The sequence below is a fragment of the Mesorhizobium sp. M0960 genome (genome assembly GCF_040319055.1).
Taxonomy (GTDB): Bacteria; Pseudomonadota; Alphaproteobacteria; order Rhizobiales; family Rhizobiaceae; genus Mesorhizobium.
This window is the reverse complement of sequence record NZ_JAMYNN010000024.1, coordinates 1-56,584: the sequence shown is the minus strand read 5'-3', so window position 1 is coordinate 56,584 and position 56,584 is coordinate 1. Positions and strand designations below refer to the sequence as shown.

Annotated in this window: 57 protein-coding genes (1 of these 57 cut by a window edge); 25 read left to right on the top strand and 32 right to left on the bottom strand. The window is 62.6% G+C overall.

Going from position 1 to position 56,584, the window contains the following annotated elements; all coding sequences use genetic code 11:
- From trpA to NKH63_RS28240, 4 genes are all read left to right on the top strand, one after another.
- Positions 1-532, top strand: partial view of a tryptophan synthase subunit alpha gene (gene trpA, locus NKH63_RS28255; protein WP_352484473.1) — the 3' portion only. It extends 308 nt beyond the left edge of the window; 532 of the gene's 840 nt are visible here — the last part of the coding sequence; the start codon falls outside the window, past its left edge; the stop codon is at positions 530-532.
- A gap of 95 nt (positions 533-627) precedes the next feature.
- Positions 628-1,554 carry an acetyl-CoA carboxylase, carboxyltransferase subunit beta gene (gene accD, locus NKH63_RS28250; protein WP_023718290.1) on the top strand — a complete coding sequence of 309 codons (927 nt, stop codon included), beginning with the start codon at positions 628-630 and terminating at the stop codon, positions 1,552-1,554.
- Between the two features lie 62 nt (positions 1,555-1,616).
- Positions 1,617-2,942: a bifunctional folylpolyglutamate synthase/dihydrofolate synthase gene (locus NKH63_RS28245; RefSeq protein WP_023718289.1), complete on the top strand. Its 1,326-nt coding sequence runs from the start codon at positions 1,617-1,619 to the stop codon at positions 2,940-2,942.
- A 62-nt stretch (positions 2,943-3,004) separates the two neighbouring features.
- Positions 3,005-3,424 (top strand): VOC family protein, encoded by a 420-nt coding sequence (locus NKH63_RS28240; RefSeq protein ID WP_023718288.1) that lies wholly within the window; start codon positions 3,005-3,007, stop codon positions 3,422-3,424.
- A 47-nt stretch (positions 3,425-3,471) separates the two neighbouring features.
- On the opposite strand, the gene NKH63_RS28235 is transcribed toward NKH63_RS28240, so the two are convergent.
- The 13 genes from NKH63_RS28235 to NKH63_RS28175 all read right to left on the bottom strand — a co-directional run bounded on the left by NKH63_RS28235 (position 3,472) and on the right by NKH63_RS28175 (position 21,404).
- Positions 3,472-3,753: a cupin domain-containing protein gene (locus tag NKH63_RS28235; RefSeq protein ID WP_023718287.1), complete on the bottom strand. Its 282-nt coding sequence runs from the start codon at positions 3,751-3,753 to the stop codon at positions 3,472-3,474.
- Between the two features lie 132 nt (positions 3,754-3,885).
- Entirely contained in the window at positions 3,886-4,209 is a 324-nt protein-coding gene (trxA, locus tag NKH63_RS28230) for a thioredoxin (protein WP_023677558.1), read from the bottom strand.
- Positions 4,210-4,282: 73 nt separating this feature from the next.
- Positions 4,283-7,795: a double-strand break repair helicase AddA gene (gene addA, locus NKH63_RS28225; protein WP_352919729.1), complete on the bottom strand. Its 3,513-nt coding sequence runs from the start codon at positions 7,793-7,795 to the stop codon at positions 4,283-4,285.
- Positions 7,792-10,929: a double-strand break repair protein AddB gene (gene addB, locus NKH63_RS28220; RefSeq protein WP_352919726.1), complete on the bottom strand. Its 3,138-nt coding sequence runs from the start codon at positions 10,927-10,929 to the stop codon at positions 7,792-7,794. The genes addA and addB overlap by 4 nt, the downstream gene beginning before the upstream one ends.
- Entirely contained in the window at positions 10,926-11,684 is a 759-nt protein-coding gene (locus NKH63_RS28215; protein ID WP_023718284.1) for a nucleotidyltransferase family protein, read from the bottom strand. Before NKH63_RS28215 ends, addB begins: the two co-directional genes overlap by 4 nt.
- A gap of 35 nt (positions 11,685-11,719) precedes the next feature.
- Complete coding sequence (tsaE, locus tag NKH63_RS28210; protein WP_352495246.1) at positions 11,720-13,231, bottom strand: tRNA (adenosine(37)-N6)-threonylcarbamoyltransferase complex ATPase subunit type 1 TsaE; 1,512 nt, start codon at positions 13,229-13,231, stop codon at positions 11,720-11,722.
- Positions 13,232-13,239: 8 nt separating this feature from the next.
- Positions 13,240-15,801, bottom strand: coding sequence for a sensor histidine kinase (locus NKH63_RS28205; protein ID WP_352484479.1), 2,562 nt, complete (start codon positions 15,799-15,801; stop codon positions 13,240-13,242).
- Between the two features lie 188 nt (positions 15,802-15,989).
- Complete coding sequence (gene ahcY, locus NKH63_RS28200) at positions 15,990-17,390, bottom strand: adenosylhomocysteinase (RefSeq protein WP_352591225.1); 1,401 nt, start codon at positions 17,388-17,390, stop codon at positions 15,990-15,992.
- A 168-nt stretch (positions 17,391-17,558) separates the two neighbouring features.
- Positions 17,559-17,855 (bottom strand): HPr family phosphocarrier protein, encoded by a 297-nt coding sequence (locus NKH63_RS28195; protein ID WP_023718281.1) that lies wholly within the window; start codon positions 17,853-17,855, stop codon positions 17,559-17,561.
- Entirely contained in the window at positions 17,852-18,253 is a 402-nt protein-coding gene (locus tag NKH63_RS28190; RefSeq protein ID WP_023718280.1) for a PTS sugar transporter subunit IIA, read from the bottom strand. The genes NKH63_RS28195 and NKH63_RS28190 overlap by 4 nt, the downstream gene beginning before the upstream one ends.
- Before the next feature lie 164 nt (positions 18,254-18,417).
- A complete protein-coding gene (locus tag NKH63_RS28185) occupies positions 18,418-18,864 on the bottom strand; it encodes an HPr kinase/phosphorylase (RefSeq protein WP_023718279.1) in 447 nt (148 codons plus the stop codon).
- A 31-nt stretch (positions 18,865-18,895) separates the two neighbouring features.
- Complete coding sequence (locus NKH63_RS28180) at positions 18,896-20,680, bottom strand: sensor histidine kinase (RefSeq protein WP_352484482.1); 1,785 nt, start codon at positions 20,678-20,680, stop codon at positions 18,896-18,898.
- Positions 20,681-20,702: 22 nt separating this feature from the next.
- Positions 20,703-21,404 carry a response regulator transcription factor gene (locus tag NKH63_RS28175; RefSeq protein ID WP_023677547.1) on the bottom strand — a complete coding sequence of 234 codons (702 nt, stop codon included), beginning with the start codon at positions 21,402-21,404 and terminating at the stop codon, positions 20,703-20,705.
- Between the two features lie 342 nt (positions 21,405-21,746).
- Here NKH63_RS28175 and NKH63_RS28170 point away from each other — a divergent pair, with 342 nt between their 5' ends.
- The 3 genes from NKH63_RS28170 to NKH63_RS28160 all read left to right on the top strand — a co-directional run bounded on the left by NKH63_RS28170 (position 21,747) and on the right by NKH63_RS28160 (position 24,613).
- The gene (locus tag NKH63_RS28170; RefSeq protein ID WP_352484483.1) at positions 21,747-23,357 is read left to right on the top strand and encodes a phosphoenolpyruvate carboxykinase; all 1,611 of its coding nucleotides are present in this window, start codon (positions 21,747-21,749) and stop codon (positions 23,355-23,357) included.
- A 69-nt stretch (positions 23,358-23,426) separates the two neighbouring features.
- Entirely contained in the window at positions 23,427-23,864 is a 438-nt protein-coding gene (gene arfB / locus NKH63_RS28165; protein WP_352591228.1) for an alternative ribosome rescue aminoacyl-tRNA hydrolase ArfB, read from the top strand.
- 131 nt (positions 23,865-23,995) lie between these two features.
- Positions 23,996-24,613, top strand: a complete 618-nt coding sequence (locus NKH63_RS28160; protein ID WP_352484500.1) for an alpha-ketoglutarate-dependent dioxygenase AlkB — start codon at positions 23,996-23,998, stop codon at positions 24,611-24,613.
- Here the strand turns inward: NKH63_RS28160 and NKH63_RS28155 are convergent.
- The 15 genes from NKH63_RS28155 to hisB all read right to left on the bottom strand — a co-directional run bounded on the left by NKH63_RS28155 (position 24,576) and on the right by hisB (position 36,604).
- Entirely contained in the window at positions 24,576-25,277 is a 702-nt protein-coding gene (locus NKH63_RS28155) for a hypothetical protein (RefSeq protein ID WP_352484484.1), read from the bottom strand. The genes NKH63_RS28160 and NKH63_RS28155 overlap by 38 nt on opposite strands.
- A gap of 75 nt (positions 25,278-25,352) precedes the next feature.
- Positions 25,353-26,846 (bottom strand): hypothetical protein, encoded by a 1,494-nt coding sequence (locus NKH63_RS28150; protein ID WP_352919722.1) that lies wholly within the window; start codon positions 26,844-26,846, stop codon positions 25,353-25,355.
- A 196-nt stretch (positions 26,847-27,042) separates the two neighbouring features.
- Positions 27,043-28,533, bottom strand: a complete 1,491-nt coding sequence (locus NKH63_RS28145) for a hypothetical protein (protein WP_023718273.1) — start codon at positions 28,531-28,533, stop codon at positions 27,043-27,045.
- Between the two features lie 73 nt (positions 28,534-28,606).
- The gene (locus tag NKH63_RS28140; protein ID WP_023718272.1) at positions 28,607-29,002 is read right to left on the bottom strand and encodes a GtrA family protein; all 396 of its coding nucleotides are present in this window, start codon (positions 29,000-29,002) and stop codon (positions 28,607-28,609) included.
- 7 nt (positions 29,003-29,009) lie between these two features.
- Entirely contained in the window at positions 29,010-29,780 is a 771-nt protein-coding gene (locus NKH63_RS28135; RefSeq protein ID WP_023718271.1) for a class I SAM-dependent methyltransferase, read from the bottom strand.
- Positions 29,780-30,787, bottom strand: coding sequence for a glycosyltransferase family 2 protein (locus tag NKH63_RS28130; protein ID WP_352919718.1), 1,008 nt, complete (start codon positions 30,785-30,787; stop codon positions 29,780-29,782). Before NKH63_RS28130 ends, NKH63_RS28135 begins: the two co-directional genes overlap by 1 nt.
- A 76-nt stretch (positions 30,788-30,863) precedes the next feature.
- Positions 30,864-31,823 (bottom strand): type I pantothenate kinase, encoded by a 960-nt coding sequence (gene coaA, locus NKH63_RS28125; RefSeq protein ID WP_352919715.1) that lies wholly within the window; start codon positions 31,821-31,823, stop codon positions 30,864-30,866.
- An 18-nt stretch (positions 31,824-31,841) separates the two neighbouring features.
- Positions 31,842-32,168, bottom strand: coding sequence for a phosphoribosyl-ATP diphosphatase (locus NKH63_RS28120; protein WP_254815934.1), 327 nt, complete (start codon positions 32,166-32,168; stop codon positions 31,842-31,844).
- 36 nt (positions 32,169-32,204) lie between these two features.
- On the bottom strand, positions 32,205-32,999 hold the full coding sequence (hisF, locus tag NKH63_RS28115) for an imidazole glycerol phosphate synthase subunit HisF (RefSeq protein ID WP_023718267.1): 795 nt from the start codon (positions 32,997-32,999) through the stop codon (positions 32,205-32,207).
- Entirely contained in the window at positions 32,996-33,832 is an 837-nt protein-coding gene (locus NKH63_RS28110; protein WP_023718266.1) for an arginase family protein, read from the bottom strand. The genes hisF and NKH63_RS28110 overlap by 4 nt, the downstream gene beginning before the upstream one ends.
- On the bottom strand, positions 33,829-34,578 hold the full coding sequence (gene hisA / locus NKH63_RS28105) for a 1-(5-phosphoribosyl)-5-[(5-phosphoribosylamino)methylideneamino]imidazole-4-carboxamide isomerase (protein WP_023718265.1): 750 nt from the start codon (positions 34,576-34,578) through the stop codon (positions 33,829-33,831). The genes NKH63_RS28110 and hisA overlap by 4 nt, the downstream gene beginning before the upstream one ends.
- A 2-nt stretch (positions 34,579-34,580) precedes the next feature.
- Positions 34,581-34,850, bottom strand: a complete 270-nt coding sequence (locus NKH63_RS28100) for a DUF1330 domain-containing protein (RefSeq protein WP_352640263.1) — start codon at positions 34,848-34,850, stop codon at positions 34,581-34,583.
- Between the two features lie 24 nt (positions 34,851-34,874).
- Complete coding sequence (gene hisH, locus NKH63_RS28095; protein ID WP_352484488.1) at positions 34,875-35,525, bottom strand: imidazole glycerol phosphate synthase subunit HisH; 651 nt, start codon at positions 35,523-35,525, stop codon at positions 34,875-34,877.
- A gap of 1 nt (position 35,526) precedes the next feature.
- The gene (locus NKH63_RS28090; RefSeq protein WP_352484489.1) at positions 35,527-36,000 is read right to left on the bottom strand and encodes a DUF2628 domain-containing protein; all 474 of its coding nucleotides are present in this window, start codon (positions 35,998-36,000) and stop codon (positions 35,527-35,529) included.
- Between the two features lie 4 nt (positions 36,001-36,004).
- Complete coding sequence (hisB, locus tag NKH63_RS28085; protein ID WP_023718261.1) at positions 36,005-36,604, bottom strand: imidazoleglycerol-phosphate dehydratase HisB; 600 nt, start codon at positions 36,602-36,604, stop codon at positions 36,005-36,007.
- A 225-nt stretch (positions 36,605-36,829) separates the two neighbouring features.
- Between hisB and hslV the strand changes: the two genes are divergently transcribed.
- The 9 genes from hslV (at position 36,830) to NKH63_RS28040 (ending at position 44,361) form a co-directional block, all read left to right on the top strand.
- Positions 36,830-37,381, top strand: coding sequence for an ATP-dependent protease subunit HslV (gene hslV, locus NKH63_RS28080; RefSeq protein WP_023718260.1), 552 nt, complete (start codon positions 36,830-36,832; stop codon positions 37,379-37,381).
- Positions 37,371-37,913 carry a GNAT family N-acetyltransferase gene (locus NKH63_RS28075; RefSeq protein WP_352495253.1) on the top strand — a complete coding sequence of 181 codons (543 nt, stop codon included), beginning with the start codon at positions 37,371-37,373 and terminating at the stop codon, positions 37,911-37,913. Before hslV ends, NKH63_RS28075 begins: the two co-directional genes overlap by 11 nt.
- A 4-nt stretch (positions 37,914-37,917) precedes the next feature.
- The gene (locus NKH63_RS28070) at positions 37,918-38,514 is read left to right on the top strand and encodes a DUF2585 domain-containing protein (protein ID WP_023718258.1); all 597 of its coding nucleotides are present in this window, start codon (positions 37,918-37,920) and stop codon (positions 38,512-38,514) included.
- A gap of 4 nt (positions 38,515-38,518) precedes the next feature.
- Complete coding sequence (gene hslU / locus NKH63_RS28065; RefSeq protein WP_023718257.1) at positions 38,519-39,832, top strand: ATP-dependent protease ATPase subunit HslU; 1,314 nt, start codon at positions 38,519-38,521, stop codon at positions 39,830-39,832.
- Between the two features lie 184 nt (positions 39,833-40,016).
- On the top strand, positions 40,017-40,976 hold the full coding sequence (locus NKH63_RS28060; protein ID WP_023718256.1) for a DUF1402 family protein: 960 nt from the start codon (positions 40,017-40,019) through the stop codon (positions 40,974-40,976).
- A gap of 321 nt (positions 40,977-41,297) precedes the next feature.
- Positions 41,298-42,308, top strand: coding sequence for an AraC family transcriptional regulator (locus NKH63_RS28055; RefSeq protein ID WP_352495256.1), 1,011 nt, complete (start codon positions 41,298-41,300; stop codon positions 42,306-42,308).
- A gap of 187 nt (positions 42,309-42,495) precedes the next feature.
- The gene (locus NKH63_RS28050; RefSeq protein ID WP_023718254.1) at positions 42,496-42,861 is read left to right on the top strand and encodes a putative quinol monooxygenase; all 366 of its coding nucleotides are present in this window, start codon (positions 42,496-42,498) and stop codon (positions 42,859-42,861) included.
- Complete coding sequence (locus NKH63_RS28045; protein ID WP_352495257.1) at positions 42,858-43,601, top strand: SDR family oxidoreductase; 744 nt, start codon at positions 42,858-42,860, stop codon at positions 43,599-43,601. Before NKH63_RS28050 ends, NKH63_RS28045 begins: the two co-directional genes overlap by 4 nt.
- A gap of 112 nt (positions 43,602-43,713) precedes the next feature.
- Entirely contained in the window at positions 43,714-44,361 is a 648-nt protein-coding gene (locus NKH63_RS28040; RefSeq protein ID WP_023718252.1) for a DUF1579 family protein, read from the top strand.
- Between the two features lie 313 nt (positions 44,362-44,674).
- On the opposite strand, the gene NKH63_RS28035 is transcribed toward NKH63_RS28040, so the two are convergent.
- The 4 genes from NKH63_RS28035 to NKH63_RS28020 all read right to left on the bottom strand — a co-directional run bounded on the left by NKH63_RS28035 (position 44,675) and on the right by NKH63_RS28020 (position 47,990).
- Positions 44,675-44,851 (bottom strand): YjiS-like domain-containing protein, encoded by a 177-nt coding sequence (locus NKH63_RS28035; RefSeq protein ID WP_352536444.1) that lies wholly within the window; start codon positions 44,849-44,851, stop codon positions 44,675-44,677.
- 421 nt (positions 44,852-45,272) lie between these two features.
- Positions 45,273-46,502, bottom strand: a complete 1,230-nt coding sequence (locus NKH63_RS28030) for an NAD(P)/FAD-dependent oxidoreductase (protein WP_023718251.1) — start codon at positions 46,500-46,502, stop codon at positions 45,273-45,275.
- 2 nt (positions 46,503-46,504) lie between these two features.
- The gene (locus NKH63_RS28025; protein WP_352919712.1) at positions 46,505-46,819 is read right to left on the bottom strand and encodes a MocE family 2Fe-2S type ferredoxin; all 315 of its coding nucleotides are present in this window, start codon (positions 46,817-46,819) and stop codon (positions 46,505-46,507) included.
- A 40-nt stretch (positions 46,820-46,859) separates the two neighbouring features.
- Entirely contained in the window at positions 46,860-47,990 is a 1,131-nt protein-coding gene (locus tag NKH63_RS28020) for a fatty acid desaturase family protein (protein ID WP_051409640.1), read from the bottom strand.
- Between the two features lie 135 nt (positions 47,991-48,125).
- Here NKH63_RS28020 and NKH63_RS28015 point away from each other — a divergent pair, with 135 nt between their 5' ends.
- From NKH63_RS28015 to NKH63_RS27975, 9 genes are all read left to right on the top strand, one after another.
- Entirely contained in the window at positions 48,126-49,157 is a 1,032-nt protein-coding gene (locus NKH63_RS28015) for a LacI family DNA-binding transcriptional regulator (protein WP_352919709.1), read from the top strand.
- A 309-nt stretch (positions 49,158-49,466) separates the two neighbouring features.
- A complete protein-coding gene (locus NKH63_RS28010) occupies positions 49,467-50,408 on the top strand; it encodes a sugar ABC transporter substrate-binding protein (RefSeq protein WP_023718247.1) in 942 nt (313 codons plus the stop codon).
- Positions 50,409-50,522: 114 nt separating this feature from the next.
- Positions 50,523-51,599: an ABC transporter permease gene (locus tag NKH63_RS28005; RefSeq protein ID WP_352495260.1), complete on the top strand. Its 1,077-nt coding sequence runs from the start codon at positions 50,523-50,525 to the stop codon at positions 51,597-51,599.
- Positions 51,600-51,601: 2 nt separating this feature from the next.
- Positions 51,602-52,369 (top strand): ATP-binding cassette domain-containing protein, encoded by a 768-nt coding sequence (locus NKH63_RS28000; RefSeq protein WP_254815918.1) that lies wholly within the window; start codon positions 51,602-51,604, stop codon positions 52,367-52,369.
- Positions 52,370-52,435: 66 nt separating this feature from the next.
- Entirely contained in the window at positions 52,436-53,434 is a 999-nt protein-coding gene (gene iolG, locus NKH63_RS27995; RefSeq protein ID WP_023718244.1) for an inositol 2-dehydrogenase, read from the top strand.
- Positions 53,435-53,457: 23 nt separating this feature from the next.
- A complete protein-coding gene (locus NKH63_RS27990) occupies positions 53,458-54,252 on the top strand; it encodes an SDR family oxidoreductase (protein ID WP_023718243.1) in 795 nt (264 codons plus the stop codon).
- 203 nt (positions 54,253-54,455) lie between these two features.
- Positions 54,456-54,722, top strand: a complete 267-nt coding sequence (locus tag NKH63_RS27985) for a type II toxin-antitoxin system Phd/YefM family antitoxin (RefSeq protein WP_023718242.1) — start codon at positions 54,456-54,458, stop codon at positions 54,720-54,722.
- Positions 54,719-55,141 (top strand): type II toxin-antitoxin system VapC family toxin, encoded by a 423-nt coding sequence (locus NKH63_RS27980; RefSeq protein ID WP_352591239.1) that lies wholly within the window; start codon positions 54,719-54,721, stop codon positions 55,139-55,141. Before NKH63_RS27985 ends, NKH63_RS27980 begins: the two co-directional genes overlap by 4 nt.
- 247 nt (positions 55,142-55,388) lie before the next feature.
- The gene (locus NKH63_RS27975) at positions 55,389-56,480 is read left to right on the top strand and encodes a 3-deoxy-7-phosphoheptulonate synthase (protein WP_023718240.1); all 1,092 of its coding nucleotides are present in this window, start codon (positions 55,389-55,391) and stop codon (positions 56,478-56,480) included.
- Positions 56,481-56,584 lie beyond the last annotated feature (104 nt).

Genomic DNA, 56,584 nt, shown 5'->3' with positions numbered 1-56,584 from the left:
CTACAATCCGATCTACATCTACGGCGTCAAGCGCTTCCTGAGCGACGCGCTGGCCAGCGGCATAGACGGGCTGATCGTCGTCGACCTGCCACCGGAGATGGACGAGGAGCTTTGCATCCCGGCACTCAAGGCCGGCATCAACTTCATCCGGCTGGCGACCCCGACCACCGACGACAAGCGCCTGCGCAAGGTGCTGCAGAACACGTCGGGCTTCGTCTACTATGTCTCGATGACCGGCATTACCGGCTCGGCGCTGGCCGACACCGGCAAGGTGGCGGCAGCGGTCAAGCGCATCAAGAGCCATACCGACCTGCCCGTCTGCGTCGGCTTCGGCGTCAAGACCGCCGAGCAGGCGCGCACCATCGGTGCCTCGGCCGACGGCGTCGTCGTCGGCACGGCGATCGTCAATGCGGTCGCCAACGTGCTCGGGCCGAAGGGCGAAAAGACCGCCGATCCGGCAGAAGCTGTCGCCACGCTGGTCAGCGGGCTGTCGCAAGGGGTTCGCGCGGCTCGCCTTGCTGCCGCCGAATAGTCTTGATCATCTGGTTGACCATGATCTTTGCCGAAAACCGGTTTCCACTTTTCGGGATCATGGTCTAACTCTTCGTAAGGACAGGAGCCGAAGCGATGAACTGGATCACCAATTACGTCCGCCCGAAGATCAATTCGATGCTCGGCCGCCGCACCGACATGCCGGAAAACCTGTGGATCAAGGATCCCGAGACCGGCGAAATGGTGTTCCACAAGGATCTGGAGCAGAACCAGTTCGTCATCCCGTCCTCCGGCCACCATATGAAGATATCGGCCAAGGAACGGCTGAAGTTCTTCCTCGACGACGGCAAATACGAAACGCTGGAAAACCCCAAGGTGGTGCAGGATCCACTCAAGTTCCGCGACGAGAAGCGCTATGTAGACCGGCTGAAGGATGCCAAGGCCAAGACCGGCATGGAAGACGCCATCATCAATGCGCTGGGTACCGTCGAAGGCCTGCCGGTGGTGGTGACGGTGCAGGATTTTGCCTTCATGGGCGGCTCGCTCGGCATGGCGGCCGGTGACGCCATCGTCCATGGCTTTGAGGTCGCCCTGCAGCGCAAGCGGCCGCTGATCCTGTTTGCGGCCTCCGGCGGCGCCCGTATGCAGGAAGGCATCCTGTCGCTGATGCAGTTGCCGCGGACCACGGTCGGCGTCGACAGACTGAAGGAGGCCGGCCTTCCCTACATCGTCGTCCTGACCAACCCGACGACCGGCGGCGTCACCGCCTCCTACGCCATGCTGGGTGACGTGCACATTGCGGAGCCCGGCGCCCTGATCGGCTTTGCCGGCCCGCGCGTCATCGAGCAGACCATCAGGGAAAAGCTGCCCGACGGCTTCCAGCGCGCCGAATATCTGATGGAACACGGCATGGTCGACATGGTGGTGTCACGGCTGGAGATGCGCCAGACGATTGCGCGGCTGCTGAGAATGCTGCTCAAGCTGCCGGAAGAGCAAAAATCGCAGGAGCCGGAAATCCTGCCGCCGTCGGTGATCCCGGTCGAGGCCAGGCCGCAAGCCTGACACGACATCATGCGGCGCGGGCGGCTGTTGTGTGCCGTTGTGCGCACGCTTAGGATTCCTTCATGACCACGCTTGCCGCCGACCGCGAAATCGAAAGCCTGATGGCGCTTCACCCGAAGGGCTTCGACCTTTCGCTTGACCGCATTTCGCGGCTACTCGAGCGCCTCGGCAACCCGCAGGACCAGCTGCCGCCGGTCATCCACATCGCCGGCACCAACGGCAAGGGCTCCTGTGCCGCCTTTTCACGGGCGCTGCTCGAAGCCGCCGGCTACCGCGTCCATGTCCACACATCGCCACATCTGGTGAACTGGCATGAGCGCTACCGACTGGCCGCCGATGGCGGCGGCAGGCTGGTGGACGACAAGGTCTTCGCCGAAGCCATCGCCCGCGTCGCCAAGGCCAACCAAGGCCAGAAGATCACCGTGTTCGAAATCCTCACCGCAGTCACCTTCGTGCTGTTTTCCGAATATCCGGCCGATGCCGTCATCCTCGAGGTCGGCCTTGGCGGCCGATTCGACGCAACCAATGTCATCGCCGAGCCGGCCGTGTCGGTGATCATGCCGGTCTCGCTCGACCACGAAGCCTATCTCGGCGACCGCGTTGAACTGATCGCCGCCGAAAAGGCCGGCATCATCAAGCGTGGATGCCCGGTCGTCATCGGCGCGCAGGAAAGCGAGACGGCGCAGCAGGTGCTCATCGAAACCGCCGAACGGCTCGACTGCCCCGCCTTCGTCTATGGCCAGGATTTCCTTGCCTATGAGGAAAACGGGCGCATGGTCTATCAGGATGAAGACGGATTGATGGACCTGCCGCCGCCGCGCCTGCCGGGGCGCCACCAATTCGCCAATGCGGCAGCGGCGATCGCGGCGGTCAAGGCGGCGGGCTTCGAGATTAGCCACCGCGCCGCCGAGAAAGCGATGGCCAATGTCATCTGGCCGGGCCGCATGCAAAAGCTGCCGCAGGGGCGGCTGGGCGAACTGGCGCCGAAGGGCGCCGACATCTGGCTCGACGGCGGCCATAATCCCGGCGCCGGCGTGGTCGTCGCTGAGGCGCTGGCCGAGCAGGAGGAAAAGAACCCGCGGCCGCTGTTCCTGATCTCGGGCATGATCAACACCAAGGACCAGAGCGGCTATTTCCGCGCCTTCAAAGGGCTCGTCCGGCATGTCTACACCGTGCCAGTGAGCACGAGTGACGCCGGCGTGCCGAACGACGAACTGGCGACGCGCGCCATCGAGGCCGGCCTGTCGGCCGAACCCGTCAGTTCCGTCGCCAATGCGCTGATGCTGCTGCGCGACACATGGGACGGACCGCCGCCGCGCATCCTTATCGGCGGCTCGCTTTACCTGGCCGGTGCGGTATTGGCCGAAAACGGCACACCGCCGGTTTGAGGCGTGCCTCCACCCGGGCCATGATGACGCCACACCTATCAGATCACCGCGAGGAGCCAATCATGATCAAGGTAAAGCAGCTCGCTCACGTTTGCATTTTCGCGAATGACCTGGAGAAGACGCGAAGCTTCTATCGGGACGTCCTCGGCATGGATACGCAGTTCAATTTCCTGCGCGACGGCAAGATTTTCGGCTTCTATCTCAATTGCGGCAGCCGTAGCCATGTCGAAGTGTTCCAGAAAGACGGCGCGAGCTATAGCGACTTGAACCAGATCAACCACTTCTGCCTCGAAGTGGAAAACATCGACGCCGCGATCGCCCATCTGAGGTCAGAGGGGGTTGATGTCACTTCCAAGAAACGCGCGTGCGATGACACCTACCAGGCTTGGATCCGCGACCCCAACGGCGTGAAGATCGAACTGTTCGAATACACTGAGAAAAGCGCACAATTCGTCGGCGGCGATCGCATCGCGGATTGGTGATCGCGCCTCGCCGGACAATTGTAGCGGCGCAGCCGATGGTTGGTGGACTACTTCAGCTCGACCTCGATGAAGGCGAATTCGCCATCGTTTGCGCTGATGACGTCATGTTCGACGCCCTCATTGCGGAAATAGGGCGCGCCCTTCTTCATTTCGGCGAAGGATTCGCCATCCTTGGTCAGGAGCTTCACCTTGCCGTCGGTCAACGGCACGATCACATAGTCGTGGCCATGGCGGTGCCAGCCGGTGTTGTCGCCCGGGGCGAAGCGGTATTCGGTGACGATGACGCGCTCATTGTCGATGAAGACGGTGGCCTTGGCGGATCCGGTCATATCGCTTCTCCTTTGTATTCAGAAGAGAAGAATACGGGGCGGCAAGCCGCGAGTGCCAGAGCGGCCCACCAATGACGCCAGCAAAAGAAAGCCCGGCGCGAGGCCGGGCTTTTCTGCAAAATTTTGATCGGATCAGGCGAGACTGCCGTTGATCCAGTGCGACAATGCCGTTTTCGGCGCAGCACCGACCTTCATATCGGCGACTTCGCCGCCCTTGAAGATCATCAGCGTCGGGATCGAGCGCACGCCGAACTGCGCGGCCAGCTCAGGATTCTCATCGATGTTGAGCTTGGCGATCTTTATCTTGCTGCCGAGTTCGATGGCGATATCCTCAAGCGCCGGGGCGATCATCTTGCACGGGCCGCACCATTCCGCCCAGAAATCGACCACGACCGGCTCCTTGGCGTTGAGCACGTCGGCCTGGAAATTGCTCTTGTCGACCTTGACGGTGGCCATGCTGAGATCCTTTCGATTTGTTCGTCGCACCAAATGTGGTGGTGATCGTGTCCGTCTTCAAGCAAGTGTTGTGTCACGCTCCCGTGAGTCTAGCAAGCGCGTCGTCCATTGCGGCCGCCGGCGGTTCGATCAGCCGCGGCGCCTCGGTGAACAGCAGCGCCGCCGAGACCTCGCGTCCCGGATAGAGCGGCTGAAGCAGCGCGCGATAAAGTGCGAGTTGCAGAACATAGGCTTGCGGCACTTCGGCGAGCGTAGCTGGCGCTGGCCGATTGGTCTTGTAGTCGACGATCGAAACCTTGTCCGGCGTTACTGCCAGCCGGTCGATCTTGCCGGAGATCGAGCGCAGTTTGCCCCTCACCTCCAGGCTGCCCATGATGGCGACTTCAGCGCGCGAGTTTGGTGCAAACAGCGGCGCGAAGCGGCTGTCGGCAAGAATTCTGGAAACGCCAGCCAAGGCTTTGTCGCGCTCGTCTTCAGGCCATTGAGCTCCGGCGCGCGCCAAATAGCGCTCGGCGGCATCCTGGCGTTTTCCCTCGGCGATGCCGGGCAGCATCTGCAGCAATTTGTGCAGCGCCAACCCGCGAATCACGGCAAAGCCGGGCTCGGCGTCGGCATCCAATACCGGCGAACGCGTGTCGGCCACCGCTTGCCGCGCCTCGTCGATCAGCACCGAGGCGCCGGACGGCGAGAGCGGCCGCGGCAGTTCCTCGAAAGGCGGCAAAGGCTGGAACAGCGTTTCCGGCAGTGGCGCAAAGCGTTCCGCCTGCCGTGCCTCATCCACTGCCGCCAGTGGCATGGGCGGCAGCTTCGTCACCTGGAAACGATGCACGGTCTCGCCAGTGGGGGGATGCCGGCGTTCCGCGCTTTCAGCGGCGCCGACCAGCGCGCGGCTGACGACCGAATGCCAGGTGCCGGTATTCTGCGCCCGCTTGCCATGGTAGCCGCAGACGATCAGCCGATCCTCGGCGCGAGTCATGCCGACATAGAGCAGCCGGCGGTATTCGTCGTCGGCGAGCTCGCGGGCGCGGGCCGATGCGGCGCGTGAAAATCCATTGGCGACATCGCTGGCCGACCGCCAGAGATAGCCCTTGCCCTCCCAGCAGTCGCCCGACCCTTCGAACGGCATCAATCTCGGCAGGTGCTGGTCGCTGAACGGCGCGGAGCCGCCATCGACCAGGAATACCACCGGCGCTTCCAGGCCCTTGGCGGCATGCACGGTCATGACGCGAACCTCGTCGCGGGTCTGGTCCATTTCGCGCTTGATCTCGGGGCCGGCGTTTTCCAATGTCGACAGGAAGGATTCCAGTCCCGGCAGGCCGGTCCGCTCCTCGGCCAGGCAGAAATTCAGGAATTCGTCGAGGATGTCGCCGGCCTCCGGACCGAGCCGCGCGATCATCTTCTTGCGCAGGCCGTCGCGGGCGAGAGCTCCGGCGTAAAATTCGAACACCGGCTTGAATGCGACTTCGTTCGACCATGTGTCGAGCCGGCTGACGACGGCGGCCAACGCCTCGCTTTCGCCGGCATGCCGGCGCAGCGAGGCGAACAGCGAGACGCCCGACGGCCTCTCGGCAGCAAGCGCGAAAAGCTGCTCTTCCGAGACATCGAAGATCGGGCTGCGCAGCACGGCGGCCAGCGACAGATCGTCCTGCGGCTGGATGAGAAAATGGCCGAGTGCGATCAGGTCCTTCACCGCGATGTGGCCGGGCAGGCTGAGCCGGTCGGCGCCGGCCACCGGAATGTCGCGGCGCTTCAGCGCCCGCGTCAGCGCATGGACGAAGCGATCGCGCTTGCGCACCAGCACCAGCACGTCGCCGGGCCGCAGTTTCTTGCCGCGGCCTTCGATAGTCTCGCCGCCGCCGATCCAGCCGGCAATGGTTGCCGCGACGTTTTCAGCGACGCGTACTGCCGGCGCATGGGCATGGTCGACCGCTTGCGTCCAATCGTCTGGTTCGTCGACGACATCGGCGCCGATCGACGGCCAGACCTCGACATAACCCGGCGCATCGGTGCGGATCGCCTTGTGGTCGAGCGGATCGGGATCGTGGCTGATGCCGCGCCGCACGTTCGGGTCGGCAAAGACACGATCCACCGCCGCGAGCACGTCGTCGGTCGAGCGGAACGACCAGGTCAGCTTGAGATCGGCGAAGGCGGCGGCGGCGCTTCTAACTTTGCCGGCAAACAAAAGCCGGCTGTCAGCAAAGGAATCCGGGGCGGCCCCCTGAAAGGAATAGATCGACTGCTTTTCGTCACCGACCGCAAAGATGGTGCGGTGGACGGCGTCGCGGGCGCCGAGCCCGGCAAAGAACTCCTCCGCCAGCCGCTTGACCACGTCCCACTGGTCGGGACTGGTGTCCTGCGCCTCGTCGAGGAGGATGTGGTCGATGCCCTGGTCGAGCTTGTATTGCACCCATGGGCCGGCGTCGGGCCGCGCCAGTAGATTGACAGTGCGGGTGATCAGGTCGTTGAAGTCGAGGAAGCCGCGGGCGCGCTTCAATTGCTCGTAGCGGGCGATCAGCCAGTCGGCGATGGTCAGCGCGGCACGCGTGCCTTCCAACATCCTGAACAAGGCCAGGCGGTCGGAGATTTCGAGAATGGCGTCGACCGCCACGAGATAACGTTCGGCAAGATCGGGCAGCCGGTCGAGCAGCGCCTTCTTGAACGTCTTTGCCGGATCATAAGGCTCGCCATCGGCCCTCAAGAAAGCCTTGGAGAGCAAATTCAGGCGTCGGACCGGATCGTCCTCGGCAAAGGCAAGACGGGCGTATGGCAGCAGATTGTTCAGCACGATGCGCGCATCGGCGGCCTCGGCCGCCCGTGAAAAGGTGACGAGATAATCCGGCAGGAAGCCGGGCAGCTGCCAGACCGAGGCGGCGATGCCTTCGGCGGTCTGGCCGGCGCGGAAATGGAACTCGTCGAACAGCGCCTGAAAACCATCGCCGCCGGCCGCGGCGATGAAGGTGCGCAAACCGTCGCGCTTGCGCACGATCTCGCCTAGCAACGCGTCGAGCCCATGTTCGCCGCCGCGCTCCAGCACGGTGGCGAAAGCCTCGGCCAGTGCCGCATCGCCTGCAACGCCGCCGGAGATCATGTCGCGGCGGGCGGCGGCGAACAGCGAAGCCTCCATTTGCGGATCAAGCATTTCGAAATGCGCCGGGATGTTGGCTTCCAGCGGGAACTGATGCAGCACCGATTCGCAGAAGGCGTGAATGGTCTGGATCTTCAGCCCGCCCGGTGTTTCCAGCGCCTCGGCAAACAGCCGCCGCGCCTGGCGCATGGTTTCGCGGTCGGGCTGGCGGCTGTCCAGCGCCTCTATCCGTGTCGAGAGCTCGGCATCACCAAGCGCCGTCCATTGCGACAGGGTCGAAAACACCCGGTTCGACATGTTGGCGGCGGCGGCGCGCGTATAGGTCAAGCACAGGATCTTGGACGGATCGGTGCCGCGCAGCAAAAGCCGGATGACGCGCTGGGCGAGCACATGGGTCTTGCCCGATCCGGCGTTTGCCGACACCCATGCGGAGTTATGCGGGTCGGAGGCGCTCGCTTGGCTGGCGGCGGTGTCGCTCGGGATGGGATAGGCCTTCTTCACGCCTCCCCTCCCTCCTCGTCGGCGTCGCCGCCGGCGGACCATTCCAGCACGCGGGCGAGATGGTCGTAGTCGCCGTCGGTCTCACCTTCGCGGAACGGCAGCGCCCGCGACAGATAGCCGGTCGCCGGGTCGGCGTAGTGGATCAGCAGTTTTTCCAGCCGCGCCCAAGCCTCTTCGGCGAGATCGGCGGCGGTTCGCGGCTTGCGGTTGTATTCGAGGATCGATTCCTCGAACACCTCTCCGTTCGGCTTCAGCCGCACGAAGGCCAATTGCGACGGCTCGCATGCGCCAAGCTCCTTGAAGGCGCCGCGACGCAGCAGCGCGCCCTCCAGCGCCAGTTGCGGCGCGAGCAGCGTGCGCGCCTGCGCTTTGGATGGCGAGGAGCCGGTCTTGTAATCGAGGATGTCGGCCATGCCGCCGGCCAGCAGATCGATGCGATCGGCATAGCCGGACAGGGTCACGCCGGATCGGCCGACGCCGGTCTTTTCGGCGCGTTCCTCGGCGTGCCGCCGTACCACGGCGGCGGCCCGGCCGCGCTCCCATTCGATAATGCCGGCGGCAAGCTTTTCGAAGCGCGGCCACCACACCGCCTCGACATCGGCGGGCAGGGCAGCATCGGCAAAGCAGGACCGGCCGGCGGCGATGAGCCCGTCCAGCGCCTCCGGCGCGCGCGGGTCGGCCACCCTCGCTGAGAAGAGGTGCAGAATGGCATGAAACAGCGTGCCGCGCTCGGCAGCGCCCGGATCACGAACGACCGGATCGAGTGGCATCAGGCCGAGTATCCTTCTGGCATAGACCGCATACGGGTCGCGACGTAGCGTCTCGATCTCGGTGACCGAGAAGTGGTGCGGCCGCAGGGCGAGCGGCGGTTTCGGCTGCGGCCTCGGCGCAAAGTCCTGCTTTTCGCCGGCATCAAGCGCACGCGCCCAGGCAAGCAGTTCATCGCCGCGCCGGCGAAGTGCCACAGCATGGTCCTCGCCGACGAAGGTAAGGATACGCTGCAGCCAGCGCGACGGCACCGACGGAGCGTCGCCGGAACGGGCGGAGCGAGCCAGCACCACTTTTTTGGCGCCCATGGCCATCTGGAAATCATGGGCGGCAAGGCCGATGCGCCGCTCCGGCGGTTCAAGATCGATGCCGGTCTTCATCAGCCGCGACATAAAGCGGTCACTCTCCGGCTTGCGCGGCCACACGCCTTCGTTGAGTCCGCCGACGACCAGCGTGTCGATATCCTGAAGCCGCGCTTCCAGCACGCCCCAGATGGCGATGCTCCTGTCGGTGCCCTGCGCCGGCTTGACCATTTCGGGCGCAATCAGCGCCTCCATCACATCGGGCCATTCGTCCGCGGCGAAGGAGAACGACACCGAGGCCGCGACCAGACCGCGCAAGAGCTCGGCAAGCTTTTCACCGGCATCGCCGGCATAGAGTTCGCTGAGGCTTCCGTCAGCAGCGCGGCCGAGGCTTTCGAGCACGCCGACACTGGCGCGCACAAGCGTGGCAAGATCGGCATTCTCCTCGCCGCGAAAGGCAACCAGCGGCGCCAGCGCAGCCGTTAGCCGGATCAGCAGATCGCGCGCCTGTTCGATGCGCCTGACCGAGAGGCGCGATCGCCAGAAAGGCGGGCGGCGATTGCCGCCGTCGTCGAATTCGGCAAGCCGGGCACCGAAGAGTTGCGGCAGCGACGCGACGTCCGGGCGACCGGTGCCGCCGCGCAGCGCCACGAGTTCGACGATTTCGGCCGCATGGCGGACGCTTGCCCGCTCCAGGCCGAGGCCAAGCAAGGGATGCTTGAGCAGTGACAGCAGGGCGACCGGATCGCCCGGGCGGAACGCCGCCTGAAGCGCCAGCCGGAGCAGGCTGGCGGCTGGCGTGTTGATGAGCGGCGTGCCGCCGGAATCGTCGGCGGCGACGCCGAAGCGCAACAGCTCGACCGAGACGCGTCGCGCCAGCGCGCGGTCGCCGGTGAGCAGTGCGGCGCGCTGGCCGGGCCGTTCGACGGCCTGTTTGAGCGCAACGGCGATCGCCACGGCTTCGTCGCGTTCGCTGGCGGCCTCGAGAAGCGTCACACCAGCGAAGGCCTCGGCACTATCGCCAGCGGTGAAGCGCGCGCGCGTCTCGGCCCAGAGCTCGGTGGTCTCCGCCGGCCGCAGCGCCTCGCCGACAAGTGCGGCGCGCAGCGCAAGTGGCCGCGGCGCAACAGCAAGCTCCCCGACATCGGCCCGAAGCACCCCGATCTTGCCGATCAACTTTGCCAGGCCGTATTGCGGATGGCCAAGCAAAGCCGGCCGCGCACCAGGTGCACTGACGGCGGCAAAGGACGGCTCGTCCAGCGTCCGGTCGAGGCCGGGCAGCACAACAGCGCCATTGGGCAGACCGGCGATTACGGCAAGCAGCTCGGCCGTGGCGGGGATGGAGCCGGTAGAGCCGGCGGCGATCACCGGCCCGGCGGGTGGATTGCGCTTCAGCCGCGCCGCTTCCAGCCTTATCAGGGCATTGCGATGCGCTGCCGGATTGGAGCGACGGCGTTCCTCGAGCAGCTTCGGCCAGTTCTCAGTCACGATGGTCAGGAAATCGAGCGTCACCTGCCACCAGCCTGCAAGGTTGCCGGTTACAAGGTCGGCGAGCCTCGCCCAATCCGTGCCTTCCGTCTCGATCTCATCCATCAGCCGTGCAAGGTCGCGCGCCAGCCAGATGGCGTCGGCGGCGGAGGCCGGGATGACGATCTCCTCGTCGAACAATGCCGCGACATGTGCCGGCAGGCGGCGTTTCCACGCCCGCACCAGCGGCGCAAGCAGCAGAAGACGCTCGACCGCGCCGATCGGCGGCGCAAAGTCGATGGCGGCCGAAGCTTCCGTCTCGAAGGCGGCTTCATCTTCATCAAACTCACCAAGTGGGCGGATGACCGGCAGGATCGCCGAACGGCTTCCCGAGCGCGAGAGAGCATCGACGAAGACGCCGCGGAGCGCCCGCGCTGCACGGCGCGTCGGCACGTAGATGGTGAGATCGGCCAGCACCAGCGGATCGCCATCATAGGCAAAGCCGGGAACCAGGCGCCCTGCAAGCAGCGCCTCGGCCAGCGTCGGCAGGAACGGCGCTCCGGGCGGGATCGAGAAAACGCGGCGGGAGCCGCTCATTTCGACTCGGCAAGAGCGCCGGGTGCCTCAGCAAGAGCATCGGGCGTGCCGGCAAGCGCGGCAGCGACCACTGCTTCCGCCCGCGGGATCGCGTCGGGTGTGCCGACAGTGATCCAATGGCCACGCATCGTCATGCCGAACAGGCGGCCGGCGGCGATTGCCGCATCGAAATAGGCGTTGAGCGACAGCGGGCCGGCCGGCGCGTCCTTGAAGATGCGCGGATGGACGATTGCGGCGCCGGCATAGATCAGGCCGGCCGGATCGTTGTTCGCACGCCGCAACGCGCCGTCCGGCGCCATCAGGAAATCGGTGCCGCCGCTATGTCCGGTTGCCGACTGGAGATCCGCAAGCATCAGCAGAATGTCCATTGTCGCGCCCTCCCATGCAAGGGCAAGTCGCCTGAGATTGGAAACGCCGCTGTCGATCCAGAAGGTGTCGGCGTTGAGCACATAGAAGGGTGCCCCTAACCTGGGCAATGCCTTGACGATGCCGCCGGCAGAGTCGAGCAGGCCGCTGCTCTCATCCGAGATGACGATTCTCGGCGCACTGCGGCGGGCTACATGGTCCACGATCTGTTGCGGCAGGTAATGGACGTTGACGACGGCCTTGGCGACACCGGCTTCGGCTAGGCTGTCCAGCCCCCAGTCGAGCAATGTCTTGCCGGCGACCTTGACCAGCGGCTTCGGCATGGTCTCGGTGATGGGCCGCATGCGCTTGCCGAGCCCGGCGGCAAGCACCATGGCGGTCGTCGGCATCGGTCCCGACGCTTTCAGGCCCAAATCCTTAGCCTTCAAATCGAGCGTTCCTCCAGCAAGCCGTGGGCGATGTAGAAATCCTGCAGCCCGGCCAGCGCCGGATGCGCCAGCGCCCGGCGAAGATAATCGCGGATGCGCGGCAGATGCTTCAGATAATAAGGCTTGCTGTCGCGTTTTTCGAGCCGCACGAAAATGCCGAGGATCTTGGAATTGCGCTGTGCAGCCATGATTGCATAGGTTTCGCGGAATTCGTCTTCATCGAAGACGCCGGCGTCGCGTCGCGCGGCGATATAGGCGGCGAGCGTGTGCTTTTCGATTTCAGGTGAAATGGTGACGCGCGCGTCCATGGCGAGCGAGGCGACGTCGTAGGCTGACGGACCGATGAGCGCATCCTGGACATCGACGACGCCGAGACGATCGTGACCGGAACGGTCACCGCGCCAGATCAGGTTGGGCGAATGGAAGTCGCGCAGCATTAGCGTGTATTCGCGCCCCTCGAGCCGATCGAGCACCGCATTCCATTCGCTGCGATAACCGGCGCGCAACGCCTCGCTTGGCGGAGCGCCTGATATCGCAGAGACATACCAGTCGACCAGCAATTCGGCCTCGATCATCATGGCGTCGCGATCGAAAGGCGGCACCTCGTGGAAGACGCCGGGGCCGGCCTGCATGCTGGCCGGCCATGTTTTGCCGTGCATCATGGCAAGCAGTTCGGCCGCCGCCGCGTAGCGCTCGGCCACCGGCTGGCCGCGCTTGTCCAGGAACCCTTGGGACCCGAGATGCTCCAGCAGCAGAAAACCCTGGTCGAGATCCTGGGCATGGATTTCCGGGACGCTGACGCCGCCGGCCCGCAAGGCACGGTCAATGGCGACGAACGCCGAAACGGATTGCGCGGTGTGGGCGATCTCGGCATAGGGTTTGCCGTCGCGGACTGGCGGTCCGAGCACCAGCCTTGGCGAGTTCATCAGCACGCGCGGCGGAAATCCGGCGAGCGTGACGATCTCGTAGGAGCGAGCCGAGGCATCACCGATGAAATATCGCCGCTGCGCTTCGCCCCAACCGGCCTGGCCGAGAAAATCGCGCATGGCCAGCGATCGCGCCGCGCGCTCGAAGGCGGCGCCCCCTCCCGATAGTCTCGCCAATCGGCCGTCGCCCTGCTGGAGAAGTTCGACCAGCACCGAGGTTTTCGGCAAATATGCCTCTGCCCGTTCCGGCCATTCGACCAGTGCGGCCCCTTGCGTCAGCGCCTCGTCGAAACCCAGCTCGTCCAACTCGGATGCCGCGCCCAAGCGGTAGAGATCGAAATGATGGACCGGCACACGCGTGTCGTAACTCTGGACCAGCGTAAAGGTCGGGCTCGGCACGTCGAGGCCGGCATCGTCGGCCAGTGCCTTGACCAGCGCCCGCGCCAAGGTCGACTTGCCGGCGCCGAGATCGCCCTTGAGAGCGAGCACGTCGCCAATGCGCAGCGACATGGCGAGGTCCTCACCAAGCCTTGCCGTCGCAGCCTCGTCGGCGAGAAAACGCTCGAGCACCAATACCGCCATCGAACGCGCTACTCGGCCGCCGCGCGGATGCCGGACGGCGTGTCGGGAAAGGCGCAAACAACCGTCGTGCCCTTGTCCCTGCCGGTCTCGATGCGGACGCTGCCGCCATGCAGTTCGACAAAGCTCTTGACGATCGACAGGCCGAGCCCGGCGCCGCGGCGGCGGCCGCCATTGGTGCGCGGCTCGAAGCGCCGGAACACTGAGTCAAGCAGGTCCGGCGGCATGCCGGGACCGTCATCGTGAACGGAAAATTCCACGCCGTCGGCAAGTTGGCGGCAGGCGAGCGTTATGGTGCTCGCCTCCGGCGCGTAATTGGCGGCATTGCTGAGCAGATTGTAGAGGATCTGGCGGACGCGGATTTCGTCGCCGTGGAAGGTTTTCGGCGCGGCCGCCGCGTCGATCCTAAGCTTGATCGCATGTTCCTCCAGTCGGTCGGCGACCAGTTCGGCGGCGGCTGTAATGGTTCGATCGATGTGAACTTCGGAAATGTCGAGTTCCATGATGCCGGCATCCACCGTCGCCAGATCGAGGATGTCGTTGACGATGGTGAGCAGGACCGAGGAGGACGAGCCGACATGCCCGATATATTCGCGTTGCTTCTGGTTCAACGGACCAGTCGACGGCAGTGAAAGAAGCTCGGTAAAGCCGATGATGTTGGTGAGTGGCGAGCGCAGCTCATAGGAGACGTGCTGCACGAATTCGTTCTTGATCTGGTCGGACTTTTGCAGCGCCTCATTCTTGTCCTTCAGCGCCCGCTCGACATTGACGCTGTCGGTAACGTCGACGAAGGTCATCATCACCTGGCCGTTGGGCAAGGGGATGACGGCGTAGCGCAAAACGGTGCCGTTGTTCAATTCGGTCTGGCCGTGGCGGTCGCGGCGCTCGTCGTCGAAGCCGGTGATGGCGGCAACGAACCCGCCCCACGGACTGTCGACGGCACGGCGGTCGCAAAGGTCGCGGATCGTCGAGACATGGACGTTGGGTTTTGAGGCATCGGCATCCAGCCCCCACAGTGCTGCGAAGGCCGGGTTGGACAATCTCAGCCTGCCGTCGGGACCGAATACAGCGACGCCTTCGGCAAGGTTGTCGAGCGTCTCGCCCTGAACCCGGACGGCGGTCTGGTAGCGGCTTTCAAGGTCCATCTTCTCGGTCAGGTTCTCGAACACCCAGGTGACGCCGCCCTTGGGCTGCGGGTTGGCGACGACGCGAATGGTCTTGCCGTCCGGCAGATGCCACCAATGCTCCTGCGATTCAACCGCGCGATAAGCGCCGAGCAAGCTCTCTTTCCAGCGCCGCCATTCGGGCTGCTCGGCAATCTTGCCTTCGCTGCGCAGGCGGTCGAGCAGCAAGGCGTTGTCCGGCGCGCTGTGCAGGAAGCCGCTGTCGAGGCCCCATAGTTTCTGGAACGCCTGATTGAAAAACCGCAATTTCTCGTCGGTATCGAAAATCGCCACGGCAGTGTTGAGCTGATCGAGCGTATCGGCGTGGCTCTGCACGGTCCGCTCATACTCGGCGCGAATGGCCTCGATGGCGCTGATGTCGCAGGCAAGACCAGCCGAACCATCCGCCCCGGCAAAGTCGGTCACGGCAAACATACGGCGGTCGCCTTCGATCACAGTGGAGAGCGTCTGTTCGAAGACGGGGTGCGACTTGTGCTGCGCAGCAATCGTGTCGCGCGCCTGGCCGCCGAGGAATTCCTTGCTGTCACGAACCGCCGATTCGGCATTCTCGGCCTCGACCGCTTCGGCATAGGCCCGGTTGACCCATTTCAGCCGCCCGTCGACGGTGCGTAGCCATGACGGCATCTTGAGCGCATCGAGAAGTCCGATCAGCGTCTCATGGTCGGCGGCCAAGCGCTGGTTCTCGATCTTCAGCCTGGCCTGGCTTCGCTGTGTCTCCGAAAGCGAGACGAAGCGAACCAATACATGCGCCGCACTCTTGCGGCCGTGAACCTCGAGCGGCTGGCCGGCCTGCGATTCGATGACCAGATCGAAGGGCTTTGCCTTGTCCCGCAGCGCCGCCACGGCATGTTCCAACGCGGCCGCCGAACGCGGCATCAGCCAGCGGCCGAAAGCCAGGAAGGCCGCCCGGTCCTCCGGCGCGCCGCTCTCGATCGGCAATGTTCCGACAAGCTCGGGTTTCTTGTTTTCGGCGGCCCATACGACCACGCGCTGGTCGCGGGAATGGAGCAGCGCCTCGGAGCGCTGCAGCGCGGCATTGACGTCGGCGATGCGAGTCCTGAGCTCGGCATTTTCCGCCGCGGTGCGCGCCCTTTCGCGGATCAGAAAGATGGCCGACAGCAATGCCGCCCCCATGACGCCGACAAACATGGCGAGTTGCATGACCTCGACCGTGCTGACCGACAGCCCGGCCTTTTGCGCCACGCGGGTTTGGGCATGTGCGGCAAAGCCAAGCAGCGGACCAACCAGCGCGGAAGAAGCAAGCAGCACCCCGACACGGCTGCCGGCACGGCATAAAAGGCTGCCGCCTCTGGCAGCGGAGCCCGTGATCGAATCGTTATGGCCGCCGGAAACGGCCTGTCCCGCGCAAGGCGGGTTATCCCCCGGCATGTCTTGGTCCTCTTTGCCGCCTGAATGCAAGACCGCCCTGATGCGTGCGCCCGGGCCTCGTCCCCGGACCGCGAATCAGCACCATAGCGCTTGCGCGAATCGGCGTGAAGAATCAATCAGCGCAAAAATAAAGCCGGGCGAAAAGTCAATCGCCCGGCTTCAATATCTAGTGGCAAGTTTCGCCGTGGTTAATAGCGGTAGTGTTCCGGCTTGAACGGTCCCTGCGGAGTGACGCCGATATAGGCGGCCTGTTCGCCGGATAGTTCGGTCAGGCGGGCACCGAGCTTGTCGAGATGCAGGCGCGCGACCTTTTCGTCGAGATGCTTCGGCAGGACGTAGACCTGGTTTTCGTACTGACCGGGCTTGGTGTACAGCTCGATCTGCGCCAACACCTGGTTGGTGAAGGACGCCGACATGACGAAGCTCGGGTGGCCGGTGGCGTTGCCGAGGTTGAGCAGACGGCCTTCCGACAAAAGGATCATCCGCTTGCCGTCCGGGAAGGTGATCATATCGACCTGCGGCTTGATGTTGGTCCATTTCAGGTTGCGCAGCGACGCCACCTGGATCTCGTTGTCGAAGTGACCGATGTTGCCGACGATCACCATGTCCTTCATCAGGCGCATGTGGTCGAGGGTAACGACGTCCTTGTTGCCGGTGGTGGTGATGACGATGTCGGCCGTCGGTGCCGCGTCTTCGAGCGTGACCACCTCGAAACCGTCCATCGCTGCCTGCAGCGCGCAGATCGGATCGACCTCGGTGACCTTGACGCGGGCACCGGCACCCTTGAGCGAAGCCGACGAGCCCTTGCCGACGTCGCCATAGCCGCAGACGACCGCGACCTTGCCGGCCATCATCGTGTCGGTGCCGCGGCGAATGCCGTCGACGAGCGATTCCTTGCAGCCATATTTGTTGTCGAATTTCGACTTGGTGACGGAATCATTGACGTTGATCGCCGGGAACGGCAGCAGGCCTTTTTTCTGCAACTGATAGAGCCGATTGACGCCGGTCGTCGTCTCTTCGGTGACGCCGCGGATTGCTTCCTTCTGCTTGGTGAAGAAGCCCGACGATGCCTGCATGCGCTTCTTGATCTGGGCAAACAGGATCTCTTCCTCTTCGCTGCCCGGATTGGACAGCACATCCTCGCCGGCCTCGGCGCGGGCGCCGATCAGGATGTACATGGTGGCATCGCCACCGTCGTCGAGGATCATGTTGGAGGTGCCGCCATCGGCCCACTGGAAGATCTTGTCGGTGTAGACCCAATAATCCTCCAGCGTCTCGCCCTTGACGGCAAACACCGGAATTCCGGCCTCGGCAATGGCCGCGGCAGCGTGGTCCTGGGTCGAGAAGATGTTGCAGGAAGCCCAGCGGATATCGGCGCCGAGCGCCTTAAGCGTTTCGATCAGCACCGCGGTCTGGATGGTCATGTGCAGCGAGCCGGTGATGCGCGCGCCCCTGAGCGGCTTCTTGTCGCCGAATTCCTCGCGGCAGGCCATCAGGCCCGGCATTTCGGTTTCGGCGATCTCGATCTCCTTGCGGCCCCAGCCGGCAAGCGCGATGTCGGCGACCACATAATCCTTGCTACCCGTCATGGCAGTGCTCCGATGCGAATTGATTGCGGGACGCGCCCCGCCCCGAAGGCGTGTCGGAGGGCGCGAGTTGCCGGCCTGACTAGCAGATCGGGAGTCGGACGACAATGGGATATAAAGAAATCTTTATCCGTGCATGTCTTCAGCGGCAACCAACACGAGAGAGCGCCGTCAGCATTCCTCGCCAAAACGGGAAGCAACCAGTTGCTCCAGCGCATCGATGACCTCTTCGGCCTGCGGGCCGCTGGCGGTGACGCGGATCGAATAGCCGGGGCTCGCCGCCAGCATCATCAGGCCCATGATCGAGGTGCCGCCGACCTTGACGCCGTCCTTCTCGACCTGGACCGTGGCATTGAAGCCGCTGGCAATTTGAACGAACTTGGCCGAGGCGCGCGCGTGCAGGCCGCGCTGGTTGACGATCGGAAAGTCGCGAACGATCTTGTCCTTTTCCGGCAACAGCGCGCTCATTTGCTGCTCAGGAGCTGACTGGCGACGTTGATGTATTTGCGGCCGGCAGCCTGCGCCTCATCCAGCGCGGCCGCCATGTTGTCGCCTTTGCGAACGCTGGACAGCTTGATCAGCATCGGCAGGTTCATGCCGGCAATGACCTCGATGCGGCCGGATTCCATCACGGAAATGGCGAGGTTGGAGGGCGTGCCGCCGAACATGTCGGTCAAAACGATGACGCCTGATCCGGTATCGACGCGGCCGACTGCGTCGATAATGTCGCGGCGGCGTTGTTCCATATCGTCGTCGGCACCGATCGCCACGGTCTCGAAATTGTCTTGTGGCCCAACGACATGTTCCACGGCATTGCGGAACTCGGCGGCCAGTTGACCGTGCGTTACAAGCACGAGTCCGATCATTCTTTGGTGGCTCCCGTCATCGCCGCTTCACAGGCGCATTTTATGCTCGCCGACCGTTCCAGGTGGCGGGAGCGCTATCTTGTCGACGCAAGGCCCGTTGACAAGCCCAAAATTGCGCCGGCCCAGACCAATTTGACGCATTGCAGCAAAAAATTCAAATCGGATCACAGGAAAGGCGCAATCGACAGGCGCGACATCACTGCCGGCAAGGCCGCCGCGACATTGCGCCCGGCAAGATCGATGCGCGGCACTGGTACGCCGAAAACGAGTTCGCTGCAGTCTTCCTGGAAGCGGGCCATTTTGCCGGCTGGCACCAGCCGGATAATGAGGTCGATCACGCAGCTTGGCTCGAATGGTATCGGCTTGGGGCCGAATCCCGGCACCTCGACGAGGCCGGCTATGCTGACTGGTGCGCGGCAGACCAGCCGCCCCTCGCAATCGGCAGCATAGAGCTGGTCATCGCCGATCAGCCGCGAAAACAGCCCGCGCTGGCTGCAATGATCGATCAAGGCGAGCGCCAGCGTCGTTTTGCCCAAGCCGGACGGTCCGGTGATGAGAATGCCGCAATCACCTATCAGGATGGCGGTGCCGTGAATGTTTTCAGGCTGCACAATAGGACCAGGCGTGATTGGAATTCATCCGTCAGCCTTCGGCCGGCAGCGTCACCACGAAGCGGGCGCCCTTGATCTCGCCAGGCTTGGTGCCCGGGATGTTCTCGGCGCTCAACGTGCCGCCATGGGCTTCGACGATCTGCCGGGATATCGACAGGCCAAGGCCCGAGTTCTGGCCGAACGCCTCGCCGGCCGGCCGGTCGGTATAGAACCGCTCGAAAATGCGATCGATGTTGTCGGCCCGGATGCCGGGGCCATTGTCGTCGACGGTGACGATGTTGAACTTGCCGGCGCGCGCCAGCGATATGGTGATGTGGCCACGTTCTTCGGGAACGAACGAGCGGGCATTCTCGATCAGGTTGGTGATCACCTGGCCGATCCTCAGATCATGGCCGACGACGAAGTAGCCTTTCACGCCCTGCGGCAGTTTGGCGACCTTGAATTCGATCTCGACCGCCTTCTTGTTGCGTGTGGCCTCGCGCGAGACGGCGACCAGATCGGTGATGAACTTCTTCAGGTCGACAGTTCCCGCGTCTTCCCGCGCCAGTTCGGCATCGAGACGGGAGGCATCGGAAATATCGGTGATCAGGCGGTCCAGGCGCCTCACATCGTGCTGGATGATATCCATCAGCCGGCTGCGCGAATTGTCGTTCTTGGCCAGCGGCAATGTCTCCACGGCGCTGCGCAGCGAGGTGAGTGGGTTCTTCAATTCATGCGAGACATCCGCGGCAAAACTTTCGATCGCCTCAATGCGGGCGTAGAGCGCATTGGTCATGTCGCGCACGGCGATCGACAAATTGCCGATCTCGTCCTGGCGGTCGGAGAAGTCGGGAATTTCCTCGCGGTTCTTGACACCGCGGCGAACCCTGACCGCCGCCGCGGAAAGCCGGCGCAGCGGGTTGGCGATGGTGGAGGCCAGCAGCATCGACAGGATAGCGGTAACCAGCGCGGCGATGCCGAACACGCGCAGGATCGCCTTGCGCTCGGCCGCGACGATCTTGTCGATGTCGCCACCTTCGGTCGACAGCATCAGTACGCCGAGAACGGCACGGAAGCGCTGGATCGGCACCGCCACGGAAACGATCTGCTCGCCCTGCTCCGAGATCCGCACGATCGTCGACGGACTGCCGGTAAGCGCCTTGACCACTTCGGGAAACGCAGCACCGTTGCCGCCCGGCTGCTCGCGATAGACGGGCAGTTGCTTATTGCGGAAGAAATCGAAGACGAATTTCTGGATGCGCTCCAGAAGATCCGGCTGCTCCTCTTCGACCGGCGGCAGATCGTAGCGAAGGATCTGACCGCGCGAATAGAGATGGCGGGAATCGAGCAGCAGGTTGGCGTCGCGGTCGTAAATGCGGGCGCGCGTGCGCGTCGGCGAGATCAACCGCCTGAGCACCGGCGCCACGCGCTCCGGATTGATCGGGAAATCGAGATTGTCGAGCTGATCGGAGCCCGGGCCGAGGCTTTCGCCAGCCTGCAACTCAAGCAGCTTTTCCGGATCGATGCTGATCGAATCGGTCTCGACTGTCGCCGATGCGGCAATCGCGCCGGCAATGATCTCGCCCTGGGTCATCAGGCTCTCGACACGGGCGTCGATCAGCCCGTCTCGAAAGGTGTTGAGGTAGAGAATGCCGGTGACCAGGACGGCCAGGCCGGCAAGATTGAGAAAGAGAATACGCCGCGTCAGGCTGGAAAAGATGTGATGGCCGAGAAACCGGCGCATCGGCACCGTGATTTTCGAGACGAAGGCGGGCAGAATCCGCGGCGGGCGCCTGGCGGCGCCCGATCGTCTCACTCGCTCTACTTCCACTGCCATCGAATAGCAGCTCCCGCTCGACTCAAGCTTCGCGGAACCGATATCCGACTCCGTAAAGGGTTTCGATCATTTCGAAGTCATCATCGACGGCCTTGAACTTTTTGCGCAGCCGCTTGATGTGACTGTCGATGGTGCGGTCATCGACATAGACCTGCTCATCATAAGCCGAATCCATCAGCGCATCACGGCTTTTTACGACGCCTGGACGCTGGGCCAGCGAATGCAGGATGAGGAACTCGGTGACGGTAAGCGTCACCGGCTCGCCCTTCCAGGTGCAGGTGTGGCGCTCCTGGTCCATGACAAGCTGGCCGCGCTCAAGCGACCGAGCCTGCTGGTTGGGCGCCTTGGCGGCCGCCTCGCGGGTACTGGCGCGGCGCAGCACGGCGCGGACGCGCTCGACCAGAAGACGCTGCGAGAAGGGTTTGCGGATGAAGTCGTCGGCGCCCATCTTGAGGCCGAACAGTTCATCGATCTCGTCGTCCTTGGAGGTCAGGAAGATCACCGGCAGGTCGGATTTCTGGCGCATCCGGCGCAGCAGCTCCATGCCGTCCATGCGCGGCATCTTGATGTCGAGGATGGCGAGGTTCGGCGGGCGCGCCGCCAGTCCCTCCAGCGCCGACGCCCCATCCGTGTAGGTTTCAACCCGATAACCCTCGGATTCGAGGGCGATCGAAACCGAAGTCAGAATGTTGCGATCGTCGTCGACAAGCGCGATTGTTGCCATTTCAAGCGGCTCCCTCATGAGCTGTCCCTTCTTTCGTCGAGAAGGGGCTTTTGCAGGACAAATTAGGTACAAAATGTGGCATAGGCTCTATCCGCTGTCACGCGCGGCATGCCGGCGGCCACAATTGTACCTCGATATGGATTGGACGAATGAACATCGCCAATCCTTTGGGCAACCATCAGTGTTTTTGCACATATAAACGATTTAAACAACTTTCAAAATATTTAAATCGATTAATGATTTGATATCATTCGCCTTTTCTGGTTTTGACGTTTTTAGCTCCTGCAATGGGGGTTCCGGAATTCGCCGGTAAAGACGCGGTAAATCGAAGAAGGGACACCCATGTCGGAAGCCGGCAAACGCAATCCTGCATGTACAATCGATCGGATCGGCCTGAGAACCACGGGCGTGGTGCGCTATAATTTCGGCGCGGCCGCGCTCTACGAGGAGGCAATCCGCCGTGGCGAGGCCCGACTCACCGCGCATGGCGCGCTTGCCGCCGAAACCGGGCAGCACACCGGCCGCTCGCCCAGGGACAAATTCGTGGTGCGCGACGAAAGCACCGCGCCGCATGTATGGTGGGACAACAACAAAGCGATTTCGCCGGGGCAGTTCGATACGCTGCTTGCCGATTTTCGCGCCCATGCGGCTGGAAAGGACCTTTATGTGCAGGACCTGGTCGGCGGCGCCGACGAGGAGCTGAAGCTGCCGACCCGGGTGATCACGGAGCTTGCCTGGCACTCCTTGTTCATCCGCAATCTGCTCATCCGGCCGGCAGCCGCCGAACTCGAGCATTTCGTGCCCGATTTGACGATCATCGACCTGCCGTCGTTCCGCGCCGATCCCGCCCGCCACGGCACGCGCGGCGAAACGGTGATCGCCGTCGATCTTTCGCGCATGATCGTGTTGATCGGCGGTACCTCCTATGCCGGCGAGATGAAGAAGTCGGTATTCACCGTGCTCAACTATCTGCTGCCGGCAAAAGGCGTGATGCCGATGCATTGCTCTGCCAATGAAGGACTCGCCGGCGACGCGGCCGTCTTCTTCGGCCTTTCCGGGACCGGCAAGACGACGTTGTCGGCCGACCCGTCGCGCACGCTGGTCGGCGATGACGAGCATGGCTGGGGACCGCACGGCATCTTCAATTTCGAAGGCGGCTGCTATGCCAAGACGATCAAGCTTTCGGCCGAAGCCGAGCCGGAGATCTTCGCCACCACCCAGCGCTTCGGCACGGTGCTGGAGAATGTCGCGCTCGACGCCGGTCGCGTGCCGGATTTCGACGATGGCGGGCTGACCGAAAACACACGCTGCGCCTACCCGCTCCACTTCATTCCGAACGCCAGCAAGACGGGGCGCGCCAACCACCCGAAGAATATCATCATGCTGACCGCCGACGCGTTCGGCGTGATGCCGCCGATCGCGCGGCTGACCCCGGCGCAGGCGATGTACCATTTCCTCTCCGGCTATACCGCCAAGGTGGCGGGGACCGAGAAAGGCGTTACTGAACCCGAAGCGACATTTTCGACATGCTTCGGCGCACCGTTCATGCCGCGGCATCCGTCGGAATACGGCAATCTGCTGCGCGAGCTCATCGCCCGCCACGGCGTCGATTGCTGGCTGGTCAACACCGGCTGGACCGGCGGCGCTTACGGCACCGGCAAGCGGATGCCGATCAAGGCAACGCGGGCGCTGCTTGCGGCAGCACTCGACGGCTCGCTGAAAGCGGCCGACTTCCGGACCGACGCCAATTTCGGTTTCGACGTGCCGGTGACGGTTACCGGCGTCGACCGCGCCATTCTCGACCCGAGATCGACCTGGATCGACAAGCCCGCCTATGACCGGCAGGCGGCAAGGCTGGTTGGCATGTTCGTCGACAATTTCGAAAAGTTCGAGGCCCATGTCGACGCAACCGTGCTCGGCGCTGCACCACGCATGCAGGTAGCGGCTGAATAGCCGTCGCGCTTCAAGGCCCGGCTTCGATCGGGCCTTTTCTTTTTTCGCCTGCCGCGCCATGACTGCGGCATGAACGCCGACGAAAAAATCATCATCACCGACGATGCGGTGATTAGTCCGGGTGACCTGCACGAGGACTTCATCCGTTCGTCCGGCCCGGGCGGCCAGAACGTCAACAAGGTGGCGACGGCGGTGCAATTGCGCTTCGATGCTGCCAATGCACCGGGCCTGTCGGAGCGTGTGCGCGAACGGACCATCAAGCTTGCCGGCCAGCGCGCCACCAAGGACGGCGTCATCGTCATCGAAGCCGGACGCTTCCGCACGCAGGAGCAGAACCGGGCGGACGCCCGGGCGCGGCTGACGGCACTGGTCGCCAAGGCCGCCGAACCGCCGCCACCGCCGCGCAAGAAGACAAGGCCGTCCAAGGGCGCGGTCGAAAGACGGCTGAAGAGCAAAGCCGGGCGCGGCTCGATCAAGAAAATGCGTGGCCGGGTCGAGGATGACTGACAGCCGAATCGGCTTCGGATCCCAGATCGCCGGTGTGAAGTGTGCAGCCACTGCCGGAGGCGGCTTTCGGGTCGCCGTTTTCGTTTGACGGTGGCATTCTGATTTTCCAGACCAACGGATCAAGCGACCCGATGCTCGTGCTGCCCAAAGGCGTCCGCCATATGCCTGGTTACCTGTCGCGCGCCATGCAGGAAGTGCTGGTGGAAGATATCAGGGAGGTCGTGCAGGAAGCCCCGCTGTTCGTGCCGGCGATGCCGCGTACCGGCAAGGAGATGAGCGTGCGCATGACCAATTGCGGCCCGCTGGGCTGGGTCACCGACAAGGAGCACGGCTATCGCTACCAGCCGACTCACCCGGTGACCGGAAGGCCATGGCCGCCGATCCCGGAGATGCTGCTCGAACTGTGGCGGGACGTATCTGCCTATGCGCACCCGCCGGAGGCCTGCCTGGTCAATTTCTATTCCCAGGATGCCAAGATGGGTCTTCACCAGGATCGCGACGAGAGCGATTTCTCCGCGCCTGTCGTCTCGGCCTCACTCGGCGACGATTGCCTGTTCCGGGTCGGCCAGACCATGCGCGACGGCGCCACCAAATCGTTCAGATTGAAGAGCGGCGACGTCGTCGTGCTCGGCGGCGAAGGCCGCCTCTGCTTTCACGGCGTTGACCGCATCTACCCCTCGACCTCGGCATTGCTCAAGAACGGCGGCCGCATCAATCTGACGCTGCGTCGGGTGACGATGCCGAAATAGGCTGTTCGGGTGGCCGGTCGCCCGGCCGGACATAATCGTCGCGCAGATAGATGCGCTCGGTCTCGTCCTCGACGAGAATGCGATAGTGCGCCAGGATCGCGTCAAAGCCAAAACGCTCCATCAGTTGGCTTGTCCAAGGGCCATCATCTTTCCTGATAACTTTCGTAGAGATAATAATATCAGGGCGCAGACGCTCAAATTCTTGGCGTTTGCTTTCAGCGTAACGCTCCATGATCATCTCGTAATGCGTGGCTTGGGCGACGTCACGCGAAAGCGTGGCTTGCCGGGACAGAGCCATTGCAAACGCTCCAAGCCAGTCATTGGGATCGGCCGAAACGAACTGGCCGCCGATCATGCGGCTTAGTGGATGTCCAGTGTCTATATCTGGACTGATCAAGGCGACGTTTGGTCGATCGGTCGCGGCGCGTATCACGGCGACCAACACCGCGCCTGGCTTCTGAGTGCCCCAGTTCGGTAAGAAGGCAGCCACAATCGCCAGCGACACCAAGGCTCGCGGGGGAGCCGCCAGGCGGGAGAGCAGCCCTGCCGATTGCCGCTCGCTTCTCGGCAAGGCCAGCAAGCAAAGACTAGCCGCTACAGCGTAAAAAATCGATGGGTAGGCATGATACGTCCAGCCTTTGTCCTGGTAGAACAGCGGGAACAAGCCGGCAATAGATGCTGCCAGCGCTACGGCAGCCAGCTCTGGGAAATGGCCGACCGGCCACGACCACCAGCCGCGTCATGGTTTTTCCGAGGCCTTGCTCAATTCGGGTGGCCGGTCGCCCGACCGGACATAATCGTCGCGCAGATAGATGCGCTCGGTCTCGTCCTCGACGAGAATGCGGTAGTGCGCCAGGATGGCGTCAAAGCCAAAACGCTCTGTCAGTTGGCTTGTCCACATCGCGTTGTTTTTCTTGAAGACAATGATATCCGGGCGCAGACGCGCGAATTCTTTGCGTTTGCTTTCGACGTAACGCGCCATGATGGCCTGGTAACGCGTGGCTTCAGCGGTATCACCGGAAAGGGCTGCCTGCCGGGACAGGGAAAGCGCAAACACTCCGAGCCAATCGCTGACATGGGTCGAAACGAACTGCCCATCGATCATGCGGGTCAACGGATGTCCCGAGGACATATCCGAACTGATCAACGCAATAGTAGGCCGATCGGTCGCGGCGCGAATGGCGGCAACCAGCGCCGGCCCCGGTTTCTGGGTGCTCCAGTATGGCAAGAAAGCGATTGCCACCCCCGCCAGTGCCCAAGCTCGCGAAGGCGCCGTCACGAACGCCAACAGCTTCGACGGCTGCCGCACGATCCTGGGCACTGCCAGCAGGCACAAAATGGCTGCCACGGCGCAAAAGATCGCGGGATAGGCATGATAAGACCAGCCTTTCGCTTGGTAGAACAGGGGAAACATGCCGGCGATCGATGCAGCCAGCGCTACCGCCGCCAGCTCTGGAAACCGCCCGGCCGGCCACAGCCACCAAATCAGGAAGACGAGGAAACACCACGCGAAACCGTGGCCGATCACGATGGGCCAAAAGATGCCGAGCTTTCCATAAACATCCGCCAAGAGGGGATAGATGTCGCGCAGGAATTCCGGATGGATCAGCGTGACCGCGCCGAGATAGACAATGCAGATGCCGCCAATGACCCAGTGTTCCAGGGCGAAGATCGATTTCAGGCTGCGCCGGCGCACTGCAACGACCAGCGCTGGCGCCAACACCATGATCGCATAGTAGGGCTTGACCAGCAGCAAAATGCTGCCCGACAGGCCGGCGAGTACGGCGATCCCCGGGCCTAGTTGGGCGGCTGCATCTCTGCGCGCACGCCAGGCGTGAAGCGCAAGCAGCGGCATGAAAAGCGCCATGCCGATATGCTCTCGCTCGCTGAAGGCGTTGCCGGGGAAGATCACCAGCATTGCGCAAAACGCTGGCCCCAGTGCAAACAGTGATGCAGTTTCGGTGAAACCCCCGCGCTTGACGATCACGCCCGAGAGCGAAAGTCCGATAAGCACGGCAAGGTATGTCCAGGCCTCAACCAGGATTTCCGGGGCGGCGCCCAGCAATCTGGCCACAGCCACTGGCGGCAGATAGAGCCATACGCTGAATGGAGGGTTGGTCTCGTGGATCTGCGAGTAAAGCCGCTCACCGGAGAGCATCCGCTCGCATACCGTGATCAGCCAGCTAGTATCGGGAACAGTCCCCCAACGCCGCTGCCAGACGATGGAGAACACGGTGACTGCGGCAATGGCCAGGACATTGCGGCTAGGAAGCAGCGCCGCCGCGATATTCCGGCCGCGCCACCGGCTCAAGCCGTCAATGTCGTTCGAGACGCTCATGATGTTGCACCGAGGCTCTCGAGCTCGAGCCATACGTCGTCCAGCGGAGCGATTGGATCCAGCCGTGCCATGGTCTTCCGGGAGCCTCTGCTCAATTGGTTTGGAGCGGCGCAGGCGCCGTGTAACGCAGATAGACAGTGATTTCCGGCTCGTGGTGCAGCAGACGATAGTCGGCCAAGGCGGCTCCGATCCGCTTGTCCTGCAGCATCAGGGCTGTCCGCGCGGGCGAGCCTGACAGCACGACATCGGGCTTCTTCGCTGATATCTCGGCGGCGTATTCGCCGATCACCCGATCGCGGATGCTTTCAAGTTCCCGTCTCCGTTCGAGATCGCCGGTGGCGCGGGCGAGCGTGTCAGCGTTGGAGACCGCCCAGGCGCTCGGATGGCGTGATATGAACCTGCCGTCGACCAGCCTGGCGAGGGGATGGGCAACCTGCATCCGGTCGGCGATCGACATGATGGTCGGGGTTTCGACCGTTGCGCGGATCGCGGCGACAGAGCGCCCGATCGGGCCGTTGTCCGTCGTCAGCGCCGCGTACTGTGCCCTGACCGCTAGTTGCAGCACCAGCACGCAGCCGAAGATCAGGGCGGCCTTGCGAATGAAGCCTGCACTGCGGAATGTGCCGAACCGCAGAAGCTGGATGCCAAATGCAAGTGTTGCAACAACGACCATCGCCAGGGCGTGATTGGGCCAACCCTTGCCCATGACGATGAAGGCCGGAATGAACCCCAGTGCGGTCAGAAGCGGAATCCTGACGTCCCAGTTCGTCTGCCTCAGGCCGCCGGCCGCAAGTACGGTAGCGGCGGCCAGAAGCAGCACCACTTTCGGCCAGTTCGCCAGCATATCGGCGGTAGAGGCCCTCAACGGAAGATAGACCTCGCTGACCAAGGGCAGGACTTCGCTTAAATAAGCACGGTCGAAGAGCGCGATGGACGCGACATAGGCGGCCACGATCGTAGCGCCAAGCAGGTTCTCCACGACGAAGAGCGGTTTCAGCGACCGCCTTTCAACCGCAAGACAGAGTGACGGCAACATGAAGGCCAGCGCAAAATAGGGCGGCTTGACCATGACCACGATCGCCGCGCCGAAGCCCGCGACCATGTGCTCCAGGCGCGAGCCGGCGCTGAAATCCGGGTTCCGCTGACGTGTGCATTGCAACGCCACCCAAGGCAGAATGGCAATCAACGCGAAGTGCTCGCGTTGGCCGAATTGATCCGGCATGAAACAGAGAACCCAGCCCAGGGCCGCCGCTGCTGCCCAGAACGCATGGGGCTGCCGGTAAACCGGTTCATCGCGCGCGAGAATGCGGACAGAAACGAAAAGACTGGCCAGGCTCAGGCAAACGACACCAAGCGTCAGCCAGAATTCCGCACGTATGCCGGTGAGCTTTTCCAGGAGCATGAACGGCATGTAGAGCCAGATCGAGAAAGGTGGGTTGGTCTCCATGATGTCGGTGTTGAGCCGCTCTCCGCCAAGCAGCCGATCACAGACGACCAGAAGCCATGACACGTCGACATTGGTCGGTATCGCAATTGTTGTCAGCCAGACGGCGTATATGACGACCAGGCAGGCCAGCAGCAACGGGGCGCCCGCCACGCCCGCAAACGGCGAGAAACGGTTGGCACCGGGCAGCAGTTCACTGAGGGATCGCGCGCTAGAGACCACGAAACACCCAGCGTCCGAGGACGACATAGTTGATGACCGGCACGGCAATGCAGGTAAGCAGGATCGGGACTGCGGCAGGGACGCCGAGCATCTGGGTCAAAAGCCCCGGCAGGGCGATTGCGACAGCGAGGCCGGAAGCGGTGAGCAGGAGAAAGCGGGGCAGTTCCATCGCGTGGCTGCCGCCCGAGGTGAAGGTGAAATATTTATGCCCGGTGTAAGAAAACAGCGCGGCAACGGCGTAGGCCGCAAACGATGTGAGCGCCGCCGGCAGGGCCGCCGTCGCCTGCCCACGCGACAGCAGGAGAGCACAAACGGCATAGATCAGCGTCGACGCAATGCCAATTAGCGCAAAGCGCGATAGTCGACGATACGAACCGGTGCCCATTGCGCGGTCAAGCTGCCAATTTCTCGTCGAGGCGACCGGTTTCGACGGCGTCGTCCTTGCGGAATACCGCCAGCAGCGAAACACCGAAGGGCAGGCTTGCATTTGGTATGATGCGGCCTTCCGCCGAAAACACTGCCTTCATCGCCGCATTCAGTGGTTTCGACGGCGTTGCATGGCCGGCTGGCAAGGCGGGCTTGCGCAACCTATCCACCAGCCGTGCCAGTGCCGCTACAGGAAAGAGTGCGGCATTTGTGTAGCTCAGCCGGTCGATCCTGAAACCAGCCCTTTCAATTCGTTCACGCAGCAGATTGCGTGAATAGCGCCGCATATGATGCAGCCCCACATCATGCGTGCTCCACAACCATTGGTGTGCGGGCACCGTAAGGATGACGCTGCCGGCTGGTTTCAGCATCTGGCGGATCGCGGCAAGCGATGCCTCGTCTTCGGCGACATGTTCCAGCACGTCGAACAGGCAAACCAGGTCGCAGCTTTGCGGCGTGACAGGAATGTTGTCCGGCAGATGTCCGGCAAGGAAGTCGCGGCCGGTCTTTTCCCAGGCAATCCTGCGTGCGAGATCGCTCATCTCGACTGCCGTCACGGTGCCGAACTGCTCCAGCATCCGGATGTTGCCGCCGGTGCCGGCGCCGATCTCGACGATGCGCGCCTTTTCGGGCAGGTCGATGCTGCGAATGACCGCCTCTGCGATGGCGCGACGCCCGCAGAACCACCAATGCTCGTCTTCGGTGGCGGCCATCTGTCGGTAGGCGTCGAGCTCCATTAGCTCATTCCCTCATATTTGCGGCGCACAATGTAGATCGGACGCTGCTTGATCTCGGCGTAGACCCTGCCGAGGTATTGTCCGATGATGCCGATGCCGAGCAACTGGATGCCGCCAAGAAAAAGAACGCTGACCAGCAGCGAGGCGTAGCCGGGCACATCAACGCCAAAGATCATTGTCTTGGCGACGATCAGCAGGCCGTAGAGGAACGACAGCGCGGAAATCGTCGCGCCGACATAGGTCCAGATTTCAAGCGGAGCGGTGGAGAAGCTGGTGATGCCTTCGAGCGCGAAGTTCCACAGCTTCCAGCCGGAGAATTTCGACTGGCCGGCGATCCGCTGATCGCGGACATATTCGACGCTTGCGGTGCGGAACCCGACCCAGGCGAACAGGCCCTTCATGAAACGACGGCGTTCGGGCAAAGACCGCAGCGCCTGGATGACCTGACGGTCGATCAAACGGAAGTCGCCGACATCGTGCGGGATCTTCTGCTGCGCGATCCAGTTGTGAACGCGGTAGAACATCGAGGCGGAGCGCTGCTTGAGAAAGCTGTCGCTCGACCGGTTGGCTCGCTTGGCAAGAACAACCTCGAACCCCTCGCGCCACTTTTCCACAAGCAAGGGGATGACATGCGGCGGATCCTGCATATCGACGTCCATCGGGATCGCGGCATCGGCATCGCAGCTGTCGAGGCCCGCGGTCATCGCGGCTTCCTTGCCGAAATTGCGTGAAAGGTCGATTATGTGGATGCGAGGGTCTGCTTGTTGGGCTTCGATCAGCTTTTCGAGCGTCGTATCGCTGCTGCCGTCGTTGACGAAGATGAACTCGAGGGCAACGCCATTGTCCTTCAGCGGAGCGGTGCTTTCGCACACCGCCTTCAGGAACGGGGCAATCGCGCCTTCCTCATTGTGGACCGGCACGATCAGGGCAATCGTGGCGGCGCCGCTGCCCGGATGTGCGACGCGGTCCGCTGTCGGCCGATCAATATTTAGGAATGGCGCATTCATTGTTTGCCGAGCCCGCAGATCAGGCCTGACAATAGGAAGACGGGGTTAAGATGACTTTAAGGAATGAATCGGGATTTCACAGTTTTCGGAGCGCCACTTCCTCGACCAGATGATTGGCGCCCTTGCGCAGGATGAGATCGGCGCGGGCGCGGGTCGGCAATATATTCTCGCGCAAGTTCTTCAGGTTGATGTTGGTCCACAGGCCCTCGGCGATGGCGCGGGCCGCATCCTCGGAAAGTTGCGAATAGCGGTGGAAGAAGGAGGCTGGGTCGCGGAAGGCGGTTTCGCGCAGCCGCATGAAGCGGGCGACATACCAGTGATGGATAAGCGCCTCCTCGGCATCGATATAGATGGCGAAGTCGAAGAAATCTGACAGGAAAGGCACGATCTTGCCGTCCTTCGGCAGCTTGCCAGGTTGCAGGACATTGATGCCCTCGAAGATCAGGATGTCCGGCCTGTCGATGGTCTGGAACTCGCCCGGGATAACGTCATAGGTCAGGTGCGAATAGACCGGCGCGCGGACGTTGCGCTGCGCCGATTTGATGCCGGACAGGAAGCGCAGCAGCGCGCCGACGTCGTAGCTGTCGGGAAAGCCCTTGCGCTCCATCAGATTGTTGCGGCGCAGGACTTCGTTCGGCAGCAGGAAACCGTCGGTGGTGACCAGATCGACCTTGGGACTCGACGGCCAGCGCGCCAGCAGCTCCTTTAGCACGCGCGCCGTGGTCGATTTGCCAACCGCCACGGAACCGGCAATGCCGATGATGAACGGTGTCTTGGCCACGTCCAGCGCGTTGAAAAAAACCTGGCGTTGCCTGAACAGGAGTTGACTGGCTTCGACATGGGCCGACAACAGCCGCGACATCGAAAGGTAGATGCGCTCGACCTCGTGGAGATCGACCGGATCGTTCAGCGACCGCAGACGACGGACCTCGTCCTCGGTGAGCGTCATCGGCGTATCGGCGCGGAACCGCGACCATTGCTCCGCCGAGAAGAACCGATAGGGTGAATACTTCTCGGTAGGAGCGAGCTGGTCCATCGAGTTCCTCCGCAGCGATCAGCCCCGGTCCAGCCGAGACGCCTTTTCGGCGATGCCCGAACGGCCGGTGCGGCGTTCAAGCTCGTTGAGCACATCGCTCAGCGGAATGTCCGCTATGCCGAGAACGACAAGCCAATGATAGATGAGATCGGCGCTTTCCGAAACAAGCGCGTCCCGGTCGGCGCTGACGGCTGCGATCACCGTTTCGACCGCCTCTTCGCCGAGTTTCTGCGCTGCCTTGCTCATGCCGCGCTGAAAGAGCTTGGCCGTCCACGAATCCGGATCGCCGGAACGTGCGCGTTCGCCAATGATCTTCTCCAGATCGGAGAGTGAGAACTCGGTCATAACGGCGTCTACAGCCTCTTCTTAGCCGGAAAGGCTCTAGGACCGATTACCCGGCGAGTCCAGCCGCATCGGCAGTCCGGCCTGAGCCATATGCATCTTGGCTTCGGCGATGCTGTAGGTGCCGAAATGGAAGATCGAGGCTGCCAGCACCGCGCCCGCATGGCCGTCGCGAATGCCTTCGACCATGTGATCGAGCGTGCCGACGCCACCGGAAGCGATGACCGGCACGCGTACGGCGTCGGCGACCGCGCGGGTAAGCGCTATGTCGTAGCCGGCCTTGGTGCCGTCGCGGTCCATCGACGTCAACAGGATCTCGCCGGCGCCGAGATCGACGATCCGCCGAGCGAACTCGACGGCATCGATGCCGGTCTTCTCGCGGCCGCCATGGGTGAAGATCTCCCAGCGATCAGCCTCGCCCGCAGCGGACACTTTCTTGGCGTCGATGGCGACGACGATGCACTGGTTGCCAAACTTGTCGGCAGCCTCGGCGACAAAATTTGGGGTTTTCACCGCCGCCGTATTGATCGACACCTTGTCGGCGCCGGCCAGAAGCAGCTTCCTGATGTCGGCGACCTGGCGGACGCCACCACCGACAGTCAGCGGCATGAAACATTGTTCGGCCGTTCGGGTAATGACATCGAAGATGGTCTCGCGGTTTTCCGACGAGGCAGTGATGTCGAGAAAGCAGAGCTCGTCGGCGCCGGCCGCGTCATAGGCTTTTGCCGCTTCGACGGGATCGCCGGCATCGACCAGGTCGACGAAATTGACGCCCTTGACGACGCGACCGTTCTTGACGTCGAGACAGGGGATGACGCGGGCTTTCAGCATCAGATCCTCTCGATCGCCGCAAGAAAGTCGACAAGCAGCTGGCCGACGACGGACGGAACCTCGGACTGGGAATCAAAGGCCGGATCGTAGGCCGAGAGCGTCACGCCCACGATCGGGATGGATCTGGCCAGCCCGCAGGCAAGCTGCCGCAGCTGTTCCGGACTCGGACCGCCCGGATGCGTGTAGCGGTTCACCTGCAGCACATCCGGATCGAGGACATCCAGGTCCAGATGCAGATGTCCCCGAACAGCCCCTGCCGCTGTGAGCTTTCCCACCATATCGAGCGCACCGGCACATTCGGCGCGCACGATCGGCAAAGTTTCCAGCAGGCGCTTTTCGTCGGGATCGAGGTCGCGGGCATCGACCAGCATGCAGTGCGCCGGGTCCATCGGCCGGAATCCCGGAATTGCTGCCGCCATCGGACGCCAGCAGAGCCCGAGTGTCGCCGCCAGCGCCATGCCGTCGAGAAAGCCGTAGGCGGACGTCTCTGGCGTGTTGAGATCGCCATGCTGATCGATCCAGATAATCGAATCCGCGTCTTCACCGGCAACCGCACCGGCGGCGGTCAGGCAATTTCCAGCAAGGACAATGGGGAAGCCTCCTCCGTCGCGGGCGAGGCCGACCTTGGCCGCGACGGCGTTGCAGACGGCGAAGCCGGTTGCGATTTCGCGCCCCTGCTCGTCTCCCACCTTGCCGATATCTTCGACGGCGACGTCATGGCCGGCCACGGTCAGAGCTTCGACGAGCCCACCGCCGATGATGGCGTCCGGCCCCTGGCCGCACCCTTCATGATGGTGCCCGCTGTCATAGGGGGCGAGGATAATCGAGACTTTCATGATGACGCCCCTGCCATCGGTTTGCCACGCAGGATCGCCAGTGCCTCGGCCGGGTCGATGCGGCCGTCGTAGAGCGCGCGGCCGGAGATCGCGCCTTCGAGCTTCCGCGCATCGGGCATGGTCATGCGCACAATGTCGGCGATCGAGGCGAGCCCGCCCGAGGCGATGACCGGGATCGAAACCGCCTCGGCGAGATCGATGGTGGCGTCCCAGTTGATGCCGGTCAGCACCCCGTCTCGATCAATGTCGGTGTAGATGATGGCAGCAACGCCGGCGCCCTCGAATTTCCTCGCCAGTTCGATGACGCCGAGGCTCGAGGCCTCCGCCCAGCCTTCGACCGCGACCTTGCCGCCCTTGGCGTCGATGCCGACGGCGATCTTGCCCGGGAATGCCTTGCAAGCCTGCCTGACCAGATCCGGATCGCGCACCGCCACAGTGCCAAGAATGACGCGGGCCAGCCCACGGTCGAGCCAGTCCTCGATCTGCGCCAGAGTGCGGATGCCGCCGCCGAGCTGCACCGGGTTGTTCGTCGCCTTGAGGATGGCGCCGACTGCCGCGCTGTTGACGCTCTGGCCCTTGAAGGCGCCGTTGAGGTCGACGACGTGCAGCCATTCGAAGCCCTGCTCTTCGAAGGCGCGCGCCTGAGCGGCGGGATCGTCATTGTAGACCGTCGCGGTCGCCATGTCGCCATGCTTGAGGCGCACGCATTTGCCGTCCTTGAGGTCTATCGCCGGAAACAGGATCACCTTCAGGCGCCTTCGACGATGACAAAGTGGCCGGTCGAGCCGGCGAGCCTGTACTTCAAGGCCTCCTGGTATTCAGGCGAGCCGTAGCAGGCGATCGCCGTCTCGTAGGATTCGAATTCCACCAGCACGTGGCGATTGCCTGTCGGCCCTTCCGGGCTGGTATACCGTCCGGCGCGCACGGGAAACTTCGCGCCGTATTTCGCAAAAGCCGCGGCATTGGCCTCGATGTACTGCTTGTAGACCTCGGGGTCGCGGACATCGACCATCGCCATTCAATAGCCCTTCTTGCTCATGACCTAGGGCCTCCATTGCAGGAAGTTGGTGATCAAAGCGAGGCCGAGCGCCTGGCTCTTCTCGGGGTGGAATTGCGTTCCGGCGAGATTGCCGCGGGCGACAGCGGCCGTCACCGGGCCACCGTAGTCGGCGACCGCCAGCACCTCGTCCTCCTTCCGTGCATCGAGATGGTAGGAGTGGACGAAGTAGGCGTGCAGCCCCTTCCCGCCCGTCGCAATGCCGGAAAACAGCGGATGCTTGCGCTTCAGGTCAATCGTGTTCCAGCCGATCTGCGGGATCTTCAGTGTCGGATCGGCCGGCGTGATCTCCTTGACGTCGCCGGCGATCCAGCCAAACCCTTTCGTAACCGTTTTCTCCAAGCCTCGCTCCGACATCAGCTGCATGCCGACGCAGATGCCTAGGAACGGCCGTCCCTTGACGATCGCGACCTCCTCGACCGCTTCCCACATGCCGGCCACAGCGCGCAGTCCAGCGGCGCAATCGGCATAGGCGCCAACGCCGGGCAGGACGATGCGGTCGGCGGTCCTGACCCGCTCGGCATCGGCTGTGAGTTCAATCGCGGCGGCAATGCCGGCTTCATGAGCGGCACGCTCGAAGGCCTTGGTGGCCGAGCGCAGATTGCCCGACCCGTAATCGATGATCGCGACCCGCATCTCAGCGCTTTCCCGGAATATGGGTCAGCCCCAGTGCCATGCCCATCGGCGTCGGCCGGGCAAGTGCTGCGTCCGGGACGATGCGCTGTGCGGGGGACCGTGCATTCGAATCCGCATCGGTTTCCAACGCGTAGCGAATGTCGGCATCGTCGAGCCTGTCGGCCTCGACGACACCCCATTCACGCCAGCCACGGCGGCGCAGTGCTGCGATCCGCAGGGCCTGCCCTTCCAGTCCGACAAAGAGCATGACAAGGAGGGACAAAAGCGAGCCTGCGCTTTCCAGGCCCAGGCTTTCGCCCAGCATCGAAAGCAGGCCCATGGCGACAAAGGCCAATGCCGCCTCGACCCACAGCCGGTGCCAGGCCAGCCACAGCGGCGGCAATAGGAAGCCGAGCCAGGCAAAGCCGTCACGGACAAAGGTGGTGTCCACCCTTTCGCTGCGGCCTGGCGGTTCCATCGCGACATAGATGGCCATGGCGCTACCCTTTCAGGGATCCCTTGGTGGAGGGAACCGCGTCCGGCTGGCGCGGGTCGCGCTCGAGCGCCGAACGCAGCGCACGCGCCACGGCCTTGAAGCAGGTCTCGGCAATGTGGTGGTTGTTGGCGCCGTAATGATTGGTGACATGCAGCGTGATGCCGGCATTCTGCGCCAGCGCGTGGAAGAATTCGCGCACCAGCTCGGTGTCGAACGTACCGATCTTCGGCGATGAGAACGAAACATTCCAGACCAGAAAAGGCCGGCCGGAGACGTCGATCGCCGCCCGCGTCAGCGTCTCGTCCATGGCGAGATCGATCGAAGCATAGCGCATGATGCCGCGCCGCTCGCCCAATGCCTTGGCCAGCGCCTGCCCAAGCGCGATACCAGTATCCTCGACCGTGTGGTGGTCGTCTATGTGCAGGTCGCCCTTGGCCTTCACCGTCATGTCGATCAGCGAATGGCGCGATAACTGGTCCAGCATATGGTCGAAGAAGCCGACGCCCGTCGAAATGTCGGATTTGCCCGAGCCGTCGACCTGAACCGACACGGAGATGTCGGTTTCCTTGGTCTTGCGGCTTATCTCGGCGGAACGGGGCACCATGACCTCATCCTTGTCTCAGATTTGCACGATTCAGGCGTTCACATGCCTGAAAACGAAAGCCTTCTAGCAGCATGATCCGGCGATTGCCAGTTACCGCTGCGGAGCACTATCCGGCCCGGTGGATGGCCGGTTTGCAATCGTCTGGCCTATGCATACATATGGCCGATCAAGTCACTCGTAACGCGCCAATCGCCTTGATGGGATCGGTGCTGACCGGAGCAGAAAATGTCTAATGAACTGACCATGCATGCCACGACCATCCTAACCGTGCGCAAGGGCGGCAAAGTGGTGATCGCCGGCGACGGCCAGGTCAGCCTCGGCCAGACCATCATGAAGGGCAACGCCAAGAAGGTGCGCCGCATCGGCAAGGGCGGCAACGTCATTGCCGGCTTCGCCGGCGCCACCGCCGATGCCTTCACGCTGCTGGAGCGGCTCGAAGCCAAGCTCGAACAATATCCCGACCAGCTGACACGCGCCTGCGTCGAGCTCGCCAAGGACTGGCGCACCGACCGCTATTTGCGCCGGCTGGAAGCAATGATGCTGGTGGCCGACAGGTCGGTGTCGCTGGCGCTGACCGGCACCGGCGACGTGCTGGAGCCCGAATTTGGCGTGATGGCCATCGGCTCCGGCGGCAACTACGCGCTGGCCGCGGCCCGCGCCCTGATGGATACCGATAAGGACGCCGAGGAGATCGCCCGCAAGGCGATGCAGATCGCGTCCGACATTTGCGTCTACACCAACAACAGCTTCGTCGTCGAAACCCTCGATGCCGCCTGAGCGGAGCCTCCGCTACGGTTTTCGGCCGGTGACCGAGAGGGACCTGCCGATGATCGCCGGCTGGCTTGCCGAGCCGCATGTCACCGAATGGTGGAACGACCCAGAGACCGAGATCGCGGAGATCCGCGAGCATATCGACAGCATTTCGGTCGAGCCGCTGATTATCGAGCTCGACGGCAAACCCATCGGCTATTTGCAGAGCTATGATCCGCATCTGGAGGACGGTCATCCCTATAGCGACCAGCCGTTCGGCACGCTCGGCATCGATCTGTCGATCGGCGTGCCGGAGCTTGTCGGGACCGGCCACGGCTCGGCGATCGTCCGGCAGTTCGTCGAGCAGCTTTTCGAGGAAGGTGCGCCGCGCGTCATCATCGACCCGGACCCGGCCAATGCACGGGCTATCCGTGCCTATGAAAAAGCCGGTTTCAGGGCTATCGATCGCAGGAAGTCGGAATATGGCGATGCCGTGCTGATGGCGATTGATGCCCCAGAGGGTGATGCCGAACAGGGTGACGCAGAAGAGGGGCAATAGCAGCATGAGCGTATCCAGCGACAAAACCGTCTCGGCCTACGAAGACAGTTGGCGAATGGGGCTTCTGTTGGTTCTCGGTCTGGTCATATTCCAGGCAGGGGTCCTCTACGGCATGGGGCGGACGCCGATTTGCACCTGCGGCTACGTCAAGCTGTGGCACGGCATCGTGCAGAGCTCCGAGAATTCCCAGCATATCTCCGACTGGTACAGCTTCTCGCACATCATTCACGGCTTCCTGTTCTATGCGCTGGCGTGGTTTCTTTTCCCGCGCTCGCCGATCGGGCTCAGGCTGGCCTTTGCGGTGGTGATAGAGGGCGGCTGGGAGCTGCTCGAGAACAGCCCTTTCATCATCGATCGCTATCGCGCCGGCACGATCTCGCTCGACTATTATGGCGACAGCGTCATCAATTCGGTGTCGGACACGCTGGCCATGGTGCTGGGGTTTGTCATGGCGCGAAGGCTTCCTATATGGGTGATCGTAACCCTCGCCCTCATCTTCGAATTCGGTGTCGGCTATCTCATCCGGGACAATCTGACACTCAACGTGATCATGCTGCTGCATCCGTTCGAGTCCATTCGGCAGTGGCAAAGTGGAATTTAGTGACATGAGCACCTTCTCTCCCCGCGAAATCGTTTCGGAACTCGACCGCTTCATCATCGGCCAGAAAGACGCCAAGCGTGCCGTGGCGATTGCCTTGCGCAACCGCTGGCGCCGCCAGCAGCTCGAGGGCCAGATGCGCGAAGAGGTGATGCCGAAGAACATCCTGATGATCGGCCCGACCGGTGTCGGCAAGACCGAGATTTCTCGCCGCTTGGCGCGCCTTGCCGGTGCGCCTTTCGTCAAGGTCGAAGCCACCAAGTTTACGGAGGTCGGCTATGTCGGCCGCGATGTCGAGCAGATCATCCGCGATCTGGTCGAGATCGCCATCGGGCTGGTGCGCGAGAAGATGCGTGAGGACGTCGAGGCGCGTGCCCACATCAACGCCGAGGAAAGGGTGCTTGAAGCGCTCGTCGGCAAGACGGCGAGTCCGGCCACCCGTGACAGTTTCCGCAAGAAGCTGCGCGACGGCGAGCTTGACGACAAGGAGATCGAGATCGAAGTGGCCGATACCGGCAATGGCGGCATGCCCGGCTTCGAGATCCCCGGCATGCCGGGCGCCAATATCGGCGTGCTCAACATCAACGACATGCTGTCGAAAGCGATGGGCGGCAAGAAAACCAAGATGCGCAAGACGACCGTTAAAGAGTCCTACGGGCTGTTGATCAGCGACGAGTCCGACAAGTTGCTCGACCAGGACGAGGTGGTGCGCAGGGCACTCGAATCGACCGAGAATGACGGCATTGTCTTCCTCGACGAGATCGACAAGATCGCCTCGCGCGAAGGCGGCATCGGTGCCGGTGTTTCGCGCGAGGGCGTGCAGCGCGACCTGCTGCCGCTGGTCGAAGGCACCACGGTTGCGACCAAATACGGACCGGTGAAGACCGACCACATCCTGTTCATCGCTTCAGGTGCGTTCCACGTCGCCAAGCCATCCGACTTGCTGCCGGAATTGCAGGGCCGCCTGCCGATCCGTGTCGAGCTGCGGGCGCTGGAGAAGGACGATTTCGTCCGCATCCTCACCGAGACCGAAGCCAGCCTGATCAAGCAGTATATCGCACTGATGAAGACCGAGGGAGTCGACCTGGTCTTCACCGATGACGCGATCGACTCGTTGGCCGGCATCGCTGTTGACCTCAACGCCAGCGTCGAGAACATCGGCGCCAGGCGGCTGCAGACGGTGATGGAACGGGTGCTGGACGAGATCTCCTATGACGCACCGGACCGCAACGGCACCTCCGTGACCGTCGATGCCGCCTATGTGGAGAAGCATGTCGGCGACCTCTCCAGAAACACGGATTTGTCGCGTTTCATCCTGTAGGAGACGCTTCATCCTCAAAGAGGCCGGGGAATTGCTCCCGGTCTCCGCCAAATTCAGCCCGGCATTTCCGATGTGTGGCCAAATGGAAGCATCCGGCGAGCTTTCGTCCCGTCGGGTGCAGGCGTCTCTCGACTCCCGTTGGAGCATTACCTAGTTTGCCCGGCGACTATTTGGGCGGCGGCGCATGAAAAAACTGATCCTCGTCATTCTCGGGCTGACGCTGGCGGCAGCCATGTTCGCCGCGCAAGCGGCAACCATGGTGCCGCCCGGCAACCGCAACACCGAGCAGCCCGACATACCGGGCGCATCCAGCCGGCGCACCCAGGCGACCAACACCACCTTCCAGGCGAAATACCGCAAAGTGTTTGCGCTGCTCCAGAACGATGCCGAGCTGCGTGGCAAGATCATGCAGGCAGCCGCGGCCTATGGCATCGACCCGATGCATATCGTCGGCGCCATCGTCGGCGAGCACACCTACAATGTCGATGCCTACGACCGGCTGCAGACCTACTACGTCAAGGCGATCTCGTATCTGTCGAGCAAACTCTCCTTCGCCTATGAAGGCGAAGACATCACCGATTTCGTGCAACGGCCGCAATTTGCCAAGTGCGCGGGCAAATCGGACAGTTACGAACTCTGGGAATGCCGCGAGCAGGTGTGGAACCGGTCGTTCCGCGGCAAGACCGTCAACGGCGAGAGCTTTCCCAACGACCGCTTCGGCGCGACTTTCTTCCAGCCCTATTATGCCGGCCAGACTTTTGGTCTTGGCCAGCTCAATCCGCTGACGGCACTGCAGATGAGCGATCTCGTGCACAAGGTTTCCGGCCTGCCGGAGCTCGACGTCGGCGACCCGAACGCGGTCTACAAGACCATCATGGATCCTGACCTGACCCTGCCTTATGTCGCGGCAACGATCCGGAAGTCGATCGACGCCTATAAAAGCATTGCCGGCTTCGACATCTCAGGCAATCCCGGCATCACGTCGACGCTCTACAATGTCGGCAATCCGGAACAGCGTGCCTATGCGCTGAAGGCCGAGAACGACAAGCGCCGCGCTGCGGGCGAGCCGGAAAAGCTGCCTGAGGAAAATTACTATGGCTGGCTAGTCAACGACAAGCTGCCGGAGCTGAAGGCGCTGTTTTAGCGGTGAAGGTTCGCGGTGGAGCCTGCGCCAGGAAATCGCCTATCTGCTTGAACTCTGTGGCTTCGAACCCGTCGATCCTTTCAAGGGATCGCCCCCGGCTGGGGAACAGCTTTGTCGCGCGCGCGATCTGATGGGCAGCAAGGGGTGGATATTGTTGAAAAAAGTCCGGCGCATCCCTAAGCGAACGCCGCCAGCAGAATCCCATTTCCATTGTCAGATCTCTTGCGGAATCTGGATCCGTAATAGGTCTCCGTTCGGTTGCCTACTAAGAGAGGTAACGGGATGCATAAGCGTATGCGAAGTTGGGGCAAAGGAGTGCAGATGAGTGATCCGCTTAGGTCCATTGATCGGCCCGGTTTAGGGCGTGCAACGATGGGCTACCAGCCGGCCGAGAATGATTTGTTGAGCGAGGTGCTGCGCGATCTACGCCTTGCCCATGCGAGATATGGCCGCAGCGAGTTGACGGCGCCCTGGGGCATCGCCGTGCCGTTCAGGGAGGGTGTACGTTTTCATGCGATGCTCGAGGGTCATTGCTGGATACAAGCCAAGGGCTTGCCGCCGCTGCTGCTCGAAAACGGCGATGTGCTTCTTCTTCCCCACGGAACAGAGCACACTATGTCCGATCGGCCAAAACGGCGAACCTTGCCGCTCGCCGATGTCAAACCAGCGTTGATCGGGAACGGAACTTACGAGTTGAAGTCTGGCGGCGGCGGCGCGCGATCGTTGATCGCATGCTGTACGATCGGCTTTGAGGGCCCGACAGCAAATCCGCTGCTGGAACTGCTACCTTCTGTGATGCACATCCGGCATGCCGAGCATGGCGATACTGACCTACCAAGCCTCATTGCGATGATGGCGCGCGAGGCTGAAGGGCAAAGAATCGGCTCGGCAACGATAATGGCGCGCCTTGCCGATATTGTCATGACGCAAGTAATCAGAACCTGGGTCGAGACATGTTCCGACGATCTGACTGGTTGGCTGGCGGCCGTGCAGGATCCACAAATCGGGTCGGCGCTTGCAAGAATCCATCGCTCCCCTGGGGAAGACTGGCCAGTCGATCGCCTGGCTGCATTGTCCGGGCTGTCGCGATCGAGGTTCTCGCAGCGGTTCAAGAGCCTGTTGTCGGTATCCCCCGCCCGCTATCTCCTGCAATGGAGGCTTCGGCTGGCGGCATCCTGGTTGCGTAACGGATATATGTCGCAGTCACAGATCGCATCGGAGTTGGGATATGAGTCCGATGCGTCCTTCAGCAGGGCGTTCAAACGCTTCATGGGTGTCTCACCCGGCGCTATCCGAGATTCAGGGCTGCGTGTGAGCGGAACAGAATCCTGATCGGGTTCATGCGAGGCTGTTTCGACCAGCCGCAGATACGCTCCTGTTGCGACCGCGTGTAATACGGAAAATACGCGCGACAAACGGTCAAATATTCAGTCGTTTCTGCCATAGCAACGCCATACCAGCATCTGCCAATTTCAATGGCCGCAACCACTTCGGTCGGCCGTTCCGGCAGGAGTACCACATGGCGCTGACGTTGCCTGATCTTCCTCGACCAACCGCTGGCGAAGACACGCCCTATTGCGTTATCGCTAAGCATCGCGCCACTCCCGGCCAAGGCTCCGCGCTTGTCGCCCGTATGCTTAAAGATCTCCAAGCGACGAGATCGGAAGCCAGCTGTCTTCAATTCCACATCCATCGAGATCGGACCGACCCCGATCTCATCGTTATCTACGAGGTCTGGCGCAGTATCGATGCACTCAAGAGCCACTTCGGCGAAGCCTATGTCCAGAGCTTCGTCGTAGATGCTGGTGAGCTCGAACCGGGCGACATGGAGACGCAGTGGCTGGAGATGCTGAGTCCGTATGCCAGCGGCAGAGATCCAGGATGAACGGTGACGAGCAGTCTCTTTCGAATCAGCGTGTCGTGATCGTCGGCGGGACAAGCGGCATGGGCATGGGTGCGGCCCGCGCAGCCTGTCAAGCAGGCGCCGACGTCATTGCGCTCGGGCGGCGCCCTTCAGCGAGAATGGTTGCAGAGCAAAGGGTCCACGGTTCGATCACGTTCCAGTCGCTGGACATGACCGATGATACAGCGGTCGAGCAAATGTTCGAAACACTAGGGACGCTCGACCACCTTCTCATCACCGCGACCCCGCCGAGTCCGGGAGGTCCCTTCCTCTCCCAGACGATGGCCAACGCGCAGGCCGTTCTGCACGGCAAGCTCTTGGGCAGTTGGTCTTGCGCGCGGCACGCAGCGCCTAGGATGCCGAAAGGTGGTTCGATCACATTCACGACCGGTGGCTTGGTGACCAAGCCTCGCATGGGCGCATCGATGATGATGGTCGCCTTTGCTGGTCTGGAGGCGCTGACGCGAGCCCTTGCGCTCGAACTCGGTCCGATCCGCGTCAACACAATCCGACCAGGCGTCATAGACAGCGAAATGTGGGCCGGCATGCCGCAGGCGAAGCGCGCGGCGTTTTTCGCGCTGGTGCGTCAGCGCTTCCCGGCAGGACGCGTCGGAAAAATCGACGATATCGGCAAGGCCGCACTTTTCCTGATGGCCAATGACTTCGTGACCGGCGCCGTTATCGAAGTTTCCGGTGGTGAAACGCTGGTCAGCATCGAATGACGGAGAGGTATGAGATGAGTATCCACGAGTTCACCCGACAAAATTCGCAACGATTGCCCCAACTGAGCGCGTCATAGCAATTCCCGGGCGAGCGATGAGCTGGAGATAAAGTATGATCAAGACACTACACGTTGCCCTATTCGTCGTTGCGTTCGCCCTCCCCATTCCTTTCGGCGCATTGGCTCAAGGCAGCTCGGCTGCAGCCGAGCCCCCGACGCAGTCGGAGTTGCCGAATTGGCTTCGCCGTGGATTGCCGGGCCCGGGGCATGAGGTCCTGGCGCCAATGATCGGCACCTGGCGCGTCCAGATGAGCTTCTACGGCACGCTCGGCCGCAGCCCCGATCAGCCGCCGCTCGTGACGGACGATCTCATTAGCCATCGTCAGTGGTTGGCGGGCGGCCGTTACATCGAAGACATAATGGAGGGAACGCTGGATGGAGCGCCGGTCTGGCGCAAAGGATGGCTCGGCTACAGCATCATGGACGGACGTTACGAGTGGGTCACGATCGATCCTGTCAACACAACCATGATGTATTTTAAAGGCGTCCCTAATTCGGGGGATCAAAGGCCGATCAGCATGTCCGGCACCTTTACCGACCAGGGCGTGGCGGGCGAAGAAACAGTCGGCAAGCAGATCGGCATGCGCACTGTAATCAAAATCGAGAACAACGATCGCCACATCATTGAGCTCTATTTCACGCGTCCCGGACAGCAAGAAACACTGGCAACGCGCGCCGTCTATACGCGACTGAAGGCGTGAGCGATCGCTCAAGGGTGGCTCGGACGTTGTAAGTAGCTTGCGCGGGTTCCATCGCTCGGCCGGGATATGCCGGGAAGGTCGAGTTCAGCTCCGACGATCTCAAAGCGTCCAGTTCGGCGCCTGGAACTGCTTTGAAAGACGACCGGACGCTGAGCGCCCGACAAGTCAGAGATCGGACTCTGAACGAAGCGCGTTCTCGGAGCTGAGATGAGGATCAGTCCAGCGAACATTGCCCCGAGCAGGCACACCTCTCCGACTTCTGCGCCGATCGCGGTGGAGAGACCGGCCATCGCTAGCTCCTCTATCAACTCGCTCAGCCGGACGACAGGGTCGGCAGTCGAAGCAGGCTGGTTCTATCGACGGCGGCCGCCTTGCCACGGCCTGCCAATGCGGGATCGATTCCGGCATCGCGTAGCTGGCGGTCGCTAAGTTGAGCCAGCTCACGCCGTTGCGCTGCGGCCCTAAGGGATCGGGCGATGACCAGGTGCATAACACGGAGAACACACTGGACTGGAGGCGTCATGATAGCCTCTTTTCACAGAGCCCCGGCCGTATACGGGCAGGGCGGCGGGCTGTGGTCAGCCCGTCTACTGAGGAGAGAGGGTCGCGCTGCGATTTCAGAAGGAGGAAATTCGGTTACATCTGAAACTCGGTTGGCTGGAAGGGGTCGTCTCGGCCGTGACGGCAAGCGCTTAGCTGACATCTGGGATCGAGATCGGATCATTCGCCTCATGGCAACCTTTCGGCGCAAAGTCGCGCGAACGACCCCGTTCCAACCCTCATGAGACGTTTCCATCGCGGGCAGGAACGACCGCTCAGGGTCGTCTCCCGCCATCAGGTGCAGGATTGTCACCACCAGAACGGCAAGCGCTCCGCAAGTTCTTTCAAATGGCTCTGGAACCCGCGCTGGCTCATGTCGCCAGCAGCGACTTCAGCTTGATCGTTTGCGAGCCTAGCGCTTCCGGCGCCGGCTTTGCCCTTTTCGCGATCAGCATCTCGGCCAGCCTTATGTCGCGGGCGACCGCGTTGCCGGGGCCGATGCCACTTGCCGCAACCAGCCTGCCGTCCTCGGCGAGATGGAACAGGATGAAGGCGCCGTCGCCGAGCTCGCGACGCACAATGCTGCGGCCTTCGTCCGACAGGCCGGCGATCTGCAAGGTCAGGCCGTACTGATCCGACCAGAACCATGGCACCGCCGCGTGGGCCTCGCCGGCGCCAAGCATGTTCCTGGCCGCAAGCGCGCCCTGCTCCTGCGCATTGCGCCAGGCTTCCAGCCGCACTCGCCGGCCGCCATAGATGGCGAGCGGAAACGAGCAGCAATCGCCGGCGGCAAAGATGTCGGGGTCGCTGGTGCGAAGCTCGGCGTCGACGGCGATACCATTGTCAATCGTCAGCCCTGCCTCCGCGGCAAGTCCGGTCACCGGCACGGCGCCGATGCCGATCACGGCAAGATCGGCGACAATGTCGTGTCCACCGGCAAGCACGATGCGCACTTCGGCGCCGTCATCGGCAATGGCGTCGATGCCCTCGCCGCACAGGATTTTTACGCCTTCGGCTTCATGCGCCTGATGGATAACCTGCGCGATCTCGGCCGGCACGCCGCGCATTAGAATGCGCGGCTGCGCCTCGATAACGGCAACAGTGGCGCCGAGCCTGCGTGCCGCCGTGGCGAGCTCGAGACCGATGAAGCCGCCGCCGATGATGGCGACGCGATTTCCGGCGCTGAGATGAGCGCGAATGGCCAGTGCGTCGTTGAAGGTCCGCAGATAGACGCAGCGCCCGCCAAGGCCCGGAATCGGCAGCTTGCGCGGCAGCGACCCTGTCGCCAGCAGGAGCTTGTCGTAGGCCAGGACCGAGCCGTCCGACAGGCGCACGACATGCGCCACGCGGTCGATCGCCATCGCCTGAACCGAATGGATATGCCTGATCGATCTTTCGGCCAGGACCGCCTCACTGGCGATCGCCTTGATCAGGGGCGCGTCGGCGACCATCGCGTCTTTCGACAGCGGTGGCCGCTCATAGGGCAGATGCGGCTCGTCGCCGACCAACGTCACCGGGCCATCATAGCCGAGCTCGCGCAGCGCAAGGGCGGCGCGCCCGCCGCATTCGCCGGCGCCAATGATGACCATTCCCTTCGTCATCATCAACCGATCCGGACAAGGACTTTGCCGGCGTCGACTTTGACCGGATAGGTCCTGAGATCGACGCAGACCGGCGCGCCCCTGGCAGCCCCAGTCTTGTAATTGAAGCGGCCATTATGCTTCGGGCATTCGATGATATCGTCCATCACCAGCCCGTCGGCCAGCTGCACCTTCTCATGCGTGCAAAGCCCGTCGGTGGCGAAATACCCGTCCTCGGGGCTGCGGTAGATGGCGAAGGTGCGACCGCCATGGTCGAACCGCATCACATCCTCCTCGTCGATGTCCTCGGCGTCACAAGCCTCGACCCAGTCGCTCATTTGCGCCTTCCCCGATTCTTGGTGCCCCGGCGTAGGCTTGTCATTCAGCAGCCACCGCAACAGCAGCGTTATCGTTGTGGAAATCCTCGCGATAGGGCCTCGCCGTCGGCGGCAGTTCGCGCTTGATGAAATAATCCTCATTGCGCAGCTGGCGCAGGAAAGCCGGTATCATCTCGCGATAGCCGGCCAGGATGGACGGTGTCGGCGCCGGCAGATCGTGCTTGATCAGCTCATGCAGCCTGGGCAGCGCATGGTAGGGCACCATGGGGAACATGTGATGCTCGACGTGGTAGTTCATGTTCCAGTAGATGAAACGGCTTATCGGGTTCATGTAGACGGTGCGGCTGTTCAGCCGGTGATCGGTGACGTTTTCAGCCAGGCCGCCATGCTGCAGCAGGCCGACCATGACATGATGCCAGGCACCGTAAAGCCTGGGCAGCCCGACCAGCATCAGCGGCAGGAACGAGCCGGTAAGAAGCGCCAGCGCGACCGTCGCGGCATAGATCGCCGTCCAGATGCGAGCAATGCGGATTGCCTTCGGCTGCTCCTGGTCGGGAATGAAGGTTCTTTCGGCCGGACTGATGATGCCGGCCGCATTGCGCAGCATGTCGCTCATCGCATGCCAGGCATCGAGAATGCCGACGAAATTGAGCACGACGCGCAGCAGATCGGGCGGGCGCATGACCGAGATCTCCGGATCGCGGCCGACGATGATGGTATCGGTATGGTGGCGCGTGTGGCTCCAGCGCCAGGTCACCGGGTTGCGCATGATCATGAAGCAGGCGATCTGATAGACCACGTCGTTCATCCACTGCGTCCTGAAGGCGGTGCCGTGGCCGCATTCGTGCCAGCGTGAATCGGTGGAGGAACCGTAGAGGACGCCATAGACGAAGAAGAACGGCACGCACCACCAGCTGCCCCAGAACAAGGCGGCGCCCGCGCCGCTGAGGATCATGGCGCCGAGCCAGATGATGGTATCGCGGATCGCCGGGCCGTCGGAGCGCTGCATCAGCTCCTTCATCTGCTTGCGCGGCACGTCGGTGTGATACCACTCGGCCGCCGCCAGCCCGCTCTCGACGGCAAGCTTCGCGTCGCGGCCGACCAGGCTGTAGTCGCGTTGGGACGCTGCTGCTGAGGTTGTGTTCCCGGTTTGGAGTCCAATATCCACCATGGCGGAGGCCTCGATCATATTCGGTCAGTGTTCAAAATAACGCCGAGCGCTGATAGACTCAATATCACAAAGATAGTTTCTATCATTTTCCATCAGAATGGTTTAAAAGAGTCGGATAGTTGGAGCGAGGCAGCGATGGCGAAACGGCCGACGATCACCGACCTGGCACGCATTTCGGGGGTCAGCGTTGCCACCGTCGACCGGGTGCTGAACAACCGCTTGCCGGTGCGCGAGGAAACCGCGCGCCGCGTCTATGACGCCGCGACCAGCATCGGCTATCACGCGGCCGGATTGATCAAGCAGCGGATGCGCCATGAATTGCCGGAGTATCGCCTCGGATTTCTGCTGTTGCGGCGGGAAGACGTCTTCTACAGCGAATTTGCCCGCGAACTTGAACTGGCAGTATCGCAGTCGCCGCGCTTTCGAGGCGTGGCGACCATCGACTTCGCCGATTCGCTGGCGCCGGATGAGATCGTCGAGCGGATGCGCAAGCTGGCAGCCAAATCCAGGGCCGTCGCCTTGGTCGGGCCCGATCACCCGACGCTGACGGTGGCCGTCGAGGCGCTCAAAGCCAACGGCGTACCGGTGTTCTCCCTGCTTTCCGACTTTGCGTCCGGCATTCGCGAGGGCTATGTCGGCCTCGACAATCGCAAGGTTGGCCGCACCGCTGCCTGGATGATCTCGAAGGCCGCGAAGAGACCTGGCAAGGTCGCCCTCTTCGTCGGCAGCCATCGCTTCCACGGCCACGAGCTTCGCGAGATCGGTTTTCGCTCCTTTTTTCGCGAGCAAGCGCCGGAATTCACTCTCCTTGAGACGTTGGTCAATCTGGAAGCGAACCAGATCACGCATGATGCAATGATCGAGCTTCTGGCCCGCCACCCCGATCTTGCCGGCTGCTATGTCGCCGGTGGCGGCATGGAAGGCGCGATCTCGGCGCTGAGGGAGGCAAAGCCGGCAGAGATGCCAGCGGTCGTCTGCAACGAGATCACGCCTGACTCCCGCGCGGCGCTGGCGGATAATTTCCTGACGATGGTGATCTCGACGCCTCTGGCAGCGCTTTGCCGCGACCTTGTCGGGCTGATGGCGCATGCCATCGAGACCGGCGCCGCGAATGCGCCGGGTCAGACCTTTCTGCCCTTCGACATTTATCTGCCGGAAAACATCTGACGTCGCGGTCATTGGCGGCAGACATGATGTAATCTATCAGAACGCTTTCAGGCCTGGCTTGCCTGAGCGTTCGTCTAAAAGAGCTCGAAATGCCGAAAATCCATTCCTCATGGCGAAATCTCGCTTGACGCCCACGCGAAATGGAATAAATATTTCACCAACTGAGCATTTTGGTTCTTTCGTTCCGGAAGATCTGTTTCAGGCAAATGCCTTCCGGAACTAAAATGGCAATCGGGAGAGAATTCCCTGCGAGATCGGGGATTCCGGGTAGATCGGTGCAGCCGGACACCAATGTGGAGGAGAAATAAAATGAAAAAACTGCTTTTGGGCGTCGCGTTCGCGGCGCTAATGAGTTCGTCCGCCTTTGCTGCCAAGATCGGCGTGTCGATGGCGTTGTTCGACGACAATTTTCTCACCGTGCTGCGCAACGGCATGATCGAGCAGGCCAAGGGCATGGACGGCGTCGAGCTGCAGGTGGAAGACGCGCAGAACGACGTCGCCAAGCAGCTCGACCAGATCAAGAACTTCGCCGCCTCGGGCGTCGACGCAATCATCGTCAACCCGGTCGACACCTCGGCCACCCAAGCGATGTCGGACGCAGCCGCCGCTGCCAAAATTCCGCTGGTCTATGTCAATCGCGAGCCGGTCAACGTCGACACGCTGCCGGAAAACCAGGCTTTCGTCGCCTCGAACGAAGCCGATTCTGGCACGCTCGAGACCAAGGAGGTCTGCCGCCTGTTCAAGGAAGCCGGCAAGAAAGAGGCCAATGTCTATGTGATCATGGGCGAGCTGTCGAACCAGGCCGCGGTGCAGCGCACCAAGGACATCGATGATGTGATTGCCACGCCGGATTGCAGCTTCATCAAGATCATCGACAAGCAGACGTCGAACTGGAAGCGCGAAGAAGCGCAGAACCTGATGACCAACTGGCTGTCGACCGGCAAGCCGTTCGACGGCGTCATCGCCAACAATGACGAGAGCGCCATCGGCGCTATCCAGGCGATGAAGGCCGCCAATATCGACATGAAGTCGGTTGTCGTCGGCGGCGTCGACGCTACCCAGGACGCGCTAGCGGCGATGCAGGCGGGCGACCTCGATGCGACGGTGTTCCAGGACGCAGCCGGCCAGGGCGCTGGCGCGCTTGATGCTGCGCTCAAGCTAGCGAAGGGCGAGAAGGTCGAGCACAAGGTCTACATCCCGTTCCAGCTGGTCACGCCGGCAAATATCGACAAGTTCCTGAAGAAGAACTGAGGCGGACCTGTCCGATACGGAGCGGCGCGCCAAAGTAAGACAGCGCCGCTCCGCTTTTTCCCCCTCGGCCTGAACAGCGCCGGGTGGAGACCGTGGCTGACGGAGGAAGCACGATTGGCACAGACATCTCACGGCGTCGGCGGGCTCAGCTATGATGCGAAGCGGCGCGCATGGCCGGCCGAATTCAACGTCTTCCTGGCGCTCGTCATCCTGGTCGGCGCTTTCGAGCTGATCGGCCGGGTTTTCCTGGGCGACAGCTTCCTGTTCAATACCCGCGACAATATCGATGCGATCTTCAACGAAGCGCGCCTGCAGATCATCATCCTGCAGGTGTCGATCGTCGGTATCATTGCCATCGGCGTGACGCAGGTGATCATTACCGGCGGCATCGACCTGTCCTCGGGTTCGATCGTCGGCGCCACGGCGATGATAGCCATGAGCTTCGCCCAAGTGGCGACGGTCAACGGCAACCCGAACCCCAAGGCGATGTTCATTGCCCAGGGCTGGACCGACCTGCCGGTGATCGTGCCGGTGCTCGTCGCAATCGGCTGCGGCCTGCTGGCCGGCCTGGTCAACGGTGCCTTGATCGCCTACACGCGCATCCCGCCGTTCATCGCCACGCTTGGCATGATGGTCACCGCGCGCGGCATCGCCAAATGGTGGTCGAAGGGGCAGCCGATCTCGTTTCCGACCGAGAGTTTCGCCGCCATCGGCAAGGGGCTGATGCCGGTCATCATTTTCATTTCGCTGGCGGTGCTGTTCCAGCTGATCCTGAGCTACACCAAATATGGCAAGCACTGTTATGCAATCGGCTCCAATGAGGATGCCGCGCGCATGTCCGGCATCAACATCGCCAACCACAAGATCCTCGTCTACGTCATTGCCGGCATCCTTGCCGCGCTCGCCGCCGTGGTGTTGAGCTCGAAGAATCTCACTGCCCAGGCCGGCATGGGTGTGATGTACGAGCTCGATGCGATCGCCATGGCGGTCATCGGTGGCGTGTCGCTGTCGGGCGGCCGCGGCTCGATTATCGGGACGGTGATCGGCTCGCTGATCTTCGGCGTCATCATCTCCGGCTTCACCTTTTTGCGCCTCGACGCCTATTATCAGGAGATGGTCAAGGGCGTGATCATCGTCGGCGCAGTCGTTCTCGACCAGTGGCGCCAACGCCTGCGGGCAATGAGGGCTTGATCATGTCGGACATCGTCCTGAAAACCGAAAACCTGACCAAGTATTATGGCGGCGTCCATGCGCTGGAGGGTGCCAACTTCGAGCTGCGCAAGGGCGAGCATGTCGCCATCATGGGCGACAACGGTGCCGGCAAATCGACCTTCGTGCGCCAGATCACCGGCGTCGAGCAGCGAACCAGCGGCAGGATGTGGTTCGACGGCAAGGAAGTGAATTTCGCCGGGCCGATCGAAGCCCGCGAGGCGGGCATCGAGACGGTGTTCCAGAACCTGGCGCTCGCCGACGACCTCGACGTGCCGTCGAACCTGTTCCTCGGCCGTGAAAGAGTGCTGTTCAATCTTGGGCCCTTCTCGATCCTCGACCGCAAGTTCATGCGCAAGGCGACCGAAGCAGCCCTGGTCCGCACAGCGGTCAAGATCCCCAACCTTTCCAACACCATCCGCCACATGTCGGGCGGCCAGCGCCAGTGCGTGGCGATTGCCAGAACCGCGACCTTTGCTTCCAAGCTCATCATCATGGATGAGCCGACGGCGGCGCTCGGCGTGCAGGAGACGATGCAGGTCGAAAACATCATCCGCACGCTGAAGGAAAATGGCGAGCCGCTGATCCTGATCTCTCACAACATGCGTCAGGTGTTCGATCTGGTCGACCGCATCGTCGTTTTCCGGCGCGGCCGCATCGTCGCCAATTTGCGCAAGCAAGATACCGATGGCAACGATATCGTCTCCTACATCACCGGCGCCAAGACCGGGCAGGCGGAACTTGCGGCGTAAGGCCAACGTCGTGTTACGGGGGCTGACACGCCTTCTCTTTCCAACCATTCTCAAAGGAAATTCTTCATGCTTCGCTTTGCTCTTCTCGGTGCCGGCCGTATCGGCAAGGTCCACGCCCGTGCGGTGGGCTCCAACCCGCAGGCCAGGCTGGTTGCGGTTGCCGACGCCTTCGAGAAGGCGGCGACCGATTTGGCCTCTGCCTATGGCGCCGAAGTGCGCAGCATCGATGCCATCGAAACTGCCAGCGATATCGATGCGGTCGTCATCTGCACGCCGACCGACACCCATGCCGATCTGATCGAACGCTTCGCCAGGGCGGGCAAGGCGATCTTCTGCGAGAAGCCGATCGATCTCGACGCCGGCAGGGTGGAACAATGCCTGGCCGTCGTCGACAAGGCCGGCGCCACCCTGATGGTCGGCTTCAACCGCCGCTTCGATCCGCATTTTGCCGCCGTGCGCAAGGCGATCGACGACGGTGCGATTGGCACAGTCGAAATGGTGACCATCACCTCGCGCGATCCCGGTCCACCGCCGCTCGACTATATCGGCCGCTCGGGCGGCATCTTCCGCGACATGACCATCCATGATTTCGACATGGCGCGCTTCCTGCTCGGCGAGGAGCCGGTGGCGGTCAGCGCGCACGCTTCGGTGCTGGTCGACAAAAAGATCGGCGAGGCCGGCGACTTCGACAGCGTCAGCGTCATCCTCGAAACTGCCTCCGGCAAGCAATGCGTCATCTCCAACTCGCGCCGAGCCACCTATGGCTACGACCAACGCATCGAGGTGCATGGCTCGAAAGGCATGATTGCGGCCGAGAACCAGCGGCCGGTGTCGATCGAACTCGCCAATGAGAAAGGCTATACGCGGCCGCCGCTGCACGATTTCTTCATGACTCGTTATCTCGACGCTTATGCCAACGAGATCGCTGCCTTCATCGCGGCAGCGACGTCAGGCAAGAAGGCGGCGCCGAGCGGCAAGGACGGGCTGGTGGCGCTCAGGCTGGCAGATGCGGCGCTGAAATCGGCCAAGGAAGGCAAGACCGTCCGCCTCGACAAAACAATCTGACTATCAAGCACAGGAGCAAGGCGATGAACGGTTCAGCCGGTCGCAATTCCGAAACACGCGCCATCGTCACCGGCGGCGCACAAGGCATCGGCTTTGCCGTCGCCGAAGCGCTGGCCGATGAGGGCTGCCGGGCGCTAGCGCTGATCGGCCGCTCGAAGGAGAAGGGCGACAAGGCTGTCGCCATCCTCAAGGGGGCAGGCGTCGATGCCATCTTCATCAGCGCCGATGTCGCCAAAGTCGCCGACTGCAAGCGTGCGGTCGAAACGGCGATTGGCCATTGCGGCACCGTCAACGCGCTGGTCAACGCCGCCGCCACCTCGGCTCGCGGCTCACTGGTCGAGACCTCTGAGGATCTATTCGACCAGATATTCCAGACCAATGTGCGCGGCCCGTTTTTTCTGATGCAGGGCGTGGTGGCGCATCTGCTGGCGCGCCAGGCACCGGGCTCGATCGTCAACGTACTGTCGATGTCGGCGCATTGCGGCCAGTCGTTCCTGGCGCCCTATTCATCGAGCAAGGGAGCGCTGGCGACGCTGACCAAGAATGTCGCCAATGCCCATCGCGGCAATCGCATCCGCTGCAACGCGGTGCTGCCCGGCTGGATGGACACCGAGGGCGAGGCAATCGTGCAGAAGAAATGGCATGACGCGCCGGACGACTGGCTTGAAAAAGCCGAGGCCGCGCAGCCGATGGGCCAATTGGTGAAGCCGGCGCAACTTGCCCGATTGATCAGCTATATGATCAGCCCGCAGTCCGGCGTCATGACTGGGTCGCTGGTCGACTACGACCAGAGCATCGCGGGGGCGTCACCGGAATAGGATCAGCCGTGTAGCCTTGCGTCAGAAGCAGTTTGCCATAAGTGGCCGAGATGCCCAAAATATCAAAGCCGGCATAATCGGTTCCGATCGACCTCACTCAGGCACACGGGCTCTGAAACCCTCTCCTTCCCTGTTGCCGCCGTATCGCCATTCCCATATAGTCAAGATAGTCAAGATAGTCAGAATGGTCATGGGAGGTCGAAATGCCGTCTGCGCCCAGAGAGGATACTAACTGGACGGTCGCTGGGGCAAAGGCCCGGCTCTCGGAGGTTATCGAGCGCGCGCAATCTTCGCCGCAGACGATCACCAGAAACGGTAAGCCAAGCGTGGTTGTCGTCTCGGCCGAGGAATGGCAGCGGAAGACCGCGCGCAAGGGTACGCTTGCGGAGTTCCTGCTGGAGTCGCCGCTGCGCGGCGCCGATCTCAACCTTGAGCGCCAGCGCGACGAACCGCGTGATCTGCCGCTGTGAGGCTTCTGCTCGATACGAATGTCCTGTCCGAGGTGACAAGGCCGGCGCCGGATGTGCGCGTTCTGGACTGGCTGGGCGGGCTTGATGAGGACCGCTCATTCATTAGCGTCGTGTCGATCGCGGAGATCCGGCGCGGCGTCGCCCTCATGGACGAGGGCCGGAAACGCGAGGCACTGGCCGAATGGCTCGCACGGGACCTGCCGCAGCGCTTCGAGCAGAGAGTTCTTCCGGTGGACGAACCGGTTGCCTTGGCGTGGGGCGACCTGATGGGCCTTGCGAAGCGCCGCGGTCGCGGTCTGTCGTCGATGGACGGCCTGATTGCAGCCACGGCGATTGCGCAGGAACTCACCTTGGCAACGCGTAACACGAAGGATTTCGAAGACTTCGGAATTGAACTCGTCGATCCCTGGACTGCATGAACCCGCTCGGCGCTGCATGCTGGGCCACTACGTCAGTAGCATCATCAGACACGTGACAATCGCCTCGGCTTCGACTATATGAGCCTCATGATCAACCTGACCGCCACCTATTGGTACTTTAGCAGCTCGCTGGCGGCGGGAGGATTGCGCTCGATCTGAAGATTGCAGCAGCAAGATCCGAACAGCCGCCAGACCTGGCGGCTTTTTTGTTTCAGCCGGCAGGTCTCCCAATCAGGAGCAGAAAGCCGTGTTGACCACCACAGACGATCTTCGGGTCAAGGAAATAAGGGAATTGAGTACGCCGGACGAGGTGATGCGGGAGATACCGCGCACACTGACGGCGACGCGGACCGTTGCCGCGTCACGCAATGCTATCCATGCCGTGCTGACCGGCACCGACGACCGGCTGGTGGTCGTCGTCGGCCCCTGTTCGATCCACGACCCGGCCGCTGCCGTAGACTATGCCAGCCGCTTGGCATCGCTGCGAGAGAGCCTGTCGGACCGGCTGGAGATCGTGATGCGGGTGTATTTCGAGAAGCCGCGCACGACGGTCGGCTGGAAGGGCCTGATCAACGATCCCGACCTGGACGGCAGCTTCAACATCGACAAGGGGCTGCGGATGGCCCGCAACGTGCTCGCCGCCGTCAACAATCTCGGCCTGCCGGCGGCGACCGAATTCCTCGACATGGCCACCCCGCAATATATCGCCGACCTCGTCGCCTGGGGCGCGATCGGCGCGCGCACGACCGAGAGCCAGATCCATCGCGAACTGGCATCGGGCCTGTCCTGCCCGGTCGGCTTCAAGAACGGCACTGACGGCAATCTGCGGATCGCCGCCGAGGCGGTGAAATCGGCCGCCCAACCGCATCATTTCATGGCGGTGACGAAGGGCGGACGCAGCGCCATCGCGACGACCACCGGCAACGAGGACTGCCACGTCATCCTGCGCGGCGGCATTCAGCCCAATTATGACGCAACAAGCGTCGCGGCTGCCTGCGCGGAACTCGGCCGGATCGGCGTGGCGCCGCGGCTGATGATCGATGTCAGCCACGCCAACAGCAGCAAGAAGCCGGAAAACCAGCCAGGGGTGGCGGCTGACGTGGCTGGCCAGGTCGCGGCAGGCGACGAGCGCATCATCGGCGTCATGATCGAGAGCAACCTCGTCGCCGGCCGGCAGGACGTCGTGCCGGGCAAGCCGCTCGTCTATGGCCAGAGCATCACCGATGGCTGCATCGACTGGGCAGCCACCGAGACGGTGCTTCACGGCCTTGCCGACGCCGTCGAGCGGCGCCGGTCGGTGCGCCGAAGCATGATATCAAGCCGTTCAGGCGCCGCCTGAGCACTTCTCCTTCTCCCCTTGTGGGCCTGTTGCGTAATTCGCTGATTGTGATTCTCTGAGGTGGACGGTCTGAGGGAATCGCGATGGCAGTGAAGCAGACGGGC

Excerpts from the sequence above, each read along its gene's own strand:
- accD (WP_023718290.1), top strand. The coding sequence starts at position 628 with ATGAACTGGATCACCAATTACGTCCGCCCGAAGATCAATTCGATGCTC.
- NKH63_RS28245 (WP_023718289.1), top strand. The coding sequence starts at position 1,617 with ATGACCACGCTTGCCGCCGACCGCGAAATCGAAAGCCTGATGGCGCTT.
- NKH63_RS28240 (WP_023718288.1), top strand. The coding sequence starts at position 3,005 with ATGATCAAGGTAAAGCAGCTCGCTCACGTTTGCATTTTCGCGAATGAC.
- NKH63_RS28235 (WP_023718287.1), bottom strand. The coding sequence starts at position 3,753 with ATGACCGGATCCGCCAAGGCCACCGTCTTCATCGACAATGAGCGCGTC.
- trxA (WP_023677558.1), bottom strand. The coding sequence starts at position 4,209 with ATGGCCACCGTCAAGGTCGACAAGAGCAATTTCCAGGCCGACGTGCTC.
- addB (WP_352919726.1), bottom strand. The coding sequence starts at position 10,929 with ATGAGCGGCTCCCGCCGCGTTTTCTCGATCCCGCCCGGAGCGCCGTTC.
- NKH63_RS28215 (WP_023718284.1), bottom strand. The coding sequence starts at position 11,684 with ATGCCGACGACCGCCATGGTGCTTGCCGCCGGGCTCGGCAAGCGCATG.
- tsaE (WP_352495246.1), bottom strand. The coding sequence starts at position 13,231 with ATGGCGGTATTGGTGCTCGAGCGTTTTCTCGCCGACGAGGCTGCGACG.
- NKH63_RS28205 (WP_352484479.1), bottom strand. The coding sequence starts at position 15,801 with ATGCCGGGGGATAACCCGCCTTGCGCGGGACAGGCCGTTTCCGGCGGC.
- ahcY (WP_352591225.1), bottom strand. The coding sequence starts at position 17,390 with ATGACGGGTAGCAAGGATTATGTGGTCGCCGACATCGCGCTTGCCGGC.
- NKH63_RS28195 (WP_023718281.1), bottom strand. The coding sequence starts at position 17,855 with ATGAGCGCGCTGTTGCCGGAAAAGGACAAGATCGTTCGCGACTTTCCG.
- NKH63_RS28190 (WP_023718280.1), bottom strand. The coding sequence starts at position 18,253 with ATGATCGGACTCGTGCTTGTAACGCACGGTCAACTGGCCGCCGAGTTC.
- NKH63_RS28180 (WP_352484482.1), bottom strand. The coding sequence starts at position 20,680 with ATGGCAGTGGAAGTAGAGCGAGTGAGACGATCGGGCGCCGCCAGGCGC.
- NKH63_RS28175 (WP_023677547.1), bottom strand. The coding sequence starts at position 21,404 with ATGGCAACAATCGCGCTTGTCGACGACGATCGCAACATTCTGACTTCG.
- NKH63_RS28170 (WP_352484483.1), top strand. The coding sequence starts at position 21,747 with ATGTCGGAAGCCGGCAAACGCAATCCTGCATGTACAATCGATCGGATC.
- arfB (WP_352591228.1), top strand. The coding sequence starts at position 23,427 with ATGAACGCCGACGAAAAAATCATCATCACCGACGATGCGGTGATTAGT.
- NKH63_RS28160 (WP_352484500.1), top strand. The coding sequence starts at position 23,996 with ATGCTCGTGCTGCCCAAAGGCGTCCGCCATATGCCTGGTTACCTGTCG.
- NKH63_RS28140 (WP_023718272.1), bottom strand. The coding sequence starts at position 29,002 with ATGGGCACCGGTTCGTATCGTCGACTATCGCGCTTTGCGCTAATTGGC.
- NKH63_RS28135 (WP_023718271.1), bottom strand. The coding sequence starts at position 29,780 with ATGGAGCTCGACGCCTACCGACAGATGGCCGCCACCGAAGACGAGCAT.
- NKH63_RS28130 (WP_352919718.1), bottom strand. The coding sequence starts at position 30,787 with ATGAATGCGCCATTCCTAAATATTGATCGGCCGACAGCGGACCGCGTC.
- coaA (WP_352919715.1), bottom strand. The coding sequence starts at position 31,823 with ATGGACCAGCTCGCTCCTACCGAGAAGTATTCACCCTATCGGTTCTTC.
- NKH63_RS28120 (WP_254815934.1), bottom strand. The coding sequence starts at position 32,168 with ATGACCGAGTTCTCACTCTCCGATCTGGAGAAGATCATTGGCGAACGC.
- NKH63_RS28110 (WP_023718266.1), bottom strand. The coding sequence starts at position 33,832 with ATGAAAGTCTCGATTATCCTCGCCCCCTATGACAGCGGGCACCATCAT.
- NKH63_RS28100 (WP_352640263.1), bottom strand. The coding sequence starts at position 34,850 with ATGGCGATGGTCGATGTCCGCGACCCCGAGGTCTACAAGCAGTACATC.
- hisH (WP_352484488.1), bottom strand. The coding sequence starts at position 35,525 with ATGCGGGTCGCGATCATCGATTACGGGTCGGGCAATCTGCGCTCGGCC.
- NKH63_RS28090 (WP_352484489.1), bottom strand. The coding sequence starts at position 36,000 with ATGGCCATCTATGTCGCGATGGAACCGCCAGGCCGCAGCGAAAGGGTG.
- hisB (WP_023718261.1), bottom strand. The coding sequence starts at position 36,604 with ATGGTGCCCCGTTCCGCCGAGATAAGCCGCAAGACCAAGGAAACCGAC.
- hslV (WP_023718260.1), top strand. The coding sequence starts at position 36,830 with ATGTCTAATGAACTGACCATGCATGCCACGACCATCCTAACCGTGCGC.
- NKH63_RS28075 (WP_352495253.1), top strand. The coding sequence starts at position 37,371 with ATGCCGCCTGAGCGGAGCCTCCGCTACGGTTTTCGGCCGGTGACCGAG.
- NKH63_RS28070 (WP_023718258.1), top strand. The coding sequence starts at position 37,918 with ATGAGCGTATCCAGCGACAAAACCGTCTCGGCCTACGAAGACAGTTGG.
- hslU (WP_023718257.1), top strand. The coding sequence starts at position 38,519 with ATGAGCACCTTCTCTCCCCGCGAAATCGTTTCGGAACTCGACCGCTTC.
- NKH63_RS28060 (WP_023718256.1), top strand. The coding sequence starts at position 40,017 with ATGAAAAAACTGATCCTCGTCATTCTCGGGCTGACGCTGGCGGCAGCC.
- NKH63_RS28055 (WP_352495256.1), top strand. The coding sequence starts at position 41,298 with ATGAGTGATCCGCTTAGGTCCATTGATCGGCCCGGTTTAGGGCGTGCA.
- NKH63_RS28050 (WP_023718254.1), top strand. The coding sequence starts at position 42,496 with ATGGCGCTGACGTTGCCTGATCTTCCTCGACCAACCGCTGGCGAAGAC.
- NKH63_RS28045 (WP_352495257.1), top strand. The coding sequence starts at position 42,858 with ATGAACGGTGACGAGCAGTCTCTTTCGAATCAGCGTGTCGTGATCGTC.
- NKH63_RS28040 (WP_023718252.1), top strand. The coding sequence starts at position 43,714 with ATGATCAAGACACTACACGTTGCCCTATTCGTCGTTGCGTTCGCCCTC.
- NKH63_RS28035 (WP_352536444.1), bottom strand. The coding sequence starts at position 44,851 with ATGCACCTGGTCATCGCCCGATCCCTTAGGGCCGCAGCGCAACGGCGT.
- NKH63_RS28030 (WP_023718251.1), bottom strand. The coding sequence starts at position 46,502 with ATGACGAAGGGAATGGTCATCATTGGCGCCGGCGAATGCGGCGGGCGC.
- NKH63_RS28025 (WP_352919712.1), bottom strand. The coding sequence starts at position 46,819 with ATGAGCGACTGGGTCGAGGCTTGTGACGCCGAGGACATCGACGAGGAG.
- NKH63_RS28020 (WP_051409640.1), bottom strand. The coding sequence starts at position 47,990 with ATGGTGGATATTGGACTCCAAACCGGGAACACAACCTCAGCAGCAGCG.
- NKH63_RS28015 (WP_352919709.1), top strand. The coding sequence starts at position 48,126 with ATGGCGAAACGGCCGACGATCACCGACCTGGCACGCATTTCGGGGGTC.
- NKH63_RS28010 (WP_023718247.1), top strand. The coding sequence starts at position 49,467 with ATGAAAAAACTGCTTTTGGGCGTCGCGTTCGCGGCGCTAATGAGTTCG.
- NKH63_RS28000 (WP_254815918.1), top strand. The coding sequence starts at position 51,602 with ATGTCGGACATCGTCCTGAAAACCGAAAACCTGACCAAGTATTATGGC.
- iolG (WP_023718244.1), top strand. The coding sequence starts at position 52,436 with ATGCTTCGCTTTGCTCTTCTCGGTGCCGGCCGTATCGGCAAGGTCCAC.
- NKH63_RS27990 (WP_023718243.1), top strand. The coding sequence starts at position 53,458 with ATGAACGGTTCAGCCGGTCGCAATTCCGAAACACGCGCCATCGTCACC.
- NKH63_RS27985 (WP_023718242.1), top strand. The coding sequence starts at position 54,456 with ATGCCGTCTGCGCCCAGAGAGGATACTAACTGGACGGTCGCTGGGGCA.